Here is a 57671-nt window from a genome sequence, read left to right on the forward strand (position 1 = left end):
TAGACGGTGGATTTCCAGCTTGGAAAGAGAATGGATTACACACAACGCCGAATATCCCAGTTATTGCACGAAAACCTTTTATACCGGAAATACAAGAAAATATGCTTGTAACGATGGAAGATGTGAGAGGGAAAATTCGTGCAGGTGCAAATATGACATTAATTGATTCTAGGGAACCAAAACGTTATGCTGGTGCGGAAGAGCTCGTTGATTCGAAGGCAGGGCATATTCCGACGGCAGTAAACTATTTTTGGAAAGATGGGATTTTAGAATCGGGACACTTTAAAAACGAAGAGGAACAGCAAGGGCGTTTCCAAAATCTTGATAAAGAGAAGGAAACAATCGTATATTGTGGTTCTGGTGTTACAGCGTGTCCGAACATAGTTGCATTAACATTAGCTGGTTTTCAAAATGTTAAGTTGTATACAGGTAGCTGGAGTGATTGGATTTCTTATCCAGAAAATCAAATTGCAAAAGAAGAAGATTAATCACTTGCATGCAAAAATAATTTGTATTAAAATAAGGTCACAAGCAAGAGATTGCTTCAAAAATATTATATTTTACACATTGGAAACAATGTGATAATATAACGACAAGTAAATAATACATCCTGCGGTGTGCGTAACTTATTTATGTCTAAAACCGATGTTAGTTTTACGGAAGCTCAATATTTAGTGACCATTATCAAGCCTTCCTTGTGGAGGAAGATATACGGTAACTGTGAGGGCATCCACCTGCGAGTAGCGGGTTTTTGGACATTTACGAGAGACGGCACTTGCGGGGGTCTTATTTCAACTAATAGTATATAAAATTCCTACGGTGTACGTAGCTTGTGTATGTCTTAAACCAATAAGTATAATATGGAAGTTCAATATTTAAATGTAGATAGCAGGCCATCTTTTTAAGAAGGAAGTTACAAACATTTGTGAGGACATCCACCTGTGAGAGCAGGTTTATGGACATCTATAGATAACGGCATATGTGGGACTATATAAAAAACCTTACGTTTTATACGTAAGGTTTTTTTGTTGAATATATATGCTCATGTTATCTCGATTTACCTGTAAAGTTCCCATAATAAATATAGCACTTGCGGTCTTCATCAATTTCTCTTGAATCTAGGGTGAATTCCAAATGTATTCTATCCTGTTGAATATATATAATATCTGAATGGAGAGAGGGTAAGATATCCTCGTAATTCCAAACATCTTTACTTTCTATCATAATTGAGCTTGTTTCCTTTAGTTCCCTAATTTCAAAACCTATGTGCGAGTATGTAGGATCTGAAGGGTCGTTGAAAAAAACTTCTTTTTGTATATATAACACTGCTGTCCCGTCTGGATCTACTGAAGTTGCAGTAACGACATATGTATTTCTATCTTTTGTAAAATATTCACAAGTCATGCGCGCGACAATTTCAGAATTAGAAATATTTGTGTAGTTCCATAAAGCCGGATACCCGTTAGTTTCATCATTGAGCCGATATTCCAATCTCATTTTATCCCTCTCCTTCCTTTTTCTTCTACTTTATCATGGTATCTTATATAATAGAAATATAATTTTAAAAGGGGAGTGCAAAGGTGACAAAAACGAAATGGCTAGTAGGTGGTGTCCTAACATCTTTAATGACGGGCACTTTATTTGGCTGCGCGCAAGATATTCCCCCTGAACCGAATGATAATAGTTGTTCTGATTGGGATTGGGATGATGAGCTTGGTGTTTGGCAGTGTGATGATAGTAGTTCAGGTTATCGTGGACATTACTTTTATGGTGGTACATACTATCAAAATAAATCCGCCTTCAAAAATTCATCAGAGTTTAAAACTTATCAATCTTCGGCCGAATTTAAAGGTGGAATTGGAAGCGGTTCAAAAGGTGGATTTGGAGGTTAAAATATGTCGCAATACATAAAGGAACGAAAAGAATTTTATTCGAATTATCCTCATTTCTGGTCGGATTTATATGAATGTGAATATAGTTTGTTTCATGTTTTCCCGATAACAGAGCAAACGATGAAACAATTACAAGTAGCAACTGAAAGAATGGGGAAAATATTTTTTAAGACTGCTAGAATTCTTCGGAATTTATCTAATGAACAGCTTCTTGAACTCGGTTTTCCAACTGCAAGCTTGCCTTTTATTAGACTGAAAAGAATGTATCCTGAATCTGTTATTTCACGATTTGATTTTGCTTTAACAGATGATAATCGTATTAAAATGCTTGAGTTTAATAGTGACACTCCGACTTTTATTGTGGAATGCTTTCAAATGAATGGAAAAGTTTGTGAAGAATTAGGATATGATAATCCAAATGCAAATCAAGAGCGCTTACTTTCTTCTGGTATTACAAAAGCCGTAATGGAGTTTGCAAAAGGAATGGAAGATCCAAATGTTGTTTTCACAGCTCATCATGAACATATAGAAGATTGGAATACGACTATGTATTTGAGTGGGCTATGTCATGTTGAGAATAAAGTAATGCCAATGACAGAACTTAGAATTACAGCCGATGCTTTAGTAGATAGAGATGGTGTACCAATTGATATTTTATATCGCCAAACATATCCAATTGAAGACTTGATTGAAGATCAAGATCCCGAAACTGGGGATTTGGTGGGAGTGGAACTCTTGCAACTTGTAAAAGAAGGAAAGCTTTGTATTATAAATCCTTTGTCGGCCTTTTTACTTCAGCCAAAATCAATTCAATGTCTTATTTGGGGATTAGCAGAAGAAGGTGCTTTTTACACAAGTGAGGAACAAAAATGGATTAAAGAATATATGCTTCCTACATATTTAGAGCCAGATTTATTTTTTTGGAAAAGTCCTTTCGTTCAAAAACCTTCGTTCGGTAGAGAAGGTGACACGATTACGATTCGTGATAAGGATACGAATGTTATGATTCGAAATGCACATGAAACGTATAAATCATCACTTCCTATATTTCAGAAATATACAGATCTTCCAGTTGTGTTTTTGGAAACTGAAAAAGGAATTGAGAAGCTTTCGTACGTGTTTGGGGCGTTTTTAATTGCTGGAAAAGCGAGTAGCATCGGTATACGTGCTGGAGAAAAAATTACGGGAAATGAATCGTATTATTTACCGGTAGGTATTAAGAAGGAGGAAAATAAATGATTAATTTTTTACTATATTTAGCAGTATCACTTGCACTTTTATGTATCGGTCTTTTTCTTATGGAAGTGACAACGAAAGTTAAGGAATTTAAGTTAATGGCTCAAGGAAATAAAGCGGTAAGCTATGTACTTGGAGGAAGACTACTTGGCCTTGCTATCGTTTTATATTCAACGGCTGCTAATTCTATTTCAATTCTTGATATGGTTTCATGGGGGGCTGTTGGGATATTAGCTCAAATTATTGTCTTTTATTTAGCGGAATGGCTTACACCACGTTTTAATATTAATAAAAGCCTTGAAGAAGATAATCAAGCAGTTGGTCTTTTCCTTATGTTTTTATCACTTTCCATCGGAATTGTAATTGCTGGTTGTATAACATATTAAAACCCTTACATTTTAACGTAAGGGTTTTATTTTTCATGTGCTAATTTCTTGCAATATGTGTTCAATTAATTTATGTAGCCGAACGCTGAGCAGAATACGTATTAGTGTACTAAACTCGAGATAGTTGTTGTAATAAAAGGAAAAGTTTCCATACAAAGTGTTGACATCTATTTTAAATAAGAGTAACATTTTCTATGTAATTATAATAAGTCTCTGTTAGGTGAGGCTCCTGTATAGAGAAATGCTACTGCCCAAAAATGTCGAGAGACGCCAATGGGTCAACAGGAATGATCGAATTAAGGTTTTTCTTAACGTAGCTGGTAATGAACCTATGCTATACAGTGCTAAAACTCGGCGAGGGAGAGGTCCGTAGATTTCTAATTGTATTATATTAGGAATCGCTTATTTGTGTATGCAATGACCTTTGCTCTCTTATGAGTAAGGGTCTTTTTTGTTAGCAAGCTATGAGTAATTTCATAGTATAGATTATAACTAAAAAATTAAAGAGGAGGTGAGGAGCATGTCAAATTCTGACTCGGTTCCGTTACCCATATACTTCAAATCAAAAATATATGATGTAGGCAGGAAACGACTTGTTCCTCCCTCTATATTTATCGTAATGTAGCGTTTATTCGAGTATTTAAGCGCTAGACACTTTCACGGTAAAGTGGATAAATTGAGAAACAAAGCGTTTCTTCCTATGTTGTAAAGGAGGAGACGATAATATGTTATATGTAAATAAAAGTGTGGGTAACACTTCGTATAAATTAAGTAAAAAAGCAATGAAAGAACAAACAATGCTTCAAAAAAATAAAGATTTATTAATTGAAATCGCAACAAGAGATGTAAAATCTGTATTTGCGTATTTTAAAACAACAAGAGACGGACTATCTATGAAAGAGGCACAAAAGCGTATTCAAGTATACGGTCGAAATGAATTAACTTCAAAAAGAGCGCGTATTGCGGAAGTAATGATGAAGCTAAGTGGAATGATCCCAGGTCTTTCAAAACAAAATATGGGTGATGAATTACAATGTGAAACAGTTACTGTTTCTAGAGTAGAAGCTTCTAGCGTAACAGGGCTAAACAGTGAACTGAAAATGATGAAATTACCAATACAAGAGCTTGTACCTGGAGATATGATTTTTCTTTCAGAGGGCGATACAGTGCCGGCAGATGTACGTATTATTTATGCAAATGATTTATTAGTAAATGAATCTATGCTGACAGGAAATGATGCTAGTATTGAGAAATTTGAAAGTTGCTATCATCTTGAACGTAAACGATTTATTCCATTAAAACGGATGAAAGACTATAATCCACTTGAACTTGAAAATGTATGTTTCAAAGGTACGTATATTGTTGACGGAAATGCAAAGGCTGTAGTTGTTTCGACAGGTAAAAATACGTATTCAGGAATACTTCATACTTGCTGTGGTAGAATGTCTTAATGTGTTAATGATGCTAAATATACAAAAACAATGTATAATAGACAAAGTTGAACAAAAACGTAGAATGGTAATCTATATATAACCTTACGTGATAACGTGAGGTTATTATTTTTTGTTAGTAGGAGAGGAATTATGAAAAAAGTATTATTAGTTGATGGTATGGCACTATTATTTCGTGCTTTTTACGCAACAAGTGTATATGGACAATTTATGAAACGACAAGATGGTACCCCGACGAATGGGATTCATGGTTATATGAAGCATTTATTAACAGCAACACAAGCAATCGAACCAACGCACATTGTAACGTGCTGGGATATGGGAAGTACGACATTTAGAACGGAATCTTTCTCGAATTATAAAGCAAATCGTGCAGCACCGCCGGAAGAATTAATTCCGCAATTTGATTTAGTGCAAGAAATGACTGCGAAATTATCTATGCCTGTAATCGGTATGAAAGGTTATGAAGCGGATGATTGTATCGGTACGCTTGCAAAACAATATTGCAATGAAGCGGAAGTTTATATTTTGACAGGTGATACAGATTTACTTCAACTTGTTGATACGAATGTTACAGTTATGCTTCTTCGTAAAGGAATTGGAAATTACGAGTATTACACACCGGAAAAAATCATGGAAGATAAAGGTGTAGAACCTTGGCAAATTGTTCATGCGAAAGCTTTCATGGGAGATACAAGTGATAATTATCCGGGTGTAAAAGGTATTGGTGAAAAAACAGCGTATAAGCTTATTCAAGAATACGGGACAGTATCGGCAGTGCTAGAAAATATAGCATCATTAACGAAAGCGCAGCGCACAAAAATTGAAAGTGATTTAGAGAATTTAAATATCTCTTTACAATTAGCGCAAATTCATTGTGAAGTTCCAATTTCATGCTCGTTAGAAGAAGGGTTACACACAATGGACGAAGAAAAACTACGCTTTGTTTGTAACGAAATGAATTGGGGAAGACCTGAAATATTAATTAATATGCTTTAAAGAGCATGGAAAGGTTGATCAAATATATTTTTGATTAACCTTTCTTTTTTTGTTCACAAAGTTGTCAGAAAATAAACGGAATTTTCATATGAAGTTCAAATGGAATTCACAACAATCAACTATTATAAGGACACACAGATAAATTCTTATCCCGCATTAACGGGAGATAGGACTTCTATCTCAGTATTATAGCTGAATAAAGAGTGATGATGGAAGAGTAACTCCCTGTAAAAGCCCGATTGATGTAGGCTAATAATTAGTGAGGGTAAATCCTCTCATTAATTAAAGTTTCAAGTTATCTTTTATATAAACCATCCCCCAAGGAGGAAAATAAACATGCGAAAAAAAGTGAGAAAATCCTTTAAACAATTATTAATAGAAAATAAACAATCCCTACTAACTAATAAAGAGAATATGAAAGAAATTGAAGAACGGATTGAGAAACGACATGTAGCATATAGTGCTGCTAGCAATTGATAATTTTGTTTATGAAAAAAGCTTGTAGTTTGGATATTATCCGAACTACAAGCTTTTTCTTTTTTGATTAACGCCACCAAATCCAAGTCCAAAAGTAATTTCGTATATTTCGAGGAGTAATGCGTATGAAACGTTCACCGTCAAAGAAACAATTTAAATTTGGAAGTGTTTCATCTGGATTTTCTGGAATAAAGGTGACGATGTTTTCGTTACTTGTAATGGTTACTGTGATTGGTGGATCGGTAGGAGAGACTTGAAGTTGTAAAGAAACGTTTGCCGTGTTTTTAAATTCATTATTAATAGGTGGACTTATCACTTGTACTGTGAATAATACGATAATTGTTTCGTTCGGTTTCAAATTAGTAGCGACTAGGAAACCGATATTCGGATTCGCTAGTGGAGAGCGTTCCCCATTAATGAAGACCGTACCGTTCATAAATTGTAAACCTGCTGGAATGGTGTCTTGTAATGAAATATTTGAAAGTGAAATCTCGGAAGTATTCGTAATACGCACTGTATAATCAAAATATTGGTTTAAATAAGCTGAGCTAACGGAAGCATTTTTTATCACTGCTGCCGTTATAAATTGAACTGGTATACGAACAATATTCGAATTAACAGTGAAAATAATAATTGGATCCTGTGGTGTCAATTGGAAAGCAGCTGTAACGGTTGCAGAATTGATAATCGCACTGTTTAAAGGAATAGAAGTTACGAGAACTTTAAATGTTATAGTTGCTACTCCATCTGCAGGTAAAGCGCCGATATTAATGCCAGTGTCTGGACGAATATTTGGAACCGAAGTACCGTTAATTGTTACGCTGTTTTCTATAAATGTTGTACCAGATGGAATCATATCTAAAACGGAAGTACTTACTGTAGGAATTGGGGAATTATTAAATACCTCTAATGTGAATGTAATAATATCTCCTATAACGACAATAGATTTGTCAGCGGTTTTCTCAATGCGCACCATTGGATCAATGAGTGTTGTTGTAACGGTATTTGTTTGCTTTGTAATTATAATAGGTGGTTCATTCGGATCAAGGATAACAGTATAGGAAACAGAAGCATTGTTATTAATTGTAGGCTGAAGAGTCGAAGAAGATATTGTTACTTGGAACGTAATGATAGCAGATTCATTAGGAGCAAGGTTTCCTAATGTAATACCGTTTTCAGGATTCGCATTCGGTTGATTGATTCCGTTAATCGTAACACTGCTAGTAACGAAGGTTGTATCTACTGGTACGGTGTCTACAACGAAAAGATCTTCAATCGTTACATTGCCACTATTAGTAATTGTAATTGTATACGTTAAAGTTTGACTAGGTAATGCATTCGTGGCATTAACAGATTTTATGGCAACGACATTATCATTTTGGACAGTTGTTGTGACAGTATTTGTTGTAGTCGTATTTGTAACAGGTAAGTTATTTGGATTGACTATATAGTTAAAAGTAGTAATTGCTTTGTTGTTGAGCTCATTTGGTGTTGGAATAGAAGTTACAGTTACTTGGAATGAAGCGATAGTATTTCCACCTACAATTATAGTGCCAATTGGTATGCCGCTTACTGGATTAACTCCCGGAAGAGTTTCTCCGTTGACAATGACGCTATTTTCTATAAACGTAGTACCTTGAGGAATAATATCTTGAATGATTACATCATTTGCTGCAACATTACCAGTTTGATTTAATGTAATTGTATACGTTAACGTATCACCAACCGTTGCAAATGCAAGGTCAACAGCTTTATTACTAGTCAAATTCGCATGATTAATTTCTGTTACAGCAGCTGATGAAATAATAGTTTCGGTAATAGGTTGTTGATCTGGTACCGTGTATTCATATTCAATTGCACTCGTGTTAGAGATTGGATTTGTTTGCGGAATCGAAATAACCCGGACTTGGAATAGAATAGTTGCTGTCGTATTAGGCGGAATGTTATCAATTGGTATACCGCTAAGTGGATTGTCATTTGGCCGAGCGTTGCCATTTACAATAACACTATTCTCTATAAAGCTCGTATTTGCTGGGATGATATCTGTAACGATAATGTTTTCCACTTGTATATTTCCGTTATTTATGATGGAAATTGTATAAGGGATAATAGTTTGTAGGTCAGCGTATTGGATTGGCGTTGTTTTTGTCGCAATTACATTAGCAGAAATAACTTCAGTGAAGGTAATATTACTAGTCGATATTTGTTCTTCCCCGTTTATTGTATAGCGGGAAGCTGATTGATTTTGAACATGGCCGCTAGCTGGAAGAGCTACGACGGTAACAGAAAATGTGACTGGGATAGAAATGTCAGGAGCAATCGTTCCTACAAGTATACCGGTACTTGGATTGGCGTTAAGCTGCGGAATGTTATTTACTAAAACGCTACCGTCTATAAAGGTTGTTCCATCAGGAATATTGTCTGTAAATACAACAGCAGTAGCATCTGTATTCCCTGTATTCGTTAAAGTTGTTGTATAAGTTAAAATGTCACCAATCGTTACAGAAGTTAAATCAACAGTTTTCAGTGAAACGATATCAGCGTCATTAATTTGAACGAAAGTAGTATTGGAAGTAGTAGATTTTTGAATTGGTGCAAAGTCAGGATTGAAAATAAAGTCGTAGACGATGTTTGCAGTATTAGGTGCTGGATTTACAGCAGGTAAATTCGTAACGGAAACTTGGAATGTTATTGTTGTCGATTGACCTGACGCGATATTAGCAATGGAAAAGCCGATATTCGGATCTGCTGCAGGAAGTACAGTATTGTTAACTATTACACTTCCCGGAATAAATACTGTTCCATCTTCTATAGTATCTGTAAAAAAGATGGAGTTAGTTGTAGTGGATCCGTTATTTTGGATTAATACTGTATATTCAATGATTTCATCAATATTAGCTAATACTTTATTAGCGGATTTTGTAGCGATAAGAATAGCGTCAATAAATTGTATATTTGTACTATTGGAAGAGGTCGTTTCTGAAATTGGTGGTGAGCTTGGATCCGGTTGATATTCATAGTGAATGACAGCGATATTATTAATGTTATTTTGAGAAGGTATAGAGACTACATTTACTTGGAACGTAACAATAATCGTATTATTTGGAAGGATAATATCAAGGGTGATTCCGGTAATTGGATTTTCGTTAGGTCTTGGTATGCCATCTACAAGGATGCTATTTGGAACGAATGTGGTGCCAGCTGCAATTGCGTCAATTAGGAGAGTATTTGTAATAGGTACTGTACCAGCGTTTGTAACGGCGACTGTATATGTGATAATTTGACCGATGCGTGTAATGGATCTATTGGCGGATTTAATTGCACTAATATTTGCCGTCCGCACTTCCGTGTTTACTGCATTTGATAACGATCTACGCTGAATAATCGGAGAGCTAGGGTCAATTTGGTATTCGTACGAAGTGTCTGAAATATTAATGACTGTATTGCCGGACGGTATATTTGTAAGTTGTACTTGGAATGAAATAGTGACTGTTTCATTTGGTTGTATCGTGCTGAGAGTTACTCCGTTTTCAGGATTCGCGCCAGGCTGAATCACAGTATTTATTGATAAGCTATCTTCAATGAATATAGTACCTTCTGGAATGTTATCAATAAACACGGTATTGTTAGCTGGAATGGTTCCTATATTTTGTAGTGTATTTGTGTAGGTAATAATTTGCCCAATTGATACGAAAGTTACATCCGCGCTTTTAACAGAAATAATATTTGCATTTTGAAGTGATGTTGTAACAATGTTAGAATTTGCAGAGCGATTCACCGGTGGAGCTGTAGGAATACTTACATATTGGTAATTTGCAGAAGATTGATTTACAATTTCGGTTTCAGTAGGTGGATTGTTTGTTTGCACTTGAAATAGTATCGTTTTTGAACTATTTGCTGGAATCGTTCCAATCGGTATTCCGTTTTCTGGATTTACACCTGGCTGCAGGACACCGTTAATTGTGAGACTATCGGGAACGAATGTAGTCCCAGCTGGAATAGAATCTGTAAAAATAATATTTATTGCGTCAACATTGCCGATATTTTTCACTTCAGAAATATAAAGTATAGTTCCGCCAATATCTACAGTTATTGGATTGGACGTTTTTGTAATTGTCAATTGTGCTTGCACAAAATTTGTAATGACAATATTACTTGTAGATGTTTCAGTAATAGGCGGCTGGCTTGGATCTGGTTGAATTGTATATGTTGTATTGGATTGATTTGTAATAGAATCTTGCGAGAATGAATTATTAATAAGAATTTGAAACGAAATAAGGTGAGTAGCGTTTGCTGCAAGGTTAGGCAAAGTAACACCTACGTTTGGATTGGCACCAGGTATAGCTGTTCCGTTAAGTGTAAAACTATTTTCTACGAATGTAGTCCCATTTGGAGTAGAATCTAAAAATGAGAGATTAGTTGCTGAGATATTTCCGTTATTTTCTAATGTTATCGTGTAGGTCAAAATATCGCTAGTTGTTGCTTGTTGTGCATTGACTGCTTTTAAAGAAATGATAGTCGCATCTGAAATTTGTGTGGATGCTGGATTAGAAGTAATTGTACGAGAGATGATAGGAGAGGTTGGATCGGCGATAAAAGTATAGTCAATACGGGCTGTATTAGAAATTGGATTCACGCTTGGAATGGATTGAACGATAACTTGGAATGTGACGGTCACGATTTCTGACGGCGCGATGGCGTTTAATGGTATCCCTACGTTTGGATCGGCACCTGGAACGGAAACGCTATTAATGGTCACGCTATTAGGAATAAATGCAGTTCCTTCTGGGACCAAATCTGTTAAATTAACTGTATTTGCAGTTGTATTTCCGTTATTTTGAACGACTACTGTGTAAGTGATTGTACCGTTAGTAGATTGTACGAGAGAATCTGTATTTTTAATTACGGATAACGATGCATCAACGACAGCTGTATTAACCGTATTAGATGAGGATGTTGCTGTAACTGGAGGTTGACTTGGATCGACAATATACGTGTAACTTGTAATGGCTTGATTTATAATCGCCCCTTGCGGTGGAATAGAGCTTGCAAGAAATTGGAACGTAATAGTAGCAAAATCACCTGGTGCGATAATACCAACTGGAATACCGAGAGTTGGACTTGCATTTGGAAGTGACATTCCATTTAACGTAACGCTATTTGGAACGAATACTGCACCTACAGGAACTCCGTTTATGAGCAATACAGAATTTGCAGGGAAGTTTCCGGTATTTGTTAATGTTGCTGTATACGTAATTATATCTCCGATGGATACGATTGATCGATTTGCTTCTAAAACAGTAGTAACGGTAGCGTTATTAATTTGTGTTGAAGCGCCATTAGAATTTATTGTGCTTGTAACAGGAGGAGCTGCCGGGTCAACAATGAATGTGAATTGAATAGATGCAACGTTTGTAATTGGGTTTGAAGGTGGAGTAGATGCAACCATGACTTGGAAAGTAACAGTTAAGGAACTGTTCGTACTAACGGTTCCGATATTAACCCCGTTATTTGGATCTGCCCCTGGAATGATACTTCCATTTACAGAGAAACTATTTTCAACAAAGGTCGTTCCAGCTGGAATAAGATCTGAGAAATTTAAATTCGTAGCGTTTGTATTGCCGCTGTTTTGAATCAAAACTGTATAAGTGATTGTGTCTCCGATATTTGCAAAGGCTGTATTAGCAGTTTTTACAGCTGAAAGTATCGCTGAATTAATAGAAGTAACGAAGACGTTCGTTTCCACATTACCAGGCTGGGCTTGTAATGAATTGCCTACGTTATATTGGAAGTTAACAAATCCTAAGTTTTGGAGTTCAGGTGTGAACGTTGTTGGATTGCTTACAATTTGAACTTGGAATATGATTGTTACGATTTGATTTGGAGTTATTGTATTTATGCCAACACCGCTAATAATAGAAGCGGATGGTAATGGAGTGCCATCAACAACAACTGATCCTGCAACAAATTGTGTCCATGTTGGTAAAGGATCTGAAAAAATAACGTTGTTAGCAGGAATGTTTCCTGTGTTCGTAATAGTAGTTGTATACGTAATCGTATCACCGATAGTTGCAAAAGCTTTATCTCCTATTTTAATAGTGTTTAAAATAGCACTTTCAATTTTTGTTGTAACGTTGTTAGAAGTAATATTTTTTGAAACTGGAGGATTTGCTGGATTAACGATATGTTGGAAGCTCACACTAGCTTGGTTGGAAATTGGATTTATAGGCGGAATTTCATTGGCATTAATATGAAATGCTACGATGACAGATTGGTTTGGCGCGATATCACCAATTGGAACACCTGTAATTATATTTGCATTTGGGATGCTAATGCCGTTAAGTGTAAAACTATTCGGTTCAAAGGAAGTTCCGGCTGGAATAAGGTCGGTAAAAATAACATTCGTTGCACTAACATTTCCGCTATTTGTAATTGTAACGGAGTAGACGATATCCTGCCCGATATCTACCGTTTCCGCATTTGAATTTTTTTGTGCAGTAAGGATAGCACTATTAATTTGGGTTGTCGTTGTATTCGATTGATTGGAAGTTGTAATAGGTGACTGGCTAGGATCAACGACATAATGATATGTGGTAGAAGCAAAATTAGAAATTGGATTAAGTGTTGGAAGTGTAGTAACAGTTGCTTGGAATGTAACGATTGCCGTATTACCCCCATTAATTGAACCTATGTTTACACCAGTAGACAAATCAGCGTTTGGAATGGTTTGCCCATTAACTGTGAAACTGTTTGGAATGAAACTTAAATTGCTATCAAGAATATCGATAATAGTTACATCAGTTGCAGCCACATTCCCTGTATTAGGAAGGTTAAGTGTAAATGTTATTGTATTACCAACATCCGCAAAAGTAAGATTTGCTGTTTTTGTACTAATAATATTTGCGTTGTTTATTTGAAGAAGTGTAGTGTTGGAGCTAGCTGTATTCGATACCGGCGGATTACCTGGATCAACAGTAAACTCATATGTCGTTGATGCTGTATTCGGTGCTGGATTAATAGGTGGAATGCTGTTCACTGTAACTTGAAAGACGATACTATATATTTCATTTGGTGGAAGTGCTGCAAGTAATACACCTGTATTTGGATCCGCATTAGGTTGTAAAATGCCATCGACAGTTAATGTGCTAGGAACAAATGTGAGTCCACTTGGTAATACGTCTGTGAATACAATGTTAGTTGCATCGGTATTGCCTACATTGATAATAGAAGTAGTATAAAAGGCAGTTTGCCCGATATCTGCAAAGGATACACTTTCATTTTTCGTCATGGATAATATAGCTTCTCTAATTTGCGTTGAAACAGGATTACTAATTGAAGTTTCTGCATCAGGTGGTGAGACTAATTGATACGATGTCGATGAGAAATTTACAATTGGATTTGCGGTTGGTAATGAGGTCACGTTTACTTGGAATGAAACATTTACTGTAGCCCCAGCTGTTATAGGACCAATATTTACACCATTCGTTGGATTCGCACCGCTTTGAGGAATTCCATTGATAGAAAATGTGTTTGTGATAAATGTAGTTCCGCTCGGCATTGTATCTGTGAAAATAACATTTTGTGCGGAGGAATTTCCGTTGTTTGTTAAAGTGACAGTATAAGTGAGTGTATCTCCGATGTGGCTATAGGCTTTATCAACTTGCTTTGATGAAAGAATGGTAGCTGTATTAATTGTAGTAAACGTTGTGTTTGAAGTAACATTTCTTGAAACAATAGGTGCATTTGGATCAGCGATAAATGTGTAAGAAGCAGTAGCGGAGTTGGCAATGGGATTTTGAACAGGGGTGGTAGTAGCGGTAACTTGAAATGCTATAGATATTGAGCTGTTAGGAGCAATTGATCCAATCGTTATACCTGTATTAGGGTTAAGACCAATTTGTGTGATGCCATTTATTGTAACACTATCAGTAATAAATGTTGTGCCATCTGGTATAAGGTCAATGAAAGTAATATTAGTTGCATTTGTATTACCTTTATTCGTTAAAATTGTCGTATAGGTAATGGTATCACCTAGTGTTACAAGCGTTTGATCGACCGATTTTACCATCGTTATCATAGCATCTAATACAGGGGTTGTAACAATATTCGTTGAAGTAGAAGTAGTAGCAGGAGCACCGTTTGGATCGACAGTATAAGAATATAAAATTGTATCGTTACCCATAATCGAACTTGAAGGTGGAATAGAAATAACATTTACTTGGAAAGTAACAGTTACTGTTTGGCCAGGAGCGATATTGGGTATATTTACTCCAAGTGCTGGTTGCGCACCAGGCTGTTGAACTCCATTTATTGTGACTGAATTTGGTATAAATGTAGTGCTAGCTGGAATAGCACTTGTAAATGTTATATTAGTTGCGGGTGTATTACCAGTATTCGTAATAGTCGTTGTATACGTAATTGTATCTCCGACAGAAACTATAGATTTATCAGCACTTTTTGTTGTAGTTAATATTGCACTATTTATTGTCGTAGTCACGGTATTAGATGAAACGGTTTGTGTTATAGCGGGTTGACTTGGATCGACAATATGCTGAAATTGTACAGAACTAGAATTAGAGATTGGATTTATACTTGGAATGTTTGTCACAAGGACATTTATCGTAATAGTAGCCGTACCACCTGGATTTATATTTCCAATCTGAATCCCGTTTGCCGGATTGCCAATTTGCTGCGTACCAGAATCATTTATAAGAGTGCCAGATATAAATGTCGTTCCATTAGGCAAAATATCCGTGAAAATTATATTTTGTGAAGTGACATTTCCAGGGTTATTTAATGTAATTGTATAAGAAATTGTATCGCCGATCGTTGCGAAATTTTTATCCGCGGATTTAACCGCTATAATTTCTCCGGAATTTATTTGTGTCGAAACAGAATTGGATGTTGTACTTCGTGAAACGAGTGGTAAATTAGGTCCTGTCATAAATTGATAATTAATAGAAGCACCGTTTACAACCGGTGAGTTTGGTCCCCCAGGCCCAATTGTGAAAATTGGATTTGGAATACTAACTACTTGCACGTGGAAGGTGACGTTTATAAAATCTCCTGCAATAATATCCCCAATTGGTATCCCATTCGCTGGATTTACTCCAGGTAATAAAACCCCACCTACTCGAACGCTATCTTCTATAAATACTGTATTATTTGGAATCGGATCTGTAAAAATGATATGAGTAGCAGTCGTGTTCCCTATATTTTCTAATAAAACAGTATACGTTAAAAATGAATTTCCAGGTGCTACGTCAGAAAATAGACGATCCACACTTTTCGTTGCTTGAATAATTGCTTCATTTATTTGAACTAAGACCGGATTACTAGTAGCCGTTTCTGTAACAGGCGGCTCGGTAGGGTCAACAATGATAGAGTATGTTGTACTAGATTGGTTCATCGTAGGGTTTGAAGCTGGTATTGAACCGACAATGGCTTGGAAGGTAATGGTTGTCGTTCCTCCAACTGGAATTGGGTCTAAAGGAACCCCGCTATCTGGCCTAAATCCGAGTTGTGGGATGGTATTAATTTGTACGCTATCAGGGACGAATGAAAGTTCAAGTGGTAATATATCGATAAAAACAGGTGTGTTTGCAGTTGTATTTCCGTTATTAGTGAGAGTAGTTGTATACGTAATTGTATCGCCAACAGCAGCAAATGCACTGCTCGCAGTTTTTGTTGCGATAACGGAAGCAGTATTTACTTGTGTAAAAGTTTTATTGGATTTAACTGTTCGTGAAACAGGTGGTTCATTAATATCTACAATAAAACTATATTGAAGCGATGATTTATTAGGGATTGGATTAGGATTTGGAATCGTTGTAATGTTTACTTGAAAGCTGAGTATAACTGATGCATTTGAATTTATATTACCGATATTGATACCATTTTGTGGATTTGCATTAGGAATGGTTGTTCCATTTACTGTAAAACTATTTGGAATAAACGTTGTACCATCTGGAATTAAATCTGTAAAAATAACATTGTTTGCGGTAGTGTTACCGGAATTAGTAATGGTAGAAGTGAAAGTAAGTGTATCTCCAATAGTAGCGAATGTTGAATTGACAGTTTTATTTATAGATAGAGTAGCATCAATAATTGGAGTAACCGTTGTGTTTGTAATTGTACTACCAACAGCAGGTGATTGGTTTGGATTCACTGTATATTCATAATTTACAAGGGCGTTATTTGTTAATGTGCCACTAGGCGGTATCGCTAAAATTTGTGCTTGAAAAGCAATAAATACAGTATTACCTGGTGGAATATCTGCTAAGTGAATACCAAGTGATGGATCTAATCCTGGTTGTGGAACATTATTGATAGTTACGGAGTTTTGGATAAATGAAGCTCCTGCGCCAAGCCCATCCGTTAAAACATTTGCACTAGCAGGGATATTTCCAGTGTTTGTAACTGCAATCGTATAGGTAACGATATCTCCAATTGCAGCTGTCGGTGTATTCACTGATTTAGTAGCGACGATCGTAGCGTTATTAATTTGAGTTGTTATTACGTTACTTAACGCATTGGCGGATGCTGGAGGTAAGTTAGGATTTACGACATATTGGTATGCTATATTACTTTGATTAGGGATTGGGTTCGGATTCGGGATGGAATTTACTTGTACTTGGAACGAAATTATCGTATTTGCATTCGGATTTATTGGATCAATTGCTATCCCATTCGCTGGATTTACATTAGGAAGTATATTCCCATTTACTGTTACACTATTAGGAATAAACGATGTCCCGTTTGGAATTACATCTGTAAAAATCACGTTTGATGCAAGAGTGTTCCCACTATTCGTTAAAGTAGTCGTGTACGTAATAATATCATTTACGTTAGCGAACTGTTTATCTGCAGATTTTGCAGCGGTAATCGTAGCGTTATTAATTGTTGTTTGTACCGTGTTAGAAGCCACCATCTGCATTACAGCTGGTTTGGATGGATCGTACGTATATTGGAATGTTGTGCCTGATTGATTTGTAATCGGATTTACAGCAGGGATATTTGGTACAAAAACCTGGAATGAAACGGTACGTGATGAATTCGCCCCGATCGTACCGATCAAAATACCGTTAGCAGGATTTGCATTTGCTATAGGGACATTGTTAATCGTTACAGTATTAGGAATGAACAGGGTACCCGCTGGAATGATATCTGTAAACGTTACATTAGAAGCAGGGATATTCCCGTTATTTGTTAAAATAGTCGCATATAATATGACATCACCAACATCAGCGAAATTTGTGCTCGTTAGTTTTGTAGCAACAATATTAGCAGTATTAATTTGTGTAGTTACTATATTGCTAGCAGCGTTTCTAACAACAGCAGGTAAACTCGGATCAGCGATAAAGCTATATTGAAGTGAAGCGCTATTTTGAATTGGATTTGGTGAAGGTAGCCCATTTGCACTTATTTGAAAAACAATCGTTGTAAAACCACCAGCAGGAATGGAGCCGACTTGAAGGCCGGTACTTGGGTCTGCACCTAGCTGTAAAGCGCCACCTATAAAAATACTATTTGGTACGATAGTGGTGCCGGGAGGGATTATATCGGTAACAATAACATTGTTTGCTGTAGTATTGCCAAGGTTAGCTAAGGAAATTGTATATGTGATTGGTTGCCCAACATCAGCAATAGTTAAATCTACTTGTTTGACAATAATTACATTTGCTAAATTAATTTGTGTACTTACAGTGTTACTTAAAGATGTTTCTATAATTGGTGGATCGCCAGGATTTAGAATAAAGCTATACTGTGTACTAGATGAATTTATTGTTGGATTTTGTGCTGGTAAAGAGGTGACAGTTACTTGATAAGAGACGGTAAGTGAGCCGTTAGCAGGAATGGAAGGTAACGGAACACCTATATTTGGATCTGCGTTATTTTGGAGCACACCATTAATAAGGAAAGTGTTTGGGATAAAGGTAGTACCGTCTGGATTCGTATCTACGAAAGTAGGACTATCAGCAGAAACACTTCCTGCATTCGTTAAAATAACGGTATAAGTTAATATATCCCCTACGGTAGCGAACGCTCGATCCACTGTTTTGGCTGAAATGACATTTGCATCGTTTACTTGAGTAAATGTAGTGGTTGAAGTAGTGTTCTTACTTACAGGTGAAGCGTTTGGATCAACAATAAAGTTATAGGAAATGGAGGCACTATTCGAAATAGGATTTGGGTTTGGAATACTAGTTATTAATACCTGGAATGAAGCTGTAATTGTAGTATTAGCATTGATGCTACCAATATTGATGCTAGCTGGTGTTGCGCCCGGCTGAGTAACACCGTTAACTATAACACTGTTCGGTACGAAGGAAGTACCATTTGCAATTGAATCGGATAGTAATACATTGTTCGCCGCAACATTTCCATTGTTTGTAAGAGCAAAGGTGTAAGTTAATACATCTCCAACTTCCGCAAATGTTTTATCTACAGATTTTATAGCATGTAGATTTGCTAGTCTAATTGTTGAGGCAACAGAATTAGAATTTGCTGTTTTTGAAGTTGGCGGCAGGCTTGGGTTTACAGTGTAAATATAAGAGGCGAAAGCATTATTAATGATAGGATTTTGGGAGGTAATGTTGATGACTGTTACTTGGAACGATAAGGTGAAAGTAGCTCCGCCAGGAATTGTACCGATAGGTAAGGCAATAAGAGAAGTTACATTTTGCAAAACGCCGTTTAGCGTTACAGTACCTGGAGTCAATATCGTTCCATTTGGAAGTGGATCTGTTAGCTGTACGTTCGTTGCAGCAGTATTTCCACTGTTTGTAATAAGGACTGTATAACTGATTGTATCTCCAATTGTAGCAAATTGTTTATTTGTCGATTTTGTTAATGTTAAATTCGCATTGTTAATTTGAGTGGTAACGACGTTAGAAGCGATGTTTTTCGTAACGGGTGATTGACTAGGGTTGACAGTATACTGATAAGAAGCGCTTGATCCATTAGATACGATATTTGCTGGAGGTATTGTGTTTACTACTACTTGAAATGAAACGTTTTTTGTCGTACCAGTTGGGATGGAACCTATGTTCACACCATTAGCGGGATTCGCACCAACCTGTGTCGTGCCATCTATTGTTAAACTGTTTAGGACAAAAGTTGTTCCTGTAGGAATGGCATCTGTAAAAATAACATTGTTCGCATTCGTATTACCTGTACCCGTAAAGGCAACAGTGTAAGTCAGTGTATCTCCAATATCCGCATAGTTTTTATCCACCGTTTTTGCCATAGTTACCGTAGCATTATTCACTTGAGTAGAGACGGTATTAGTCGTATTAGTACCACTTACTGCAGGCAGATTTGGTACAGGATTGTATTGATATGTTGTTGTACCACTATTTAATATTGGATTTGTTTGGGGGATAGAAGGAACGAATACTTGAAATGAAATGGTAGTAGTAGAATTTGCAGCAATAGTCCCAACGGATATACCATTAGCAGGATTTGCTCCAGCTTGAATAACGCCGTTAACAGTTACACTACCTGGAATAAAAGTAGTCCCGTTTGGAATGGGATCCGTATATATAACATTTGTAGCAGCGATATTTCCTGCATTAGCTAAGGAAATACTATAAGTTAACGTATCACTAATATCGGCAAAAAGTTTGTTAACTGATTTAGTTCCATTAATAGTTGCAAGGTTAATTTGTGTGCCGGCAGCATTACTCGTTGCCAGACCGTTAAAAGTTGTTCCCCCAGCAATTGGTGTGTATTGAAACGTAATGTTAGCGGTGTTAGAGATAGGGTTTTGATTTGGAAGAGAAACGACAGTTGCTTGGAAGGTCACTGTACGAGAAGCGTTGTTATTAATTGTTCCAAGAGAAATACCAGCGGCAGGATTTGCGTTTGTTTGTGGTACATTATCTATCGTTACGCTGCCAGGTATAAAGGAAGTGCCGTTAGGGAGAATGTCTGTAAAAGTAACGTTATTTGCAGGAAGAAGACCGGTGTTAGGGACAGTAACTGTATAGGTTAGAATATCGCCAATTGTAGCAACACTTTTATTTACGCTTTTTGTTGCTTGTATATTAGGTGAATTAATATCAATTTGTAAACCAACTGTATTTAGCATATATGCGTCACCGTTCGTTGTTAAACGGATTGCGGCGGAGACCTGGGAATTTGTTAAATAAGGAGAAATATCAATAGAAGTAATGTCCCAACCTTGCCGACCGGCGGAGATATTTGTAGCTGTAGAGGCACTCTGGTTCCTCGTGCCAAATGTTCCAGTTGTATCTAAATTTCCAGCAGCATTATTAATTTGGGAACCGAAGAAATTATTTACAGCATTATTTGGCCCAGATAATGCATTTAATGAACTGAAATTTGGTCCAAATAAAGCTTGATCCCCAGTTAAATCAGCATCCCCTTCAGTAGAACTTATTAATAATCTCCCGCTTACAGGTCCCCCGGCAGGTGTTAAAAACCCTGAGACAGATACATCTGCACTACCGGTTTCTACAGAAACACGGTTACCAGCTACGTAAATTGTTAAATTTCTTGCGGGTAAGGAACCGTTTTGATAAGCGACAATAAGCGTCCATCCAGCAGAGTTGATTGCTCCATTAGAAGCGTCTAAAGGATCTACAAGTCCAGGAACAGAACCTGTTGTATAAGATCCAGATCCAGCAGCTTGAACGAGTGACGTTACATCTGCTGAACGTGTATAAAATCCAAATGTGACAGATCCAGAAACGAAAGTTTGATTTGAAGCTGTAACAGCCGAAGGGGTAATTGAGTATGTTGACACAGGTGTTGTAAAAGAAACGGGGTTTCCTAATACGCTCGTAATGTTTTGATCCCGAGATAAATAGTTTCCACCCCAAACGAGTTCTGCGTAAAGAATAGTACTGCCAGCAGGGATATTCAAAATAGCGGTAGAACTATTTTGTGTATAGTTTAACGTTGTACCCGCAGGAAAAGTAGTTACTTGTAAAGCGGTATTCGTAGTTACGAATGCACCAATTGCACCGATTGTACCAGCACGGTTTAGATTGCTAATTTTACTTAAACCTAGTGTGTTTCCTGTAATAGCCAGTGCGCCGTTAGTGGTGGTAGAAAATCGATTCGTAATGGGCATGTTGTCACCTCATTTACAATATAGTCTTGGTCAAAATAGGATATGCGTGTGACTGGTAAAGGGAAACATGTACAAGTTGATTTGATAATAATGATTTAAATGTCTAGATAAGGAGATGGAGAATGATTGAATTGGAAATTAGAGTGGAGCGTCTTAGTAGAGAAAAAACAGAGGATATTGTAGCATTATCTTCTTATATTGGCTGGGATTATAGCAGAGAAGAAATTGAAACGATTTTTAATTCAGGTATTGTATATGGTGTGGTAAATGGGAGGGAAGAGCTTATTGCAAGCGCGGCAATTATATTATACGGGGAGACATTAGCGTCTATCGGAATGGTGATTGTACATCCAGATTATAAAGGGAGAGGGATTGGAAAGGCGATAACGGATTCATGCGTTAAAAGCGTATCAACTCAAACTCCAATTATGCTTATTGCTACGGATGAGGGGAAGCCTTTATATGAAAAACTAGGATTCAGGGCTGTTAGTTATGTTTCTAAATACATATGTAACTCGTACAATGCGAATTATACATGTGTAGGAAATAAAGAGTATATGATGAATTATGAAGAGTGTGATTTAGAAGAAATAATACAAATAGATGAAGGTGCGTTTGGAACAAATAGAAAAGCGTTTTTAAAGAAAAGAATTATGCAAAGTGAACAGTGTATCGTTGAGAAGGATAAAGAACAAAATGTACTAGGATATGGTTTGAGTTTACAAACGTCAGAAAATAAAATAATAGGACCGGTAGTTGCTAAAAATGATGCGATGGCAATGAGAATTGTACATTACTTAGCAAAAGGGCATAATGGGAAATTAAGAATGGATGTACCAGAAGGAAAGAAAGATTTCGTGAAAGAGTTAGAGATTAGCGGTTTTCAAAAGGTTAATACACCGCCAATTATGATGAAAAATAGAGATCGATTTTTGAAAAGAAATGGAGAATTATATAGTATTGCAGCACAAATTTTCGGATGAAAAAAGAATCCTTATAAAGTAAAGGATTCTTTTTTGTGGTTAAACCTAATCACGATATTGGTCGTGAGTTGGCTGAAAGAGATCTTCCTCGATATCTCTCACCATAGAAAAATGATCAACATTATAATGACCGTGTAGAGTTTTATTATGATGACCAATAATTTGCTCTGCAGACAATACGTCAGAATCAGTTGTGGAATGACCATTTTTAATTAATGTAACGTCAAATCCTTGTACAGTAGCTGTTCTAACTGCGGTGTCAATGCAATGCTCTGTTTTACATCCACCTATAACGATATGATTAATTTTTTCTTCTTTTAAAAGTTCAAGTAAAGAAGTGCTATAGAATGAGTTTGTTGCTGCTTTATTAATAAGGATTGCAGACTGAGGTACTTTAATTTGATTATGTACTTCAAATCCTTCTCCTGTACCAGAAGCAACATCAGTATCTCTTACGAAGACAATAAGGGCATTTGAATCTATTGCTTGCTGTACAGCGGTATTTAGTGTTGCTAATAGCTCGGTTTTACGGAAAACTTCATTTTCTTGTTCATTTCCATCAATTAATTCTTGCTGAGCATCGATAATTAATAGTGCTTGTTTCATCGTGTCTCCCCTTTAATATAAAATAAGTGCCACTGTACGTATTCCTTCATGTTGTAAGGAAATCCTCCATTGTTAACGAAGTAGACGATTGATTTACAAAGTTGTCAAAGAAATTTCATTCTCATAACGTGTAAAAACATGTATGATAAGAAGTGGAGAATTTTTGAGTAGGTGGGAATATTATGCAAACAGTAGAAGATTATCTTTCATTCTTACATACGAAAGGATTTAAACTATCAGAGGAAGCACAAGGGTTTATTATGTTCGGACAAGGATATACTGGTGCATCTGATGGAATTGTGAACGCAGCAATAGAAGCGACAATTAAACATCAATTACAGTTTGATGGCAGTTATTTTGTTGCGTTATTAGAACGATTGAAAGAAGAAGAAATTACAGATAAAAAAAGCGCTAAGGCTTTTATGCGGAAGTTACAAGCATAACTTCACGCAGCCTGCGCTTCTTTTTTTGTTTTGGAAGGTAGCTCAACAAAAACCATGCCTAGGAAAATACATAAACAACCGATAATGGCAGAAATAGAAAGTTGTTCGTTTGCAACTAGAACACCTGTTAATGCTGCAAAAACAGGCTCCATTGCGAAGATTATTGCTACTCTCGTTGGAGAAGTGCGTTTTTGTGCAGAAGTTTGAATGAAAAAGGCAATTGATGTCGCAAATAGGGAAGTTAGAAATAGAGCGAATAAAAAGGATTGATTCGTCCATAGTGAAACTGAAAATAATTTTTCCCAATCTTCAAACAAAAAAGCGCAAATAGAAGAAAATATACCGACAGCTAATACTTGAGAGGTGCTTAGTAATAAAGGTGATATTTTCTTAGAAAAGAAACCGTTAACAAGAATATGGGCAGCAAAAGCAACTGCACAACCGAGAACGAGTATATCTCCAATGTTTAATTGAAAAGAATCACCAGCCGTTAATAAGTATAAACCTGCTGTTGCTACAGCAATACCAAGTACGATGAAAATTGTAGCCCGCTGTTTTAAAAAGATAAAAGATAGGATTGGAACCATAATGATGCTAAGTCCAGTTAAGAAACCAGCTTTTGAAGAGGTTGTATAAAGTAAGCCGAATGTTTGTAATAAATAGCCAACACATAAAAAGAATCCAACAATCAATCCAGCGAGACTACTCTGTTTTATATCTTGTTTTGAAGTTTTTTGTGAGAAAATCATTTGAACGAATAATAAAATAATTCCAGCGAATAAAAAGCGAATCCCATTAAAAGTAAATGGACCAACGAAAGACATAGCATTTTGGACGACAACAAACGTAGCTCCCCAAATAAAAGAGACAAATAATAAAGCAAGAGGAGCAATCCAATCTTTTTTCACACTCATACCCCCGTTAATTTTGTAAGATAGCTTTTCTAGCTAATTCATCAGCAACTTTATTTTGACTACTTGGAATCCACTTAATAAAAAAGAGATCGAAACTTTTTATGTACTGTAGTGCTTCCTCTAATAGTGGCGCAAATATTTTATTTTTTGCGTATTCTTTTTCGACAGCTCGCTCGACAAGCTGCGAATCGGTACGAAAAGAGACAATGTTATAATTATGCTCCGTGCAATATTTTAATGCCGCAAGTAAAGCGTGGTATTCTGCTTCATGATTGGACATTGTCCCAAGGGGCAATGATAACTGTACAGCTGGTTGCACCCCTTTAATAAACACTCCTGCACCAGAAGGACCAGGATTTCCTTTTGATGCACCATCAATATATACTTCAATCAAAATGAGAAACCTCCAAATTATAAGATGATCCCCTACTTATATGTTTCTTTGAAGTAGGGGATAGAGTAACTTAGCCGATTGTAATACTATAACGACATGTAAATGTTTCATTCGTTTGTAAAGATTGAATTCCTTTTTTTTCCTTGAAATCTTTTGCCGGATTTACTTCATCAGCAATCCCGTACCAAGGTTCAATACATAAGAAAGGTGCGTTCTCGCCTGGTGTCCATACACCGACAAATGGGAATCCGTCAAATTCTACTTTTACAAATTTATTATGTTTATGAGAACGAATAGAGATTTCATCCGTATTCATATTTTCAAAAATAAGTGCATCATTTTTGAATAAATCGTATGTAAGTGGTAATTCATTCGTATTTTCAGCGATTAATTGCTTTTTACTTGAAAGATAAGGTCCTTCTAATACGCTTGTTTCTAAGCGTTCAGAACCATTAAATGATAAATGATAATCTGTAAATGATTCGCCCTCTAATAAGGGGAAGTTGAAACCAGGATGTGCTCCGATTGAGAAGAACATCTCTTTTGAAGTAGGGTTATGTACTTCATATGTTACATGAACGATTTGTCCATCTAGCTCATAAGAAACGAGTAATTCGAATTCGTATGGGTATTTTTTTAATGTTTCTTCATTACTAGTAACAATATAAGTAATATTCGTTTCACTTTGTTCTTTTACAGAGAATGTAAGATCACGAGCAAAGCCGTGTTGTGTTAAAGAATATGGTTTACCATCTACGTAGTATGTATTATCTACTAATCGGCCGACAATTGGGAATAAAATTGGTGCGCGGCGCCCCCAATAAGTAGAATCGCCTTGCCATAAGTATTCAGTGTTATCTTCTTTTAAGCGAACGCTTTGTAATTCTGCACCTTTGTCAGAAATGGAAACGATCACTTTTTCATTTTGAATTGTTGCTGTCATGAAGTGAAACCTCCTAAATCTTTCATATGTTTTATTATACGTTGTCCAAAAGAAAAAAGGTAGTAAATGATAGGAATCTATTGACGAAAGAGTGCCTATTGCGTAAAATATAATCTTGTTGCTTAAAAACGAATAACGTGGTTCGAAACCATCCCACGGAAAAAAACTAAGGAGATTTTGTCATGAATATAAGGACATTAGTCGGTAATGGTATTTTAGCGGCATTATATATTGCTGTTTCTATGCTTATTCAGCCATTTGGCTTTACGAGTGTACAGTTTCGTATTTCAGAGATGTTTAATCATCTCGTTGTATTCAATAAGAAAGCAATTTACGGGATTGTATTAGGTGTATTTTTAACGAATCTCTTTTTCTCACCTATGATCGCTTATGATTTAGTATTTGGAGTAGGGCAATCCATTCTTGCATTACTTGCAACTATTATTTCTATGCGCTTCATTAAAGGTGTTTGGGCTCGTATGATTTTTAATACAGTTATTTTTACAGTCACAATGTTTATGATTGCAATTGAACTTCATCTTGCGTTTGATCTGCCATTTTTATTGACATGGCTAACTTGTGCAGTTGGTGAATTTGTTGTAATGGCAATTGGTATGCCTGTAATGTACTGGATTAATAAGCGAGTGCAATTTGAAAGATTTATGCAATAGATGAAAGAGCTGTCCTTACTTAGGATGGCTCTTTTTGTATGTGATTAAATTGTATATAATACTGTGACTCTTGATAAAATATAATAAAATAAAGTGAAACTTTAATCAGTGGGGGGACCCCACTGATTATTAGCCCGCACCAATCGGGCATTTACGGACAGCCCGACTCCCGCCTAACTTCTTTGCTTTCGTTAAATTTTAAGGTGGGAGTCTTACTGGCCGCAAATAGCGGGATAAATATAAGAAGTCTTATAAAAGGGGAATCTAGTATGAAATATAAAATACATTGGTTGTATAAAACGAAGCGTGGTTTACAAACTGAATTAACAACAGATTATATGAACATAGAAGAAGTGCTTCAATTTGCGGAGGATTTTGAGAAAACAGGTAGGGTGAAAGAACTTTTATTTTTCGATGAAATGGACGCGGAATGGTCATTAAAAGAAATGAAAAAACTGAGTAAGCAAGTGGAGGAAGATCCGCAAGAAATTCAAGTTTATTTTGATGGTGGTTATGATGTACAGACGAAAGAAGCTGGGGTTGGTATATGTGTATATTATAAAAAAGGAGATACAAATTACCGAATTCGTCGCAATGCATACATAGAAGGCATATATGATAATAACGAAGCGGAGTATGCAGCATTATTATACGGGATGAATACACTCGAGGAATTAGGAATTAAATATGAAGCAGTTACACTTCGTGGAGATTCTCAAGTTGTACTGCAGCAATTAGCTGGTGAATGGCCTTGCTATGATGAACATTTAAATCATTACTTAGATCAAATTGAACAAAAAGCGAAGCAAATGAAATTAAAGCTTATTTGTGAACCGATATCTAGAAAACAAAATAAAGAGGCACATCAATTAGCAGCGCAAGCATTAGAAGGGACGACAATTGATAGTCATAAAGAAATAACCGAATAGAGAGGTGCACACGTGAAGAAGAAGCAACTCATTACAGAGGTAAATGACTTATTAGAAACGTATTGCGGAGGGTGTTTCCTGCAGGAACATAATCGGAAAAATCATAGTAAATACTATGCCCATTCTTTTTGTATACGGCAATGTACGGTTGGAGAGAAGTTGAAAAAGTATGGGGAGCAATTGTCATAAAAAAACATCCAGAGAATTTTCTCTGGATGTTTTTTAGTGCTTTGCTTCGTGTAATTGATGCTCGCATTTACTTAATTTTTTTTCTTCATTCATTAGAAATGGCTCATCTAAATCCGTTGCAACGGATTTCATGATTTCAAGCTGAGAACGAGCCGATTCTACTGCAGTAGTGGCATGCTCTAATGTGTCTGGATCCATTGAAATTGTTGCAGAACCTACCATTTTTTGTGCAGTTTCTACACGGAATTTTACTTCTTCAAAATCATTTACATGTGACCCCATTGTTATTGCCTCCTTTGTATTTTGCGCATTTCACATAGTTTTTGCTCTGGAAAACGGAAATATACAAAGGAATAACAAAGGAGGTTACCAAGTAAGGTAACCTCCTGTCATATGTGGGATTAAAGTTTTGCTACGTTAGCAGCTTGAGGTCCACGGTTTCCTTCAGTAATGTCGAAAGATACTTCTTGACCTTCCTCTAAAGCTTTATAGCCGTCGCTTTGAATAGCAGAGAAATGTACGAATACATCTTCAGAGCCTTCCATTTCGATAAATCCAAAACCTTTTTCATTGTTAAACCATTTTACTTTTCCTTGCATGTCACAATTCCTCCTAAAAACGATTCCTTTTTTCATTTAGTGAAATTCATCAAAAAATAATATAAATAAAAAATGCTATATTCTCGAATATTCTGCCAAATGATTAATTTAAATATACATGAATTGGTAGAATTTAGTCAAGTAAGCGTTTTTAAAATTTTGTATTTTGAATTAATTTTTTCTCGAATTTTTAAAAAGGTATAGGACAAGCCGAGTATGTAATATTCTTAAGTGAATGCTGTACATAATGAGGTGAAAGAATGGATGAGTCTTATTTATTAGATAATGAAGGGATGAAAAATAGAGTCGACATACCGAATTGGGTTGCAAAAGAATTTCATGATTTTTCGAATGTCGTGCTAGAACCAACTTTTCCGTGTTATTTCGGTTTAACAGCTTTGAAAAAGAATGAACTTCGTTATTCATTTCTCTCTCATAATGATTGGGGGCATTTACCCAATACAATGTTATCTTTTTTGGAGTTAATGAAAGAACGGCCAATTGTAAGAAGAGGCTTTTTTCTTTTTGTAGAGCCGGAATGTGAAGAGAAATCAATGGAATATTATCGAGATTATTTTTGGAAAGTACTACAATATTTACATGAAAACGATGATCAAACATGGCCGAAGCAAATTCCTGAAGATCCAGATCATTATTTATGGGAATTTTCATTTGGTGGTGAACCGATTTTTGCGTTTGGAAATGCGCCGGCTTATAAACAGCGAAAGACTAGGCATTTAGGAAATTCTCTCGTTATTGGATTCCAGCCACGAACTATTTTCGAGGGATTAGAAGGAGATCGTCCTAAAGGGTCGTATTCAAGACAAATGGTCCGTGAACGAGTTGAAAAGTGGGATCAGTTGCCGAAGCACCCTAACATTAGTCACTACGGCGATCCTAATCATCGTGAATGGAAACAATATTTCATAGGGGATGATATTGAGCCGGTTAAAGGTAAATGTCCTTTTCATCATAGAGTAGAGAAATAAGAGCCATCACCTGATGGCTCTTTTGTATATTTTGGATAAAAAAGGGTATTGTATTAGTGAATAATTTTTATGAAAGCTAGTCTATTTTCTATATTTGCATCATTACTTAATAGTAAAAGAAGTAGAAAGGATAGAGCGATGTTTGGAGCAATTATACAACAAATAGTATTGGGTATTTCATTAGCTGCGCCGGTAGGTCCAATTAATATTGAAATGTTAAAACGTGGAATTGAACGTGGATTTTGGCATGCGTGGATTGTTGGAATCGGAGGAATGACTGCTGATATTTTGTTTATGCTTCTTATTTATTTTGGTTTATCTTCTGTGTTTATGTATACATATGTACAAGCTTTTATGTACTGCACTGGGTTTTTCCTGTTATTTTATTTAGGATTTCAAAGTGTAAAACAAGGAATCTCCCACTCGAATATGGAATATAACAAAGAAGAGGTAGGTGGACTTAAACAATCTTTTATGGCGGGATTTTTAATTGCGATATCCAACCCATTAAATCTCGTTTTTTGGTTTGGTATATACGGAAGTACACTTAGCTCATTGCTTACAAAGGTAACGAAACAAGAAGCTTTTTTGTACAGTCTTTGCATTATTGTTGGTATTATTTTGTGGAACTTAAATATTGCTTTTTCTGTACATTTTGGAAGAACTTTATTAAAACCAAAAGCACTTGGCTATATTACAGCCGGAGCAGGTATTATTTTAGTAGGATATTCTATCCATTTTGCATACAAAGCTTTACAGTTGTTCACATAAGATTGAAGGGGAGATTTTTATGTATCGAACCACTATTGACGGAAAAGAAATTATCATCACGTTAGCACCAAAAATCCGAAAAGAAATTACTGACAGGAACCCATTATATGAAGCGGTATTTAAAAATGCAGCAAGGTTACTGCAAACGAAACAACCAACGTTTGCGGTAAATCATGAAGTATTTGGTCTCATTATTGGAGAAGTACAAAGAGGAGAAGTAACAGTATTTGCAGTAGAACACATTATTCCGAAGCAAAATATATTTGGTCCGAACACTTTTTTCTCGGCAATAGAACAGCAGGCAAATTTGTAAAGTGAATAGAATAAAATAGAAAAAAATAGTCGTAACGATATGTTACGGCTGTTTTTTTGGAAAAGGGGGAAGAACGATGAAGAGAGTGGTAAAAGAGTTCTTTTTGCAACATGATATTGTTATTATGCATAGTATTTTATTAATTTTTATCATTATTTTAAAAATGCAATTTTTCACATGGATTGGTATGTTAGCGTGTATGTTTGGGATTGTTTTTTATACGTTTAACGAATATATGACACACCGTTTTTTATTCCATCTAAAGCCGCCTAAAAACGCATTTTTATTAAAAATGTTAAGAAGATTACATTATGATCATCACGTATATCCAGATGATTTAAAGCTTTTATTTTTGCCTGTATGGTTTAGTATACCTAGCTTTACTATATATTTACTTATAACGTATGGTATTACAAAAAGTGTTACTGTTACACTTTCATTCGGAATCGGAATGATTATTATGCTCCTCGTTTATGAATGGAAACATTATATTGCACATAAACCGATTCGTCCCTTCACTAAGTTTGGAAGATGGCTAAAAAAACAGCATATATTACACCATTATAAAAATGAAAAGTTTTGGTTTGGTGTTTCAAATCCAGTATTCGATTTTATATTTGGAACGCTTAAAGATGGAAAAGAAGTTGAATTAAGCGAAACAGCTCGTAATTTAGAAAAAGAGAAAAAGACAGAAGTGGTGCGATAAGCACTACTTTTTTTATCCCGATTGGTGTGGATTGAAGTACTCGAATTTTATGGTGAAAAAGTATATTAAAAACTTAGGGGAAAATGCCGAAAAATGTCTATCGAAAAATCTTTGCAGGAATGTACGGATTGTCTAAAATGAAAATAAGTTTCTGAATATTTATAAAATTTAGTTTTTAGGTATGCAAGGGGAAGTGCATTTCAAGTAAGAGAGGGGACCAGAGAATGAAACGAGATGATACGTCAGCACGTAAGTTACAAAATGAGGTGAATTATACAGAGGTTGTTCAGTCAGAAGATTTTCAATTGCTATTAAATAAGAAAAAGAAGTTTATCGTTCCGATGAGTATTTTCTTTTTAAGTTTTTTTATTACATTACCTATTTTAACATCCTATTCAAAGGTGCTTAATACACCGGTATTTGGTGATGTTACATGGGCGTGGGTATTTGCATTTGCGCAATTTATAATGACATGGGCATTATGTATGATTTATAGCAAAAAAGCAGAATCCTTTGATGAAATCTCGCAAAAAATTCTGCAAGATATGCAACAAGGGAGGGGCTGACTTTGAATACAACCGCTTTTGCACTATTTTTAATTATCGTCCTTGGTACACTCGTTATCACGTATTTCGCATCGAAAAAAACGAAAAATGCGAGTGAATTTTATACGGCTGGAGGGGGATTAACTGGCTGGCAAAATGGTCTGGCTATTGCTGGGGATTACATGTCTGCTGCGTCATTTCTTGGTATAGCCGGAGCGATAGCGTTAACTGGGTTTGATGGGTTCTTTTATAGTATCGGCTTTTTAGTTGCTTATTTAGTTGTTCTATATCTTGTCGCAGAACCGCTTAGAAATTTAGGGAAGTACACGTTAGCGGATATGATTGCGGCACGTTTTGATGCGAAAAAAGTTCGTGGTATAGCAGCGCTTAATACGATGACGATTTCAATTTTTTATATGATTGCACAATTAGTTGGTGCGGGTGCACTTATTAAACTATTATTAGGTATCGAATATACAACATCTGTATTAATCGTAGGTACACTTATGACTGTGTATGTTATTTTTGGAGGAATGACAGCTACGAGCTGGGTTCAAATTGTAAAGGCTGTACTACTTATGGCAGGGACATTTATTATTTCTGTTATCGTTTTCTCCAAATTTAATTTCAGTGTGACTGAAATGTTCGCTCACATGAAAACAGCTACTCCATTAAAAGATTCGTTTTTAAATCCAGGAGTAAAGTATAAGGATGGTCTTGATACACTTTCTTTAAATTTAGGACTAGTCCTTGGTACAGCGGGATTACCACATATTCTTGTCCGCTTTTTTACAGTACGTGATGCAAAAACTGCACGTCAATCTGTTGTATATGCGACGTGGTTAATTGGCGCGTTTTATATTATGACAATTTTCTTAGGGTTTGGAGCAGCAGCGTTTGTAGGAAATGAGGCGATTATTAAAGCAAACCCTGCTGGTAATATGGCAGCACCTTTATTAGCAAAAGCATTAGGCGGAGATTTCTTATTTGCTTTCGTATCAGCAATTGCTTTTGCAACTATTTTAGCTGTAGTAGCAGGGCTTGTGTTAACAGCAGCATCAGCATTCGCGCATGATTTTTATAATGAGATTATTCGTAAAGGAAAATCAACGGAAAAAGAGCAAGTGTCAATGGCGCGTTATGCGTCTATTGGGGTGGCGATAGTATCTATTATACTTGCTTTATTTGCTCAAACATTAAACGTAGCATTTTTAGTATCACTAGCATTTGCAGTTGCAGCGAGTGCAAACTTACCGGTTATATTATTTACAATCTATTGGAAGCGTTTTAATACAACAGGAGCAATTTCTGGTATGATTGTTGGTCTTGTATCAGCGATTGTTCTCGTAGCGTTAAGTCCAAACGTTTGGAACCCAGTAGCTGGAAAAGCTATATTTGTTGGGGAAGCGATTTTCCCATATACGACACCTGGAATTATTTCGATCCCGCTCGGGTTTCTTGCAGCATATTTAGGGACAGTTTTATCTAGTAAGAAAGAAGATGCAGCGAAATTTGATGAAATTCTTGTGAAATCTAATACTGGTCATGGTATTAGCGATGCGTCTTCACATTAAAAAAGAGGGGCTTTTCGATATATAAGAAAAGCTCCTTTTTCTTTTGTCATTTTATTGTAAATAATACTGCTTTGTAAGTAGGATTTGTCTTAATTTTGTGGAATGAAAATAGGCAGGGAGAAATTTAACTCATCATGGTACCAGCGCAGCTTTGTGAAAAATAAGTTGTTATGGAAGGTGGAAGAAATGATGAAGACAAAACAAACCGATGAATTATTAGCAAAAGATGAGCAATATGTGTGGCACGGAATGCGTCCCTTTAGCCCGAGTAGTACAATGGTAGGGGCGAAAGCAGAAGGGTGCTGGGTTGAAGATATACAGGGGAAAAGATACTTAGACGGTATGAGTGGCCTTTGGTGTGTAAATAGTGGGTATGGAAGAAAAGAGCTCGCAGAGGCAGCTTATAAGCAATTGCAAACATTATCGTACTTTCCGATGTCACAATCACATGAACCAGCAATTAAGCTCGCTGAAAAGTTAAACGAGTGGCTTGGAGGAGAGTATGTTATATTCTTCTCTAATAGTGGTTCGGAAGCGAACGAAACAGCTTTTAAAATAGCAAGGCAATACTATGCTCAAAAAGGTGAACCGCATCGTTATAAATTTATGTCACGTTATCGTGGTTATCACGGAAACACAATGGCAACGATGGCGGCAACTGGCCAAGCACAGCGTAGATACCAATATGAGCCATTTGCTTCAGGTTTTTTACACGTAACGCCTCCAGATTGTTACCGCATGCCAGAAATGGAATCGCAAAATATTTATGATGTAGAGTGTGTGAAAGAAGTAGATCGTGTTATGACATGGGAATTAAGTGAAACGATAGCCGCATTTATTATGGAGCCAATTATTACAGGCGGAGGTATTTTAATGCCACCACAAGACTATATGAAAGCAATTCACGAAACATGTCAAAAACACGGAGCACTACTTATAAGTGATGAAGTTATTTGTGGTTTCGGGCGTACAGGAAAAGCATTTGGGTTTATGAACTATGACGTTAAGCCTGATATCGTTACGATGGCAAAAGGTATTACGAGCGCATATTTACCATTATCAGCAACAGCTGTAAAAAAAGAAATTTATGAGGCATTTAAAGGAACAGGAGAATATGAATTCTTCCGCCATATTAATACATTTGGTGGAAATCCAGCGGCTTGTGCATTAGCGCTTAAAAACTTAGAGATTATGGAAAATGAAAATTTAATTGAGCGCTCTGCACAAATGGGTTCGCTTTTATTAAATCAATTAAAAGAAGAAATCGGAGAACATCCACTTGTTGGTAATATTAGAGGGAAAGGGCTATTAGTTGGAATCGAACTAGTAAATGATAAAGCGACGAAAGAACCAATTGATAACGATAAAATTGCAAGTGTTGTAAATGCTTGTAAAGAAAAAGGACTTATTATTGGGCGTAACGGTATGACAACAGCGGGGTATAATAACGTTTTAACATTGGCACCGCCACTTGTGATTTCAAGTGAAGAAATTGCCTTTGTTGTTGGAACGGTGAAGACAGCGATGGAACGTATTTAATAAATAGAACGAAAGGAGCGAGCTGTAATATAAGGCTCGCTTTTATTAGGAGGAGCTTTTAATGGAGAAATATGATCCTAACAAACATTATCACATTGGTTATTATGAAGACGGATATGATTTAGAAGTGACAGCGTATAAAAGAATAAATGAACCAATTTGGGATGCCTACATTCCACACTATGAGGTAGATGATTTTTACAAAAAAGTGGAGGAAATGAAGCTAGGTGAATATATAGATGATTATGGCATTAAGGTGTATTCATTTAGTAATGATATCGATGATGAAGAAGCACGAACTATGTTTGAAGACTGGTTAAAAATGAATGGAATTGTTTAAAGATAAAATGAAAAAGGAGATTGCTATCTTATAAGATAGCAATCTCCTTTTATTATAGTAAACTTATTTACTTGCTTTCATTGCTTTATCTTTTGCACCAAAAGTGTATTTTAACATTGGTGGTGTAATCATTGTAGTTAAAATAACGACAATAACGATAGCTGTAAAGTAATCTTGTGCTAATAGGCCAGAAGAAAGTCCTGTTCCTGCGATGATAAGTGCAACTTCACCACGAGAAACCATACCAGCACCGATAATTGCAGAAGACTTTGCATCAAATCCAGTCATTCGTGCACCGAATCCACAACCAATTAGTTTTGTGAATACAGCGATAACTGTTAATGCTAAGATGAACCAAATTTGATCGCCAATACCGTCAAATGTAATATTCATACCGATACTAACAAAGAATACTGGAACGAACATAGCGTAAGCAATTGGTTCTACTTTCTTTTCTACTTCATGTTTGTAGTTCGTTTGAGAAATAGCGATACCAGCTGCGAAAGCACCGATAATACCAGCAATTCCTAATAGTTCGCCGAAGTATGCGAATGAGAAACAGATGATAAGCGCAGCACTAACGATAGACTCAGATACGCGAAGCGGTGATAACCAACGCATGATTGCTGGAACACCTTTCCAACCAATTAAAATGATAGAAGCAAAGAATACTACTTTCTTCAAGATAATCATTGTTAAGTTAACGTCATCTGTGCCTAAGAAGCTCATTGCAAATGCTAATAAAATAACAACAAGAATGTCATCAAATACAGCGGCTCCAAGCATCGTCGTACTTTCACGTGTTTTCATTTTACCTAAATCACGAAGTGTTTGAACGGAAATACTAACACTTGTTGCACATAGAAGTAATCCTAAAAAGACAGCATTCCCTTGTTCCATACCGACAACAAGACCGGCAACGTAACCACCTACGAATGGAAGAACGATACCTCCAAGTGCAACAGCTAAAGAAGAATTACGATTTGCGTTTAATTCTTCTAAGTCTGTTTCAAGTCCTGCCATAAACATTAAAAGAATAACTCCGACATTACTTAATTGTGTTAGAAGCTCTGAATTTTCAATCCATCCGAATATAGCTGGACCGATAACGATACCAACAATTAATTTACCGAGTACAGAAGGTTGACCTAATCTAACACTAAGGTCACCAGCGAGCTTTGTACTTAATAAAATAAGTGCAATCTGAAAGAAAAATTCGAATTCCATTTGATCCTCTCCTCATCATTTTTTATTTTTATCATACGATTTCTCGGAATTTGCCTAATGATAATATGTAAAGATCCATTAAACAAAGGGTCTGATTACGAGTTCTTTTGAACTTGTAATTTGAACCTGTAATTAATATATAATAAAATTTATTAAAAATCAATGAAAAAATAGCAGATTTTCATGAGAGGATTCGTTTTAGAAACGGGGGATATAGATATATAATAGGAAGTAATAAAGTTTACATATAATGAATGGAGAAAGAAAAATGTTATTAAATCAACGTTTTACAATTGGGGAAATGGCGAAAATGCATAATATAGCGGAATCTACATTACGTTATTATGATGAAAAAGGGATTTTTCATCCGTCAATTGTTGACCCTCAAACGAATTATCGTTATTACACAATTGATCAGTTTTCACTATTAGATACGATTAAATTTTTACGCCAATTGAACATCCCGTTAAAGGAAATAAAGAAATATATTGATGAACGAAATCCATCTTATGCGCTGAATTTACTTGAAAAACAACAAGAAATGATGCTGAAAAAACAAAGAGAAATCGAGTATGCTTTGGCAAAAATGGAACATAAAATCCATTTAATGAAGAAAGCGACGAAATCTGAAGCAAATCAAATTATTTATAAAAAGATACCGAAACGAAAAATTACAGCAATTGCAGTTGCACCAAATACAACGGATGATATGTTTGAATATTATATCCATTCGTTGCAAAAAAATATGAAGCAAATTGATAATAGTTTATTTTCAGGTGATATCGGTGTAACAGTTTCAAAAAAAGCATTAATGCAAAATGAGTTTCAAGCATATAATAGTGTGTTTATTTTATTGGATTACATGCCTTTTGAAGCGCATACTTCAGATGAAATAAAAGAAGGGATATTTGCCTGTTCTTATCACCATGGACCATATGAAGAAACAGACGCAACGTATACGGAATTATTAAAGCACATTGATAACGAAGGATATGAAGTGTGCGGAGATGCACTAGAACTTGCATTAATTGATTGGTCCGTAACAGAAAATCCGAAGGAGCAAGTAACGGAAATTCAAATACCTGTTGTTAAAAAATAGGCTTATATATTTTTCGATTCTCTATTGACCTTCAAGTAACTTGAAGGTTTAAACTGTGAACAGAGCATTGAAAAAGGAGCATTTATATGATGGAAACAACAGAAAAATTAAGAGAAAAACCAATTAAAAGTTTATTTATTACGTATTTAATACCAGCTGTTCTTGGGATGGTATTAATGTCGGTTAATATTGTGATTGATGCAGTCATGATTAGTAGAGGAGTTGGAGCGAACGGTTTAGCCGGAGTAAACGTAGCTATTCCAGCATTTTCAATTTTCTTCTCTATTTCATTATGGATTGGAATGGGCGGAGCAACGCTATATTCCATTGCACTAGGTGAAAATAAACTGGAAAGAGCAAGGTCTATCTTTACTCAATCTATGACAGTAGCAGTTGTTATCGTTGGCGTTTTAGCGGCTATTTGCTTATGGAGAATAGAAGATTTAGCATATTTATTTGGTGCGAATGAAGTGATTTTACCATACGCATTAGACTATTTACAGGTGTTATTAACATTTGGAATGATATACGTTTTAGAAAATATTTTAAGTACATTTATACGAAATGACGGAAATCCTAATTTAGCAATGGCAGGTCTTGTTGTAACGGCTGTATTAAATATAGTGTTCGACTATATTTTTATTTTCATCTTTGGATGGGGTGTAACTGGTGCTGCTTCAGCTACTATTCTTTCGGCGGCAATTGGTTTCCTTGTATTATTAACTCACTTCTTTAGAAAAAGTAGTATTTTAAAATGGACGAAATTCCATTTTGAATGGGATACGGTTAAACAAATTATGGTGATCGGTTTCCCAAGTTTTACAGCAGAAAGTACAGTTGCAATCGTAACGATCGGTTTTAACATTGCATTCGTTCAATATGCAGGAGAAATAGGAGTCGCTTCCTATGCGATGGTGAATAGTATTCATGCAATGACATTACTATTATTCTTCGGTGTTGGTGCAGCATTACAACCAATCGCTAGTTTCCATTACGGTGCAAACTTATCAGAAAGATTGCGTGAAGGATTACAGTTTGCTGTGAAAATTGCGCTTGTACTCGGAGGCATTGCGATTGTTGTCGGTTTATTCTTCGGGAAATATATTATAGGTTTATTTAATGTTCAATCGCCAGAACTATTGGAGTTAACGTTAACAGGTATTAGTTTATTCTTTATTCAATATGTATTTTTAGGCTATAACATTGTGTATGGAGAGTATTTCCAATCAGTGCGACAAACGAAAAAATCAGTACTTATAATAATGAGCCGAGGTTTACTATTTGTTATCCCATTGTTATGGATTATGCCAAAAGTATTTGGTATAAACGGAATTTGGCTCGTTATGCCAGTAGCGGAAGTATTGACAGCAATTATCATATTTACGATGAATCGTATGAAACATCCTGTTCCGTTAAACATGGCGAGAGAGAAAAGCAATATAGTGAAGAAAATCCCCTTGAACAAGTAAGGGGATTTTTTTTCATTCTTTTAAACTAATCGCAAAAGATCCATCTGTCTCCTGCACAGAAGCGAAAGCCACATTTTTAATATTTGTAACGCCTTTCTCCATTAACTCTGTATGTAACCACTTTTCATTTTTATGGATTAATTTTAAGTTATCGTATTGAATTTGTGAATCAACGATAAGAGCAATTGGTAAGCCTGCATACTTAACATTTATATTCAAATCTTTTGGAGTCAGAGGCACAAGTTCTCTTTTTGGTAAAATACTAATAGCTCCATTCGCTTCTAATATCGCATACTCAATTTCATGAACACTTGGATATCCTGCGACGCGAAGGTTAGAAAGCAATTCAGGGATTGGATATCTACTTTTTTGTAAGTTCTCAAAAATAATATCACCATGTTTAATTAAAATAATGGGGTGTCCGAGAATAAAACGATTTAGTTTGTTGAGTAGGCTTAATTTTGTAAGAAGCAAATGCAAACATGTAATAACGACCATACCGAGAAATGCTTGTAAAGCACCAGCGACTGGTATGGCTTGAAAAGCTAAATAAGATAAAAAGATAATAGCCCCAAAATCATGAGGAGTTAGTTGTGCTAATGCAGATTTACCAAGTAGCTTAAGTGATAGTAAAAATAAGATGAAAAAGAATGATACGTTACATAAAAAGAGAAGCAATAGGGACACTCCTTCGTGCGAAGTTGTACTTACTATTCCCGAAATTAATAGAAATATTACCTTTTGGAGGATAAATTAGGCTTAATTGGAATTCGTCTGTATACAAACGAATAAATGGATATTATGATAAAGGAAGTAAAGGGAATAGGGGTATATGGATATGAGAAAGAAGAAAATAATCAAGTATATTTTAGTTGTTATAATGATTTGCGCCGTATATGCGGGGTTTTTACAATATAACATTTATAAGCATGGGCATATGAATGCAATTGATGATGCGGATTATATAATTGTACTAGGATCGAAAGTAAATGGAACAAAACCTTCTTATTCATTGCAATATCGTATTGATAAAGCAGCTGAGTATTTAAAATTACATGATAAAACAATTGCTATTGTATCTGGAGGCCAAGGAAAAGGTGAAGATATTACAGAAGCATTAGCGATGAAACAAGGATTAATGAAACAAAATATTGCAGAAGACCGCATTATAATGGAAGATAAGTCGACGAGCACAGATGAAAATATTAAATTCTCAAAACCGTTAATTCCAGCCAATATGAAAAAAGGTATGATCGTAACAAACGATTTCCATATGTTTAGAGCGAAAAAAATAGCTGCAAAACAAGGTTTGCAATTAGAAGGGCTTCCGGCCAAAACACCGAAGCCAATTATCATTCCATCGAATGTACGAGAATATTTAGCGATTATGCAATATTGGTTTATGAATCGAATATAGTTAAAGTAATCCCGCCCAAAATTTGAGGCGGGATTTATTTCGAGGAAAATCTTACAAAAATGTCATGTTCATGAAAGGTAAAGCGATAGTTTCTGGAAAGGTTTCCTGACATAATGAAGGTAACAAAAAACTTTAGAGGTGAATCGTATGAAAGGAAATAATATTTTATCCTCGCTATGTTATTTTAGTATCTTTTTTGCACCATTTTTACTACCAATTATTGTTTACTTCGTTGCGGAAGATGAAGTGAAATATCATGCGAAAAAAGCATTTTGGTCACATGTTTTCCCATATGCAATTTTATTTGGAGGGTTAGCTTTATCAGGAGTATACGGTTTAAGTTTCAATCAGTCTGAGAGCGTTGGAATTGGGATGGTTATAACGTATGCAGTGTTTATTCTTGTAGGAATTTACTACTTCATTTGGAATATTGTTAAAGGTATTAAAGTATTGAAAGCAGCTTAACATTGTCGTTATGTGTGTAAAGTCGATATAATTTCATTTACCATATTAATATGTATTTAAAAAAGAGCAACTCACAAAGGAGTGCTCTTTTTTTGCTTATAAGTTGTGAATAATGAAAAAGATATGTTAATTTTTTATTATGAAGAGAAAAAAGGAGTGGTTTTTTATGAATGAGATGATACATAAAATGGAGCAACACGTTTCAGTTCGTAAATATAAAGAAGAACCAATTTCAAAAGAGATAGTAGAGAGACTGGTGCAAGCTGCGCAGCATGCAGCTTCCTCACATTTTGTACAGGCGTATTCTCTTATATATGTAACAGATCAGGAACTAAAGGCTAAACTAGCTGAATTATCCGGGAATCGTCATGTGAAAGACTGCGCAGCATTCTTTGTATGCTGTGCGGATTTAAAACGTCTAGAAACTGCATGTGAGAAACATGGAACAGAAATTAAACATGAGGGAGTAGAGGACTTTATTGTAGCAACAGTAGATGCCTCATTATTTGCACAAAACTTAGCACTTGCAGCTGAATCATTAGGATACGGCATTTGTTATATTGGCGGAATTCGTAATAACCCGAAAGAAGTGAGTGAATTGCTTCATTTACCGGATAAAGTATATCCGGTATTCGGAATGACAGTGGGCGTACCAAATGAAGATCATGGAGTTAAGCCACGTTTACCGGTAGCGGCCATTCTTCATGAAAATGGATACGATGAAAAGAAATATGATGAATTATTAAACGAATATGATGAAACGATGAGTGCGTATTACAAAGAAAGATCGTCAAATCAAAAAAACGTAACATGGACGGAATCAATGAGCTCATTTATGTCCAAAGAGAAAAGAATGCATATGAAAGAGTTTTTAAATGAAAAAGGATTAAATAAGAAATAAGTAAAAAGGCAAACCTGGAATGCGGGTTTGTCTTTTTTGGAGGAGAAATGTATTTTTTTTGCTATCATATACATAGAAATAAAAATTAATAAATTTTTACAAAAGTGATAGAAAATGAGAATGAAATGCCAATAGTAAGTAAAAGCAGCTGCTAAAGGGGAACTGAGGAAGGAAGATGTTTATGACTTTTGATTCTGAAGAGGATTTAATTATAGCTATGAAAAAACGTGATCAAGATGCTTTGAAAGAAGTCATTGATCAATATGGAAAATTAGTTTTATACATTATTCATAAATCATTAAGTACCCCTATTGAGAAACAATATGTAGATGATTGTTATAACGATGTATTTACTGTCATTTGGTTTAATATCGACCAATTTGATATAGAAAAGGGAAACTTAAAATCTTGGATGATAGGTATTACTAAATTAAAGGCATTGGAATATAAAAAGAAAGTATATAGAGAGAACAAAATGGATAAAGACGTAGAAATAGATAAAGGTATCCATGATAGCTATGAAATAGAACAAGAAGAAGAGATTATGGAAATAGTACAAGATTTAAATAAAAAGGGTTTTTCTTATTTTTTAATATATTCGTGATAGTAAGTGCAGGTCTTTGCTTTATAAAATATTTAATGTAAAAAGCGGCATAATAGCCGCTTTTTATCGTTTTATTTAGTATTCGATTTAAAATATTTGTCTTATGAAAGAACGATTATTGCTAATTGTAAACTGCCAATAAAGTTATTTAAGTTTGGATATAGAATGCCCCATCGCACTTGAAAATGCAGCAATAATTTCGTTTGAACCTATCTATTATTGTGCACTACCTAAAGCACCCTCTATAACAAGTTCAAACTTTCAATAAGAAGATAAACCCCCGTACAACTTAAAAGGATGTACGTAAATATTTTGAAAATCCGTTGATTAAGCCATTTGAAAATAATTTGACCTATATACAAACCTAGAAATACGATTGGAATAGCATAAAAACTTGATTCCCAAATTGTTTTGTTTGTGCCAGTAAAGAGTATTTGAGTTAGTAGACTAATGAAATATATAAATAGATAAAAAGCTAAAGTAGTTGCTCTCAACGTCTCTTTTTTCGTATCAGTTCCTGTAAAGTAAAGTAACAGGGGTGGTCCTGGCATACCGATACTGGTCGTTAAAAGCCCTGATAATCCACCAACTATAAAATCTCTAAATGGTGTTGATTTAACCTTAAAGTTGCATATTAGCATCAATGTTAATAGTAAGAGCAGGATGCTAATTGCTAATTTAAAAGCGTTTATATTAATGGAAATGAAGAGTAAAATACCAAAAGGTACACCAACTATACTTCCAATAGTTAACCTTTTCAGTAGAATAAAGTCAATGTCCATTCTTATTTTCCAAATGAGTGATATGGAAATAATTAATGATAAAATGATATTTATTTGTATAGCTTCTTGTGGTAAGAATAACATTAGTAAGAAAGGTGTTGCCATTATGGAAAAGCCAAAACCTGTACTTGTTTGCAAAACAGAAGCCACCAATATAATACATATGAAACTTAATGTAATCTCCAAAATAGCCCTCCTATTTAATCAAATACAATAAATATTTTAATACCATGAAAATCGAATTTAGCTATTTTGAGCCTATAGCATAAGTGCAATGTTTCACAATCTTATTTTTATTTTAACATAAAAACTTAGTTTCTTCTCAAATAGCATTCACGTATAGGGCCCATTAACGAATATGGTTGCCATTTTCAAATAATTGTATTGTTACGCAGCGCTAATAAATGAGATCAAATAAAATTTGGTGAAGAATCTATTGATTATCAATAGATTCTTCACCAAGCTCACCGCGATAAAACAAGAAAAGCCATATAAAACTAACAAAAATACAGCATATAGCTAACAAGCTACCAATCACTTGAGGAGAAAGGATTTCTAAAAACCATCCTGTAATAAACATAGATAACTGAATAAGCGATCCGTAGATGGAATAATGAAATGAAAAAACTTTACCAATCATGTTTTCTTGCGTATACGTTTGTAGTAATGTCGTATCAAGTGGAACGATGATTCCTCCTGCTATACGCATACAGAGTAATGTAATGATACCGATAATAAGTTGATCGGATAGAATGAATCCGAGAAAGAAAATTCCTTGCAGTAAATAGGCCCAACCAAATGCTCTTTTCATTTTGTCTTCATTTTTAGACATATAAAGATTAACGAAGAGACTGCCAATCATAAGTCCAGCCCCTTGAACCGCATATAAAATACCAATGTTAGTGTGGAAGATTCTTTCGGCATAGATTGTTAGAAGTAACTGATAGGCACCTCCAATAATGCCCCATGAAATGCCGACAAGAATTAATGTTAAAATAATTTTGCTTTGTAATATGTATGTATAACCATCTTTTATATCAGTGAAAAACGCTTTTTTCTTGCTAAAAGTGTCACGAGAAGGGATCTTTATTTTATAAATAATATAGGCTGAAATAAAGTATGATAGGCTATTAATAAAAAAGGCACTCTCGATACTTAAAGATTGTGCAATGAGCCCACCTAAAGAAGCTCCCATAATAGACATAAAACCATTGATTGTACTAGAAAGAGAGTTAGCGGTTACGAAATGCTTTTGATGTACAATATTTTTTAGAGTTGATTGCTTAGCAGGCTCGAATAAGCAAGAGAGTACTGATAAGCATATATTAGAAACGAAAATAATTTCAATTTTGTAGAATGCTAATAAATAAGTGAGGACGATAATTCCTCGTAAACTATCGGTAAAAATCATAATTTTCTTTTTTGAAAAACGGTCTACAATTCCGCCTATGAATGGGCTCAGAAGAAGTTGAGGTAACCCTTTGCTCATAAAGGTGAGTGCTAACATAAATGAAGATTCTGTTATGCTATAGACGAGTGTTAATAAAGCGACAGTATGAAACCAATCCCCAAGTACACTTAATGTTTGACCATAAAATAGTTTTTTAAAGTTTTTATTTGTTCTAAGAAGTGTGGAATAAGAAACTGATTGCACTGACATAAAAATTAATCCCTATCTATTGGCGATGTTTGTACATGCTTTTTCCATTCACTTAAATACATTTTCTCTGCTTTAGGTAGTCCAACAGGTAATTGTGCAATGAATTCTAAACTATTTCCATCAGGATCGTTAAAATATACGGAGGCGTGTGCTAATTCTGGAAAAACGATTGGCTCAATTGGCTCCATTCCAAAGTCTTTTCGCGCTGGAATTCCTTTCTGTTTGAGCCAGTGTATTGCGTTTTCTAAATCGTGTAAGCTTACTTGGAAAGCGATATGTCGTAAGGATGGATGATAATTGACTTTGTATTCTTTTCCTTCCCAAAGACCAATCCAACTTTCATTTTCTACAATCCAAAAGAAGGCGATATCGTTGTCTCTTTTATATAATTTTAACCCCAGTGATTCGTAAAAAGGTATCGAAATTTCTAAATTGCAGACAGGTAAATGTGCTTCATAAAGACCTTTAATCATTATAATCCTCCTTAGTAAAAATGTTTCTTATTCCATAGTAAACGATTTCTTGTTAGTTGAAATCACAAAAAAGATGGACATAAATTCATACGAAAGTATGAAAAAACAGCTCAAATATGAGCTGTTTTCGTATAGTTTTTAGTTAACATATTTCATTCATTTAGAGTTTAGCGAAAAGGATACGTATTATATTTAAAACCCTCCGCCGCCACCCCAACAGCTACATCCGATAATGATTAGAAGGATGAATAGCACGATGAGTAAAGCAAATCCACCGCCGAAACCAGCGCAACTACCACCAAAGCTCATGTTTTTTCCTCCTTTTTAGGAAATTAATCTATATAACTAATGGATTACTTTATAAGATATGTTTTTATTTAGAAAAGGAGCAAGTCTTACTTCTAATTAGACAAGAGCCTGTGATCGGATTTAAATGTGATATTTACTTTGTTTCATAGCGCTTTTTTAAAAATGGTAAAACAATATGGAAGTGTATACTAGGTGAATGTATTGCAAATGAAAGGGGTATATAACTTACAATTACATTAAAGTTTCTTTTCATAAATATAAAATTTGTAAAAAAAGCCATTTTTTTATTTTTTTATGAGTGGAAATGTACTATAATTTTACAAGTAATATTATGGGAAAAGGGAGTTTTAGTATAGAGATGGAGATGGGACAATTACACAATAAAATAGAACACAAAAAGAAAGAGTTAATTCAACTTGTTGCTAGGCATGGATTAGATCATGATAAAGTTTTGTTATTTAGTCGGGATTTAGATATACTAATTAATAAGTTTATGGATATAAAAGACAAAGTATGTAAGTGATTAATCTTTAATTTTTTATATTAGGATTATTTACTGATAAAGGAGAGAACAGTTATTGGAACATTTACAAGAAGAGTTGTATAAACAAATAAAAGAAGAAAAAGGTGCAGTTACTATATTTTTAAAGAGCGGAGTAAGAATAGTAGGGGAAGTAGTTGGAGTAGATAGATTTACAGTATTAATATTAGTAGATGGAAAACAACAACTTATTTATAAGCAGGCAATATCAACAATTATGAAATAAGACACTCATTTTGAGTGTCTTATTTCATAATTAAATGGTTATTGTTTACATGCTTCAACGTCAATGCCAGCAGCTAGTAATTTTTTTTCTCCGTCTTGTTCAATGATTTTTTGTAATCTAGATAAGAAAGAGTCAAAATCTGTATGTTTACCAACTTGGAAAGTCATTTTATGCTCAATTGGTAGCCAAGTATCAATATCAGCTTCGTTATGCTGAATTTTCACTTCAAGTTTATCAAGTGCGTTAGCAACTTTTGCTTCATACGTTTCTTTCGCTTCGAACTCCATCCATAAATCGTATAATTCCACGCCGAGAGGACCTTCTAGTGTACGTTTAATATTTAAAATGGCCTCTAGCTCATTTTTCTGTTTTTGTAATTGTAATTCACGGCTATTCATCGTATCAAAGGCAGGAATATCACCAGCTTCTGCTTCGACAAGGTCATGAATAATAACCATTTTAAGTAATTTTTCTATATTTACTTTTTGATCCAAATAAGGCTCAACTAAGATAGCCATTAGGGACATACGCCATGTATGTTCAGCAACACTTTCTTGACGTCCGTTAGAAAGCCAACTATGTCGCATTTCATATTTTAGTTTTTCTGCTAATGCAATGACTTGTAAAATGTTATGTTCCATCGTGATCCTCCTCATATTTCCATACTATAATTCTAATATAGAAATGAAATGTGTCAATTTAATGAGTATATTGCGATAAATAGATGATACGCGTATAATGATTGTTATATGTGAAAACGCATTATTAAAATAAAAAAATGTTTTACGAAAACGAAAAAGGAAGGGCAGGAATATGGGAGACGAAAATCAAGGATTAGCTAGACCGCAAAGGAAAAAAAGGAAGTTTGATATTTCTAGCCCCTTTGGCATTGTAGTAGGTTTCGTTATTTTAATTGCAGCGATCATGCTTGGCGGTGGTGGAATAAAAGCTTTTAAAAATTTCTTAGATGTTTCATCTATTTTGATCGTTATAGGGGGAACAACAGCGACAATTATTGTGGCATATAGATTTGGAGAAATAAAAAAATATACGAAAAGTATTTTTACTGTTTTACATAGAAGAGAGGAAAATCTAGAACAGTTAACGGATTTGTTCGTTGATTTTTCAAGGAAGTCTAAAAAACATGGTTTACTCTCGTTAGAAGTTGATGGAGAGCAAGTAGACAATCCTTTTATTCAAAAGGGGATTCGTTTAATGTTAAGTGGATATGATGAAGCAGAATTAAAAGAAGTATTAATGAGAGATGTTGAAACAGAAGTATATGAGTTAAGAAAAGGAGCAACATTATTAGATAAGATTGGTGATTTCGCTCCAGCGTGGGGTATGATAGGAACTTTAATTGGTCTTATTATTATGCTGCAAAACTTGCAAGATACATCGCAAATTGGTACAGGAATGGCAGTTGCTATGTTGACGACATTGTATGGATCTGTTATTGCAAACATGATTGCAATACCGTTATCTGAAAAAGTGTATCGTGGCATTGAAGATTTGTATACAGAGAAGAAATTTGTAATAGAAGCAATCACAGAGCTTTACCGAGGACAAATTCCTTCTAAGTTAAAGTTAAAACTTGATACATACGTATATGAAACGAAGATAAAAAAAGAAAAACGAGCAGCCTAATATTTCAAGGAGTGGTATGGTGATGATAAAACGACCGCAAAAAGGATCGCCTCGTTGGATGACGACTTTTACTGATTTAACGATGTTGTTATTGACTTTTTTTGTACTATTAGTTGCTACATCAAAACAAGATACAGTAAAATTATCGAAGATGCTTGAAAAGTTTAGTGATGCAGAACAAGTGGATGCGAAAGTAATGGAAGGTACAATACCAGATATTTCACATGAAAAAAATGATGAAAAAGCAGTTTCAAAAAAACGAATGGATGAATTGTATAAAAAGTTAAAAGCATATGTAGATAATAATGGTGTTAGTCAAGTGAATGTATATCGAGAAGATACAGGTGTTAGCATCGTTATAGTAGATAACTTAATATTCGATACAGGCGATGCGAATGTTAAGCCGGAAGCAAAAGAAGTAATTAGTCAATTAGTAGGGTTCTTTCAATCGGTACCAAACCCAATTGTTGTAGAAGGACATACAGATAGTAGACCGATTCATAATGAAAAATTTCCTTCCAACTGGGAATTATCTTCAGCACGAGCAGCTAATATGATTCACCACTTAATTGAAGTGTATAATGTAGATGATAAACGATTAGCAGCGGTAGGATATGCGGACACAAAACCAGTAGCATCAAATGATTCACCGCAAAATTGGGAGAAAAACCGGCGCGTTGTAATATATATTAAAGAATAATATATTTCCATTTTATTAATAAAATAATAAAAATACAGAAATTCTTTTAAAAAAATATTAAATTTTCTCGTTTTATTTTGTATAATGAGTGAGAATGATAAGGTGAAATATTAAGATATATTTATACATAGAGGGAGAGAACCAAAAAGAATGGCACATAAAATTTTAGTTGTAGACGATGCAATGTTTATGCGAACAATGATTAAAAACTTATTAAAAAGTAATTCAGAATTTGAAGTTATCGGTGAAGCAGAGAATGGGGTAGAAGCGATTCAAAAGTATAAAGAACTTCAACCTGATATTGTAACACTAGATATTACTATGCCAGAAATGGACGGACTTGAAGCATTAAAAGAAATTATGAAAATTGATTCGAGTGCAAAGGTTGTTATTTGTTCTGCAATGGGACAACAAGGTATGGTATTAGATGCAATTAAAGGCGGGGCAAAAGACTTTATTGTAAAGCCATTCCAAGCCGATCGTGTTATCGAAGCTTTAACAAAAGTAGCAAATAGCTAATATAGAAGGGGTGCCACAAAGAATCAAATCAATGATAGCGGATAGACGTGTGGCCCCCTTTTTTCTCGTTGTAAAACACTAAATTGTTATACATAAATGAAATGTTTGTTAGACAGGTAGGGGATTAAAATGCAAACAGATCTATTAAATATATTTTTTGAAGAAGCAGAAGAACATTTACAGTCGCTAAATGAAAATGTGCTAAATTTAGAACAGAATCCTGCAGATATGGGTGTTGTAGGGGAAATATTCCGCTCAGCTCATACATTTAAAGGTATGTCTGCGAGTATGGAATTTGCGGAAATGGCAGATTTAACTCATAAGATGGAAAATGTTTTAGACGAAATCCGTCATGGAAATATGATGGTGAATGCTAATATTATTGATGTTATTTTTGAGTGCATTGATAATTTAGAAAAGATGGTTACAGATGTGCAGCAGGGCGGAATGGGTAATATTGATGTTGTATCTACAAAGCATAAATTAGAAGCATTATTAAATGGGAATGTAGAAGCTTCTATGGAACAAGTAGAGCAAAGTAGTATAAACAATGATGATACAGTTTCACATGAAGTATATATAACCGTCGAACAACAAGCCATTTTAAAAGCAGTACGTGCCATTATGTGTATTGAAGCATTACAAAATGTAGGGGATATACAAAAAACGGTTCCAAGCATTGAAGAAATCGAAGCGGATGCTTTTGGATTTGAGTTTACAGTATATATGGATACTGATCGTAGTGTTGAAGAATTGAAACAGGTGGTGCTTCACGTTTCTGAAATTGAGAAAGTAGAAGTGAAGCAAGGAAATATAGCTGAAGAAGGAATCGTACAATCTATTGCAGCAACGCAGCTGGATCCATCTCTAGAGGCACGAACTCCAACAGCTAGTACTACACCGGCTAAAAGTAATACAAAAACGAAAAATGCTAAAGTAGAGAATCGTTCTATTCGTGTTCAGTTAGAAAAAATCGAAAGATTAATGAATATGTTTGAAGAAAGTGTAATTGAGCGTGGACGAATTGATGAATTAGCAGAAACGATTCAAAATAAAGAGTTAATCGAGCATTTAAATCGATTAGGGGATATTTCAAAAGATATCCAAAATGTATTATTAAATATGCGTATGGTACCAATTGAAACGGTCTTCAATCGTTTTCCGCGTATGGTACGTATGTTAGCGAAAGATTTAGGTAAAAAAATCGATTTACAAATTAAAGGTGAAGATACTGAAGTTGATAAAATTGTTATTGACGAAATTGGTGATCCACTCGTTCATTTAATTCGTAATGCAATTGATCATGGTATTGAAACTGTCGAAAACCGACGTGATGCCGGGAAAAATGAGACAGGTACTATTAAATTAGAGGCGTTTCATAGTGGAAATCATGTCGTAATTCAAATTACTGATGATGGAAATGGTATTCATAAAGGAAAAGTATTAGAAAAAGCGATAAAAAATGGTGTTGTAACGGAATCAGAGGCAAATAAATTAACGGATCGTGAAGTGTTTGATCTTATCTTCCAACCGGGATTTAGTACAGCGGAAGTTGTATCTGACCTTTCTGGACGTGGGGTTGGATTAGATGTTGTTAAACATACGATTCATAGTTTAGGTGGGCATTTAATTATTGATTCTGAAGAAGGAAAAGGAAGTACATTCAGAATTGAACTTCCTTTAACATTGTCTATTATTCAATCAATGCTTGTTCAAACAAATGATAAGCGTTATGCATTGCCTCTTGGCAATATTGCTGAAGCCATTCGAATTAAGAAAGAAGACATACAATCGTTACAAGGGAAAGACGTTTTAAACTATCGCAATCAAATTATTGAAGTGAAACATTTAAGTACTGTATTTGGTGAAAAAACAGTAGATGAGGCGTTCGCATCATATGATAGTCAAATGGTTCCTGTGTTAATTGTTCGTAATACACATCGTAGCTATGGACTTATCGTAAACACAATTATCGGTCAAAGAGAAATAGTTTTAAAGTCATTAGGTGATTTCTTTGCAGAGAGCTCTAACTATTTCTCTGGTGCGACAATTCTCGGTGATGGACGAGTGGTCCTCATTTTAAACCCAGAAGGTTTATAATAGGAATGAAGGAAGCTCCCCACTTGTATACAATTGGGGAGCTTTTTGGGTAGAACTAATAATATAAGTATATGAAAACCGTCGTTTACACATATTGTGGAAATAAATACATGTTCACAATTCGGATGATAAGTTTGGTAAAATATAACGAGTGTAATAGAGAGTTTAAATCATTTGATAGAAAAACAAAAATGAGGAGGCAGGAAAAATGCCTGAGCAACACACAAAAGGGGATACTGGCACAATTGTGCTAGAAAAAGAAAATGAACATTTAACGCCTCAAGAATGCGATATTCTTGGTGAGATTGCTAATATATCATTTGGTTCAGCTTCGACTGTATTATCAACAATTTTAAATAGGCAAGTAAGTATTACTGCTCCTCAAGTAGAATTGGTAGATTTATATGATACAAGTGATGTTGAAATTCCACATGTTGTATTAAATATCCATTTCACAAAAGGATTAGATATGGAAAATCTTCTTGTTCTTCAACAAGATGTTGCTTTATCTATTGCTGATTTAATGATGATGGGAACAGGTGAAGTTGAAGAGGGAAAAGAGCTTGGTGAATTAGAGCTAAGTGCAGTACAAGAAGCTATGAATCAAATGATGGGATTCGCAGCAACATCTATGTCAGAATTCTTCCAAGATACGGTAGACATGTCTCCGCCAACAATTAAAGTTGTGCAACTTACAGAAGAGATGGAGAAGATTTCTGGTATTAATGGGAATAATATGGTTGTTAAAGTATCGTTTGAATTAAAAATAGATAATCTTGTGAATTCTCAGCTTGTACAGGTTGTTTCAGTTGAACATGCGAAGCGAATGATAAATAAATTGTTACAATTATCTGGTGGTGTGGAAGAAGAAATAGATGAGCCGGCGGAAGTGCAGGAAACTGAGATTGTAGAAGAGCATGTAGAAAAAGAGCAATTAACACAAGAAGAGAAAGATGTGCTTGGTGAAATTGCGAATATTTCAATCGGTTCGGCTTCAACAGTACTATCGACGCTTTTAAATCAGCCTGTCACTATTAGTACACCAAATGTAGAGGCGATTAATGTTCGTCATTATGAAGGAGTACCGGTTCCGTTTGTTATTTTAAATGTCGATTTTGTTGAAGGACTAAAAAATGAGAATGTATTCGTATTTACGAAAGATGTTGCTTTAACAATGGTAGATTTAATGATGATGGGAACGGGTGAAATTGATCCGGAGAAAGAGCTAAGTGAATTAGAGTTAAGTGGCATTAAAGAAATTATGAACCAAATGATGGGGCATGCTGCAACAGCGATGTCAGAAATGTTTAAAGAAAAAATGGATATGACACCACCAGACGTTAAATTTGTTTCTTTAAAAGAAGAAATGGAATATTTGGGAGAGTCGATGGCAGTTGACGAACTCGTTCAAATTACTTTTAATCTTGAAATTGGTGATCTCCTTCAATCAAAGATGTATCAAATACTACCGATATCAGAAGCGAAAGAAATGGTTAGAAGACTTCTATATCCGATGGTGGAAGAGCAAGAAGAAATAGTTGAGGAAGTTGTTGAAGAGGAAGAAATTCCTGCACCAGTCGTACAGCCAATTGAATATAAAGAAGTCAAGCAAGTTGAGCCAGTATATATGGATACATCTATTCTACAAAATGTAGAAATGAATGTTAAATTTGTATTTGGAAGTACAGTGAGAACAATTCAAGATATTTTAAGTCTACAAGAAAATGAAGCGGTCGTACTTGATGAAGATATTGATGAACCGATTCAAATTTATGTGAACGATGTATTAGTGGCGTATGGAGAACTTGTAAATGTAGATGGGTTTTTCGGAGTAAAAATGACGAAATCGCTATAAGGCGTCAAAATAGGAGTTTGAACAAATAGATGAAAAACGTAAAGTTTTTTCTAGTTAGTTGGCTATTCTTACATATATGTATAATTTTACCATCGCAAGGGCAGGCAGAAGAAAAAAGTGTACAAGATCAAAATATAAGCGAAATGAATGACCAAGAGGGAAAAAATAAAGAAGTTCAGGAACAGCCAGAACAAGTGGAAATGCCCTCGGTTGAAGATGAAAAAAAAGCAGTAGAAAATGAGCAAGGAAAAGAAAAAAAAGAAGAAAGAACGATAGAAACTGACCGAGGGGTTATTACAGTTAATAAGCAGGAGCTAAAGGTTGGCGAAGAAGTGCGGATTACTGTAGAATCAAATGAAAAAAACATTCAAAGTGTAAAAGGTATATTACAATTACAAAAAAATGGTGAGCAGTACAGACAAGAGAGAATAATATCTTTTGAGTATGAAGAAGAAACGAAGCGATGGATCGCTAATTATAAGGCCGGAATATATGATTTACAAGGTGATTGGAACCTTAGGCTTGTTGAAAGCTATAAAGAAGATGAGAAGGAAGAAGTAATAGAGAACGAATTAAATGTCCCGCTCATTCGTATAAACAATGAAGCACCAACTATAGATAAAGAATTGCCAAAGTTAGAGAAAGTTAGTATTGATGAGGCAAAAGGGAACTTAATTGAACGGAAAAAGGGAGAATCCGTTCATATACGAGTACAAACGGTAGATAAAGAATCGGTTGTTAAAGAAGTGCGCGTTATATTAAAAGGAAAAGAAGACGGTAACGATATTACTTTTTTATTAGACTATAATAAACGCGACATGGATTGGCAGAAAATATTTGAAATAACAGAAGGTTTACCTGTTGGGCCGCATCAACTTATTGTGGAAGTAACAGATGGGGCAGGTAACAAACTTTTGACAGAGAGTGAATATATCGTTTCTATCATCGAACAAAAAGTGAAAGATGATGAAAAGATAGAAGAGCAAGAGAATCAAAATGAAGTAGAAGATAAGAAAGAAATTGAGAAGCAGGAAGATCCGAAAATAGAGATGCCGCTTCCAGAAGAAAAACTTCCAGTTATTCAAATTCCAAAGCAAGACGAGAAAGTAAACTATTTTATAAAAGAGCCGTTGAAAGAGAAAGAGGAAATCAACTACGTTATAAAAGAGCCAGCGACAGACAATAAGGAAGTAAATAATGTGAAGGTTCATAAAGAGAAAAAAAGCGGAAATGACAATCAAGTCGTTTCTAAAAAGAAAGAGAAAATAGAAGAACAACAAGAAAAGAAAGAGGAAAAAAGTGAGCAGGGAGTACAGGCTTCTAATGTGTTTGCTGTTATGTCAGGATTATTTGTACTGTTTTTAGTTTTAAAGAGTAATAAAGAATGGGGCTAATAATTTGATAGTAGTGGAGGCGCTTAAATGGAAATTAAACGTACGACAATTCAAAATAAGACGCTACAACCATTAAAACAGCCTGCAGCTATTTCAGAACATGAAATTCAGAAAGAACGAAAGCGGAGTAACCTTGTGATTACTGGGCAGCCCAAAATCATTTCGAAAAACAATGAAATAGGGATTTTGCTTGCAAGTTTAGGTGATGGAAAGATTGTAAAAGAAATGCTTTCTAAGGAAATGGATACCGTGTTGCAGTTGTTTTCAAAGTTACATATGTTGTCCGAGGAAGGAAAGCAATCGGAAAAAATATATGAACAAATTGTTAGAAGTTTACAGGGGCTTATTAAACAAGCTCATATAAAGGGAGTTCCGTTATTAGACGGAACGTATGATTTCGCTGAAGTGCAGCTTTCGTTTGGAAGAAAAGTGCATATTCCGTTACTTGATGTAAGTGCGCTCATTTCTAGAGTGGAACAAGATACATCAGAAGGAAATACGAATTTAATGATAACAGTTATTACAGCTTACATGACAAAATTGTCTAACGAAACAATTTTAATTAGCGGTACGGATCGTATTTCTAAAGAACGTGATGTGAGTGTGTGGAGAGCACTTGCAGAAATGAATATGACGCAATTATCGCATGCGTTGAAACATACGATTCAAGAGCATAAATGGTCTGTTACAGCTCTATTTCTCTTTATATGGGTTATAGGTATCATATTGATTCGTATTATATAATAAAAAAAGGTCGTCATTTCAATTATGACGACCTTTTTCTATATTTTTTCGTAGAAGAATGTATCAAAACGCTGAAGGTTGTAGCGTTCGGGTGTTAAAATTTGTTCTGTGCTACCAACGAATAGTACGCCGCCTTTTCGTAAAGAACGACTAAACTTTTCATAAAGCTTTATTCTTGCTTCTTCTGTAAAGTAAATCATTACATTTCGACAAATGATTAAATCGTAGTTCGTATCAAATGTCTGCATTAATAAATCATGTTGTTTAAATGTAACTTGCTGTTTAATATTTTGATGCAATATATATGTATCATCTTCTTTTGTGAAATGACGTTGTTTTAAATCATTAGGTAATTCTTTCAAAGAGCGTTCTGTATATTGACCACGTTTTGCAGTTTCTAAAACATGAAAATCAAGATCCGTTGCTTGAATGTCATAACGAAACGGAGCTAGATGCTTCGATAATATTAAAGAAAGTGTATATGGTTCTTCACCGGCAGCGCAAGCAGCACTCCAAATTTTTAATTTACCGTTATTTTGTTCAAGTAGCTTTGGTAGAGCTTTCGTCTCTAACGTTTGCCAGCGCTCTTTATTTCTGAAAAACTCTGATACGTTAATTGTAATATAGTCAATAAAACTTAAAAATAATGTTTGATCGGTGCGTAAATTATTTAAAAAATTTGTGTAATTGTCAAAACCTTTTCTCGAAATGAAAGCGTCGATTCTTCGGCGCATTCTATCTTGCTTATAGGAAGTGATATCCATATTAAAGTGCTGTTTAAAACTTACGACAAATTGATTATAATCTTGTTCAGTTATCATATTTACAATAGGCACAATAACGATATTGTGCCTCCCCCTTTACATCATACGAATTTTTTGTTCAAAGCTTTTTTTCATCTGCTTTTCATGTAAGCCTGGTAAATCATAAATAACAGCATCAATTCCTGCTTCTTTTGCAACGTCAACGGGAATGACAGACGTATGTTTATCTCCGTTATAAAAACAGAGAACTAAATCGGTATCTTCGACAATTTGCTTTACAAAAAACATATAATCTGATCGATAAATGGAGTCGGAAGGATGATCAAAAGCAATATACTCGGCTCCGTGTTTTTTTAAGTAATCAACGACTTCTTGAAATTCGTCTGTTAATACTTGTAACGGTTGTAGTGTGTAAAGACATAAATTTTGAGCAAGTCTTTCGTTTTCAATGAAGAAACGAAGAACCTCATTTTCAATAGATTTATAACATAATATGTAAATTTTATGTTTGTGAGCATAGTCAATTAAAAATTTTTTTATTTCTTCCTGATCTAATGCTGTTAATTGATTTGAACCACAAAGAAAAATATTCATAGATTTGTGCCACCTCATGCTAAATTGTAACATATCTTCTATAAAAAATAACTGCAAAATATCATTGTACAGAGTATAATTATAAATAACTAGATTTTACGATTAAGTTTAGAAGGAAATAAAAAAATAAATAGGTGATATATATGCTGCGTTCTATCTCGCATAATCCAATTTTATCGCATATACCGCCTGCTACTCAAATGCCGAAAGAAGCAAATGTCAGGACAGGACTTGCTTTTTCGGATAATTTGCATGCAGATCCGAAAAACGATAAATTGTTAGAACAAATGGAAGCACTTGTTGATAACATTGGAGAAATTAAAGAGAAAATCGAATTAGAGTTAACGCTCGATAATGTAATGGAATACAAAAATACTGTAAAATCATTTTTGAATTTTTACGTTGATAACGTATTGCAGTATAAAGATGTTATGTCTCGTCATCCGCGTTACGGATATTCGCAGAAAATGACGATCGTAAAACAAGCTGAAATGGGATTAACTGAGTTAGAAGATGTTATGAATTTAATTAATACGAAAACAGGGCATTTAGAAATGTTAAATCAAATTGGAGAAATTCATGGTTTGATTGTAAATTTAGTCTTGTAAAGGAAAGGAAGCTATATGTACATACAATTATATGAAAAGCTCGTTATTATTCAAAAGGCATATGAAAATATTCAAACGCTTGGGGAACAAATATATGAGAATTTAAAAAATAAAAATGTAAATGCAGTTCAAAAGTTGCAAGTAGAGCAATTGCAGTACATAGAAGGTGTTAAAGGATTATCGCGATCTTTTGAGGAAATGGTTGTTCAGCTTTGTAAAGAAAAACAAGTTGAACCGCTGCGTATGCGTTCGCTATTTTCGTATTTTTCACAGGAAGAAAATGAAAAAATGGAAGAATTACAAAAAAGTTTAAATGAATTAGAAGAAAATGTAAAAATGATTCTTTTGAAAAATCAATATTACTTAAACGTACTATTAAAAACTACAGAAAGTATTGTGGATTCCGTTTCTGAATACAATTTGGAGAAAAACAATAATTCGCAAATCTTTATGAATGAACTATTGTAAAGGAGAAGTGAAGCATTATGAGATTATCTGATTATAATACGCCGTTATCTGGTATGCTAGCGGCCCAAATGGGATTACAAACGACAAAACAAAACTTATCTAACATTCATACGCCG

At 34.9% G+C, this 57671-nt stretch carries 55 protein-coding genes, 2 other RNA genes and 2 riboswitches (2 of these 59 only partly in view); of the genes, 40 read left to right on the plus strand and 17 right to left on the minus strand.

Translation table 11 applies throughout. From position 1 onward, the window contains the following. The 3 genes from MR155_RS07645 to ssrS (MR155_RS07655) all read left to right on the plus strand — a co-directional run. A protein-coding gene (locus tag MR155_RS07645; RefSeq protein ID WP_242309099.1) for a sulfurtransferase crosses the window boundary here: on the plus strand, positions 1–488 show its 3' portion. Its footprint begins 346 nt before the window's first position; the window shows 488 of its 834 coding nt (coding positions 347–834); its start codon lies beyond the left edge, outside the window; its stop codon occupies positions 486–488. A gap of 116 nt (positions 489–604) precedes the next feature. Then, a non-coding RNA gene (ssrS, locus tag MR155_RS07650) (6S RNA) lies at positions 605–787 on the plus strand. Positions 788–808: 21 nt separating this feature from the next. Next, a non-coding RNA gene (ssrS, locus tag MR155_RS07655) (6S RNA) lies at positions 809–992 on the plus strand. 55 nt (positions 993–1047) lie between these two features. Here the strand turns inward: ssrS (MR155_RS07655) and MR155_RS07660 are convergent. Next, positions 1048–1497 (minus strand): hypothetical protein, encoded by a 450-nt coding sequence (locus MR155_RS07660; protein WP_113937079.1) that lies wholly within the window; start codon positions 1495–1497, stop codon positions 1048–1050. A gap of 83 nt (positions 1498–1580) precedes the next feature. Between MR155_RS07660 and MR155_RS07665 the strand changes: the two genes are divergently transcribed. The 6 genes from MR155_RS07665 to MR155_RS07690 all read left to right on the plus strand — a co-directional run bounded on the left by MR155_RS07665 (position 1581) and on the right by MR155_RS07690 (position 6441). Continuing rightward, a complete protein-coding gene (locus tag MR155_RS07665) occupies positions 1581–1892 on the plus strand; it encodes a hypothetical protein (protein ID WP_113937080.1) in 312 nt (103 codons plus the stop codon). A 3-nt stretch (positions 1893–1895) separates the two neighbouring features. Next, positions 1896–3131 carry a glutathionylspermidine synthase family protein gene (locus MR155_RS07670; protein WP_242309100.1) on the plus strand — a complete coding sequence of 412 codons (1236 nt, stop codon included), beginning with the start codon at positions 1896–1898 and terminating at the stop codon, positions 3129–3131. Then, entirely contained in the window at positions 3128–3514 is a 387-nt protein-coding gene (locus tag MR155_RS07675; protein ID WP_219301840.1) for a DUF350 domain-containing protein, read from the plus strand. Before MR155_RS07670 ends, MR155_RS07675 begins: the two co-directional genes overlap by 4 nt. A gap of 205 nt (positions 3515–3719) precedes the next feature. Then, positions 3720–3885: riboswitch (M-box (ykoK) riboswitch) on the plus strand. Positions 3886–4239: 354 nt separating this feature from the next. After that, positions 4240–4965, plus strand: a complete 726-nt coding sequence (locus MR155_RS07680) for a P-type ATPase actuator domain-containing protein (protein ID WP_113937082.1) — start codon at positions 4240–4242, stop codon at positions 4963–4965. 132 nt (positions 4966–5097) lie between these two features. After that, positions 5098–5964: a 5'-3' exonuclease gene (locus MR155_RS07685; protein WP_113937083.1), complete on the plus strand. Its 867-nt coding sequence runs from the start codon at positions 5098–5100 to the stop codon at positions 5962–5964. 336 nt (positions 5965–6300) lie between these two features. Then, a complete protein-coding gene (locus tag MR155_RS07690; RefSeq protein ID WP_001228051.1) occupies positions 6301–6441 on the plus strand; it encodes an FbpB family small basic protein in 141 nt (46 codons plus the stop codon). A 67-nt stretch (positions 6442–6508) separates the two neighbouring features. Here the strand turns inward: MR155_RS07690 and MR155_RS07695 are convergent, their stop codons facing one another. Next, positions 6509–21541, minus strand: coding sequence for a DUF7507 domain-containing protein (locus tag MR155_RS07695; protein ID WP_242309103.1), 15033 nt, complete (start codon positions 21539–21541; stop codon positions 6509–6511). 122 nt (positions 21542–21663) lie between these two features. On the opposite strand from MR155_RS07695, the gene MR155_RS07700 reads away from it, so the two are divergent. Continuing rightward, positions 21664–22524 (plus strand): GNAT family N-acetyltransferase, encoded by an 861-nt coding sequence (locus tag MR155_RS07700; RefSeq protein ID WP_242309105.1) that lies wholly within the window; start codon positions 21664–21666, stop codon positions 22522–22524. 45 nt (positions 22525–22569) lie between these two features. Here the strand turns inward: MR155_RS07700 and MR155_RS07705 are convergent, their stop codons facing one another. Beyond that, positions 22570–23130: an isochorismatase family protein gene (locus MR155_RS07705; RefSeq protein ID WP_242309107.1), complete on the minus strand. Its 561-nt coding sequence runs from the start codon at positions 23128–23130 to the stop codon at positions 22570–22572. Positions 23131–23312: 182 nt separating this feature from the next. Between MR155_RS07705 and MR155_RS07710 the strand changes: the two genes are divergently transcribed. Beyond that, positions 23313–23573, plus strand: a complete 261-nt coding sequence (locus MR155_RS07710) for a DUF6123 family protein (protein WP_001195212.1) — start codon at positions 23313–23315, stop codon at positions 23571–23573. A gap of 2 nt (positions 23574–23575) precedes the next feature. On the opposite strand, the gene MR155_RS07715 is transcribed toward MR155_RS07710, so the two are convergent. From MR155_RS07715 to MR155_RS07725, 3 genes are all read right to left on the minus strand, one after another. Beyond that, positions 23576–24481, minus strand: coding sequence for a DMT family transporter (locus MR155_RS07715; protein WP_242309109.1), 906 nt, complete (start codon positions 24479–24481; stop codon positions 23576–23578). A 13-nt stretch (positions 24482–24494) separates the two neighbouring features. Further along, positions 24495–24881 (minus strand): reverse transcriptase-like protein, encoded by a 387-nt coding sequence (locus MR155_RS07720; RefSeq protein ID WP_002011911.1) that lies wholly within the window; start codon positions 24879–24881, stop codon positions 24495–24497. Between the two features lie 70 nt (positions 24882–24951). Next, a complete protein-coding gene (locus tag MR155_RS07725) occupies positions 24952–25824 on the minus strand; it encodes an aldose 1-epimerase family protein (protein WP_242309111.1) in 873 nt (290 codons plus the stop codon). A gap of 131 nt (positions 25825–25955) precedes the next feature. Then, a riboswitch (PreQ1 riboswitch) is annotated at positions 25956–26000 on the plus strand. Between the two features lie 6 nt (positions 26001–26006). Between MR155_RS07725 and MR155_RS07730 the strand changes: the two genes are divergently transcribed. The 3 genes from MR155_RS07730 (at position 26007) to MR155_RS07740 (ending at position 27613) form a co-directional block, all read left to right on the plus strand. After that, complete coding sequence (locus MR155_RS07730; RefSeq protein ID WP_002011909.1) at positions 26007–26495, plus strand: QueT transporter family protein; 489 nt, start codon at positions 26007–26009, stop codon at positions 26493–26495. 269 nt (positions 26496–26764) lie between these two features. Beyond that, a complete protein-coding gene (locus tag MR155_RS07735; protein WP_242309113.1) occupies positions 26765–27424 on the plus strand; it encodes a ribonuclease H family protein in 660 nt (219 codons plus the stop codon). Between the two features lie 12 nt (positions 27425–27436). Beyond that, on the plus strand, positions 27437–27613 hold the full coding sequence (locus MR155_RS07740; RefSeq protein ID WP_002011906.1) for a zinc-finger domain-containing protein: 177 nt from the start codon (positions 27437–27439) through the stop codon (positions 27611–27613). Positions 27614–27646: 33 nt separating this feature from the next. On the opposite strand, the gene MR155_RS07745 is transcribed toward MR155_RS07740, so the two are convergent. Both MR155_RS07745 and cspB read right to left on the minus strand, forming a co-directional pair. Next, positions 27647–27895 carry a DUF2564 family protein gene (locus MR155_RS07745; protein WP_002011905.1) on the minus strand — a complete coding sequence of 83 codons (249 nt, stop codon included), beginning with the start codon at positions 27893–27895 and terminating at the stop codon, positions 27647–27649. A gap of 119 nt (positions 27896–28014) precedes the next feature. Further along, the gene (cspB, locus tag MR155_RS07750; RefSeq protein ID WP_002011904.1) at positions 28015–28212 is read right to left on the minus strand and encodes a cold shock-like protein CspB; all 198 of its coding nucleotides are present in this window, start codon (positions 28210–28212) and stop codon (positions 28015–28017) included. Positions 28213–28472: 260 nt separating this feature from the next. Between cspB and MR155_RS07755 the strand changes: the two genes are divergently transcribed. The 8 genes from MR155_RS07755 (at position 28473) to MR155_RS07790 (ending at position 34989) form a co-directional block, all read left to right on the plus strand. Then, the gene (locus MR155_RS07755; RefSeq protein WP_242309115.1) at positions 28473–29201 is read left to right on the plus strand and encodes a YqcI/YcgG family protein; all 729 of its coding nucleotides are present in this window, start codon (positions 28473–28475) and stop codon (positions 29199–29201) included. A gap of 138 nt (positions 29202–29339) precedes the next feature. Continuing rightward, the gene (locus MR155_RS07760; RefSeq protein WP_002086541.1) at positions 29340–29972 is read left to right on the plus strand and encodes a LysE family transporter; all 633 of its coding nucleotides are present in this window, start codon (positions 29340–29342) and stop codon (positions 29970–29972) included. Between the two features lie 19 nt (positions 29973–29991). Continuing rightward, positions 29992–30285 (plus strand): hypothetical protein, encoded by a 294-nt coding sequence (locus tag MR155_RS07765; protein ID WP_002086539.1) that lies wholly within the window; start codon positions 29992–29994, stop codon positions 30283–30285. 76 nt (positions 30286–30361) lie between these two features. Continuing rightward, complete coding sequence (locus tag MR155_RS07770) at positions 30362–30991, plus strand: sterol desaturase family protein (RefSeq protein ID WP_242309117.1); 630 nt, start codon at positions 30362–30364, stop codon at positions 30989–30991. 224 nt (positions 30992–31215) lie between these two features. Beyond that, the gene (locus tag MR155_RS07775; RefSeq protein ID WP_002086537.1) at positions 31216–31557 is read left to right on the plus strand and encodes a DUF485 domain-containing protein; all 342 of its coding nucleotides are present in this window, start codon (positions 31216–31218) and stop codon (positions 31555–31557) included. A 2-nt stretch (positions 31558–31559) separates the two neighbouring features. Continuing rightward, positions 31560–33110, plus strand: a complete 1551-nt coding sequence (locus MR155_RS07780; RefSeq protein ID WP_113937089.1) for a solute symporter family protein — start codon at positions 31560–31562, stop codon at positions 33108–33110. A 189-nt stretch (positions 33111–33299) separates the two neighbouring features. Continuing rightward, positions 33300–34649 (plus strand): aspartate aminotransferase family protein, encoded by a 1350-nt coding sequence (locus tag MR155_RS07785; RefSeq protein ID WP_215555831.1) that lies wholly within the window; start codon positions 33300–33302, stop codon positions 34647–34649. Between the two features lie 61 nt (positions 34650–34710). Further along, complete coding sequence (locus MR155_RS07790; protein WP_242309119.1) at positions 34711–34989, plus strand: DUF3986 family protein; 279 nt, start codon at positions 34711–34713, stop codon at positions 34987–34989. Between the two features lie 63 nt (positions 34990–35052). Here MR155_RS07790 and MR155_RS07795 read toward each other — a convergent pair whose 3' ends face one another. Further along, the gene (locus MR155_RS07795; protein WP_002030896.1) at positions 35053–36216 is read right to left on the minus strand and encodes a cation:proton antiporter; all 1164 of its coding nucleotides are present in this window, start codon (positions 36214–36216) and stop codon (positions 35053–35055) included. Between the two features lie 268 nt (positions 36217–36484). Here MR155_RS07795 and MR155_RS07800 point away from each other — a divergent pair, with 268 nt between their 5' ends. Together MR155_RS07800 and MR155_RS07805 are read left to right on the plus strand one after the other, a co-directional pair. Next, positions 36485–37315: a MerR family transcriptional regulator gene (locus MR155_RS07800; RefSeq protein ID WP_002086530.1), complete on the plus strand. Its 831-nt coding sequence runs from the start codon at positions 36485–36487 to the stop codon at positions 37313–37315. Positions 37316–37404: 89 nt separating this feature from the next. After that, positions 37405–38784 (plus strand): MATE family efflux transporter, encoded by a 1380-nt coding sequence (locus MR155_RS07805; RefSeq protein WP_242309120.1) that lies wholly within the window; start codon positions 37405–37407, stop codon positions 38782–38784. Between the two features lie 12 nt (positions 38785–38796). On the opposite strand, the gene MR155_RS07810 is transcribed toward MR155_RS07805, so the two are convergent. Continuing rightward, positions 38797–39462, minus strand: a complete 666-nt coding sequence (locus MR155_RS07810) for a DUF421 domain-containing protein (RefSeq protein WP_242246443.1) — start codon at positions 39460–39462, stop codon at positions 38797–38799. 202 nt (positions 39463–39664) lie between these two features. On the opposite strand from MR155_RS07810, the gene MR155_RS07815 reads away from it, so the two are divergent. The 4 genes from MR155_RS07815 to MR155_RS07830 all read left to right on the plus strand — a co-directional run bounded on the left by MR155_RS07815 (position 39665) and on the right by MR155_RS07830 (position 42171). Beyond that, complete coding sequence (locus MR155_RS07815; RefSeq protein ID WP_313897552.1) at positions 39665–40201, plus strand: YdcF family protein; 537 nt, start codon at positions 39665–39667, stop codon at positions 40199–40201. A gap of 147 nt (positions 40202–40348) precedes the next feature. Further along, a complete protein-coding gene (locus MR155_RS07820; protein WP_002011879.1) occupies positions 40349–40666 on the plus strand; it encodes a magnetosome magnetite crystal formation protein family in 318 nt (105 codons plus the stop codon). Positions 40667–40832: 166 nt separating this feature from the next. Next, a complete protein-coding gene (gene nfsA / locus MR155_RS07825; RefSeq protein WP_002141086.1) occupies positions 40833–41567 on the plus strand; it encodes an oxygen-insensitive NADPH nitroreductase in 735 nt (244 codons plus the stop codon). 175 nt (positions 41568–41742) lie between these two features. Next, positions 41743–42171 carry a sigma factor gene (locus tag MR155_RS07830; protein ID WP_313897553.1) on the plus strand — a complete coding sequence of 143 codons (429 nt, stop codon included), beginning with the start codon at positions 41743–41745 and terminating at the stop codon, positions 42169–42171. 242 nt (positions 42172–42413) lie between these two features. Here MR155_RS07830 and MR155_RS07835 read toward each other — a convergent pair whose 3' ends face one another. The 4 genes from MR155_RS07835 to MR155_RS07850 form a co-directional block, all read right to left on the minus strand. Beyond that, the gene (locus tag MR155_RS07835; RefSeq protein ID WP_088031653.1) at positions 42414–43139 is read right to left on the minus strand and encodes a sulfite exporter TauE/SafE family protein; all 726 of its coding nucleotides are present in this window, start codon (positions 43137–43139) and stop codon (positions 42414–42416) included. Between the two features lie 247 nt (positions 43140–43386). Further along, a complete protein-coding gene (locus tag MR155_RS07840; RefSeq protein WP_242309124.1) occupies positions 43387–44613 on the minus strand; it encodes an MFS transporter in 1227 nt (408 codons plus the stop codon). A gap of 5 nt (positions 44614–44618) precedes the next feature. Continuing rightward, complete coding sequence (locus tag MR155_RS07845) at positions 44619–45086, minus strand: VOC family protein (RefSeq protein ID WP_033730498.1); 468 nt, start codon at positions 45084–45086, stop codon at positions 44619–44621. Positions 45087–45278: 192 nt separating this feature from the next. After that, positions 45279–45395, minus strand: a complete 117-nt coding sequence (locus MR155_RS07850) for a YjcZ family sporulation protein (RefSeq protein WP_000007805.1) — start codon at positions 45393–45395, stop codon at positions 45279–45281. 304 nt (positions 45396–45699) lie between these two features. On the opposite strand from MR155_RS07850, the gene MR155_RS07855 reads away from it, so the two are divergent. Together MR155_RS07855 and hfq are read left to right on the plus strand one after the other, a co-directional pair. Next, entirely contained in the window at positions 45700–45918 is a 219-nt protein-coding gene (locus MR155_RS07855; RefSeq protein WP_063217918.1) for an aspartyl-phosphate phosphatase Spo0E family protein, read from the plus strand. A gap of 55 nt (positions 45919–45973) precedes the next feature. After that, positions 45974–46162, plus strand: coding sequence for an RNA chaperone Hfq (gene hfq / locus MR155_RS07860; RefSeq protein ID WP_002012071.1), 189 nt, complete (start codon positions 45974–45976; stop codon positions 46160–46162). 38 nt (positions 46163–46200) lie between these two features. On the opposite strand, the gene MR155_RS07865 is transcribed toward hfq, so the two are convergent. Further along, on the minus strand, positions 46201–46803 hold the full coding sequence (locus tag MR155_RS07865) for an HD domain-containing protein (RefSeq protein WP_002030912.1): 603 nt from the start codon (positions 46801–46803) through the stop codon (positions 46201–46203). Positions 46804–46975: 172 nt separating this feature from the next. On the opposite strand from MR155_RS07865, the gene MR155_RS07870 reads away from it, so the two are divergent. The 7 genes from MR155_RS07870 (at position 46976) to MR155_RS07900 (ending at position 55121) form a co-directional block, all read left to right on the plus strand. Then, positions 46976–47809 (plus strand): flagellar motor protein MotP, encoded by an 834-nt coding sequence (locus MR155_RS07870; RefSeq protein ID WP_242309126.1) that lies wholly within the window; start codon positions 46976–46978, stop codon positions 47807–47809. Positions 47810–47831: 22 nt separating this feature from the next. After that, positions 47832–48509, plus strand: a complete 678-nt coding sequence (locus MR155_RS07875) for an OmpA family protein (RefSeq protein ID WP_002012067.1) — start codon at positions 47832–47834, stop codon at positions 48507–48509. A 150-nt stretch (positions 48510–48659) separates the two neighbouring features. After that, positions 48660–49028: a response regulator gene (locus MR155_RS07880; RefSeq protein WP_000940577.1), complete on the plus strand. Its 369-nt coding sequence runs from the start codon at positions 48660–48662 to the stop codon at positions 49026–49028. A gap of 129 nt (positions 49029–49157) precedes the next feature. Next, entirely contained in the window at positions 49158–51128 is a 1971-nt protein-coding gene (locus MR155_RS07885; RefSeq protein ID WP_002012065.1) for a chemotaxis protein CheA, read from the plus strand. 208 nt (positions 51129–51336) lie between these two features. Continuing rightward, positions 51337–52983: a flagellar motor switch protein gene (locus MR155_RS07890; protein ID WP_002086512.1), complete on the plus strand. Its 1647-nt coding sequence runs from the start codon at positions 51337–51339 to the stop codon at positions 52981–52983. A 29-nt stretch (positions 52984–53012) separates the two neighbouring features. Continuing rightward, a complete protein-coding gene (locus tag MR155_RS07895) occupies positions 53013–54377 on the plus strand; it encodes a transglycosylase (protein ID WP_242309128.1) in 1365 nt (454 codons plus the stop codon). A 27-nt stretch (positions 54378–54404) separates the two neighbouring features. Next, positions 54405–55121, plus strand: a complete 717-nt coding sequence (locus tag MR155_RS07900) for a hypothetical protein (RefSeq protein WP_242309130.1) — start codon at positions 54405–54407, stop codon at positions 55119–55121. A 38-nt stretch (positions 55122–55159) separates the two neighbouring features. Here MR155_RS07900 and MR155_RS07905 read toward each other — a convergent pair whose 3' ends face one another. After that, positions 55160–55942, minus strand: a complete 783-nt coding sequence (locus tag MR155_RS07905) for a CheR family methyltransferase (protein WP_242309132.1) — start codon at positions 55940–55942, stop codon at positions 55160–55162. 39 nt (positions 55943–55981) lie between these two features. Continuing rightward, positions 55982–56479, minus strand: a complete 498-nt coding sequence (locus tag MR155_RS07910) for a flagellar motor switch protein FliG (RefSeq protein ID WP_002030924.1) — start codon at positions 56477–56479, stop codon at positions 55982–55984. 143 nt (positions 56480–56622) lie between these two features. Between MR155_RS07910 and MR155_RS07915 the strand changes: the two genes are divergently transcribed. The 3 genes in view from MR155_RS07915 to flgK are tightly spaced (at most 17 nt apart) and all read left to right on the plus strand, a layout consistent with a single transcriptional unit that may run on beyond the window. Continuing rightward, positions 56623–57087, plus strand: coding sequence for a YaaR family protein (locus MR155_RS07915; protein WP_002141107.1), 465 nt, complete (start codon positions 56623–56625; stop codon positions 57085–57087). A gap of 15 nt (positions 57088–57102) precedes the next feature. Next, positions 57103–57555, plus strand: a complete 453-nt coding sequence (locus MR155_RS07920; RefSeq protein ID WP_002064619.1) for a flagellar export chaperone FlgN — start codon at positions 57103–57105, stop codon at positions 57553–57555. 17 nt (positions 57556–57572) lie between these two features. Further along, a protein-coding gene (gene flgK, locus MR155_RS07925; protein ID WP_242309134.1) for a flagellar hook-associated protein FlgK crosses the window boundary here: on the plus strand, positions 57573–57671 show its 5' end (the start). The gene runs 1200 nt beyond the window's last position; the window shows 99 of its 1299 coding nt (coding positions 1–99); the start codon lies at positions 57573–57575; its stop codon lies off the right edge, out of view.

It is taken from the genome of Bacillus cereus group sp. BfR-BA-01331 (genome assembly GCF_022663915.1).
GTDB lineage: Bacteria > Bacillota > Bacilli > Bacillales > Bacillaceae_G > Bacillus_A > Bacillus_A mycoides.

What these genes read in the sequence shown, in the direction of transcription:
- MR155_RS07700 (WP_242309105.1), top strand. Translation starts at nt 21,664, where the DNA reads ATGATTGAATTGGAAATTAGAGTGGAGCGTCTTAGTAGAGAAAAAACA.
- MR155_RS07685 (WP_113937083.1), top strand. Translation starts at nt 5,098, where the DNA reads ATGAAAAAAGTATTATTAGTTGATGGTATGGCACTATTATTTCGTGCT.
- MR155_RS07755 (WP_242309115.1), top strand. Translation starts at nt 28,473, where the DNA reads ATGGATGAGTCTTATTTATTAGATAATGAAGGGATGAAAAATAGAGTC.
- MR155_RS07885 (WP_002012065.1), top strand. Translation starts at nt 49,158, where the DNA reads ATGCAAACAGATCTATTAAATATATTTTTTGAAGAAGCAGAAGAACAT.
- nfsA (WP_002141086.1), top strand. Translation starts at nt 40,833, where the DNA reads ATGAATGAGATGATACATAAAATGGAGCAACACGTTTCAGTTCGTAAA.
- MR155_RS07725 (WP_242309111.1), bottom strand. Translation starts at nt 25,824, where the DNA reads ATGACAGCAACAATTCAAAATGAAAAAGTGATCGTTTCCATTTCTGAC.
- MR155_RS07790 (WP_242309119.1), top strand. Translation starts at nt 34,711, where the DNA reads ATGGAGAAATATGATCCTAACAAACATTATCACATTGGTTATTATGAA.
- MR155_RS07660 (WP_113937079.1), bottom strand. Translation starts at nt 1,497, where the DNA reads ATGAGATTGGAATATCGGCTCAATGATGAAACTAACGGGTATCCGGCT.
- MR155_RS07695 (WP_242309103.1), bottom strand. Translation starts at nt 21,541, where the DNA reads ATGCCCATTACGAATCGATTTTCTACCACCACTAACGGCGCACTGGCT.
- MR155_RS07895 (WP_242309128.1), top strand. Translation starts at nt 53,013, where the DNA reads ATGAAAAACGTAAAGTTTTTTCTAGTTAGTTGGCTATTCTTACATATA.
- MR155_RS07920 (WP_002064619.1), top strand. Translation starts at nt 57,103, where the DNA reads ATGTACATACAATTATATGAAAAGCTCGTTATTATTCAAAAGGCATAT.
- MR155_RS07820 (WP_002011879.1), top strand. Translation starts at nt 40,349, where the DNA reads ATGAAAGGAAATAATATTTTATCCTCGCTATGTTATTTTAGTATCTTT.
- MR155_RS07795 (WP_002030896.1), bottom strand. Translation starts at nt 36,216, where the DNA reads ATGGAATTCGAATTTTTCTTTCAGATTGCACTTATTTTATTAAGTACA.
- MR155_RS07680 (WP_113937082.1), top strand. Translation starts at nt 4,240, where the DNA reads ATGTTATATGTAAATAAAAGTGTGGGTAACACTTCGTATAAATTAAGT.
- MR155_RS07865 (WP_002030912.1), bottom strand. Translation starts at nt 46,803, where the DNA reads ATGGAACATAACATTTTACAAGTCATTGCATTAGCAGAAAAACTAAAA.
- MR155_RS07805 (WP_242309120.1), top strand. Translation starts at nt 37,405, where the DNA reads ATGGAAACAACAGAAAAATTAAGAGAAAAACCAATTAAAAGTTTATTT.
- MR155_RS07875 (WP_002012067.1), top strand. Translation starts at nt 47,832, where the DNA reads ATGATAAAACGACCGCAAAAAGGATCGCCTCGTTGGATGACGACTTTT.
- MR155_RS07765 (WP_002086539.1), top strand. Translation starts at nt 29,992, where the DNA reads ATGTATCGAACCACTATTGACGGAAAAGAAATTATCATCACGTTAGCA.
- MR155_RS07900 (WP_242309130.1), top strand. Translation starts at nt 54,405, where the DNA reads ATGGAAATTAAACGTACGACAATTCAAAATAAGACGCTACAACCATTA.
- MR155_RS07815 (WP_313897552.1), top strand. Translation starts at nt 39,665, where the DNA reads ATGATTTGCGCCGTATATGCGGGGTTTTTACAATATAACATTTATAAG.
- MR155_RS07880 (WP_000940577.1), top strand. Translation starts at nt 48,660, where the DNA reads ATGGCACATAAAATTTTAGTTGTAGACGATGCAATGTTTATGCGAACA.
- MR155_RS07675 (WP_219301840.1), top strand. Translation starts at nt 3,128, where the DNA reads ATGATTAATTTTTTACTATATTTAGCAGTATCACTTGCACTTTTATGT.
- MR155_RS07735 (WP_242309113.1), top strand. Translation starts at nt 26,765, where the DNA reads ATGAAATATAAAATACATTGGTTGTATAAAACGAAGCGTGGTTTACAA.
- MR155_RS07830 (WP_313897553.1), top strand. Translation starts at nt 41,743, where the DNA reads ATGTTTATGACTTTTGATTCTGAAGAGGATTTAATTATAGCTATGAAA.
- MR155_RS07710 (WP_001195212.1), top strand. Translation starts at nt 23,313, where the DNA reads ATGCAAACAGTAGAAGATTATCTTTCATTCTTACATACGAAAGGATTT.
- MR155_RS07855 (WP_063217918.1), top strand. Translation starts at nt 45,700, where the DNA reads ATGTACTATAATTTTACAAGTAATATTATGGGAAAAGGGAGTTTTAGT.
- MR155_RS07775 (WP_002086537.1), top strand. Translation starts at nt 31,216, where the DNA reads ATGAAACGAGATGATACGTCAGCACGTAAGTTACAAAATGAGGTGAAT.
- MR155_RS07690 (WP_001228051.1), top strand. Translation starts at nt 6,301, where the DNA reads ATGCGAAAAAAAGTGAGAAAATCCTTTAAACAATTATTAATAGAAAAT.
- cspB (WP_002011904.1), bottom strand. Translation starts at nt 28,212, where the DNA reads ATGCAAGGAAAAGTAAAATGGTTTAACAATGAAAAAGGTTTTGGATTT.
- MR155_RS07870 (WP_242309126.1), top strand. Translation starts at nt 46,976, where the DNA reads ATGGGAGACGAAAATCAAGGATTAGCTAGACCGCAAAGGAAAAAAAGG.
- MR155_RS07845 (WP_033730498.1), bottom strand. Translation starts at nt 45,086, where the DNA reads ATGATTAAAGGTCTTTATGAAGCACATTTACCTGTCTGCAATTTAGAA.
- MR155_RS07890 (WP_002086512.1), top strand. Translation starts at nt 51,337, where the DNA reads ATGCCTGAGCAACACACAAAAGGGGATACTGGCACAATTGTGCTAGAA.
- MR155_RS07915 (WP_002141107.1), top strand. Translation starts at nt 56,623, where the DNA reads ATGCTGCGTTCTATCTCGCATAATCCAATTTTATCGCATATACCGCCT.
- MR155_RS07730 (WP_002011909.1), top strand. Translation starts at nt 26,007, where the DNA reads ATGAATATAAGGACATTAGTCGGTAATGGTATTTTAGCGGCATTATAT.
- MR155_RS07670 (WP_242309100.1), top strand. Translation starts at nt 1,896, where the DNA reads ATGTCGCAATACATAAAGGAACGAAAAGAATTTTATTCGAATTATCCT.
- MR155_RS07770 (WP_242309117.1), top strand. Translation starts at nt 30,362, where the DNA reads ATGAAGAGAGTGGTAAAAGAGTTCTTTTTGCAACATGATATTGTTATT.
- MR155_RS07760 (WP_002086541.1), top strand. Translation starts at nt 29,340, where the DNA reads ATGTTTGGAGCAATTATACAACAAATAGTATTGGGTATTTCATTAGCT.
- MR155_RS07705 (WP_242309107.1), bottom strand. Translation starts at nt 23,130, where the DNA reads ATGAAACAAGCACTATTAATTATCGATGCTCAGCAAGAATTAATTGAT.
- MR155_RS07905 (WP_242309132.1), bottom strand. Translation starts at nt 55,942, where the DNA reads ATGATAACTGAACAAGATTATAATCAATTTGTCGTAAGTTTTAAACAG.
- MR155_RS07910 (WP_002030924.1), bottom strand. Translation starts at nt 56,479, where the DNA reads ATGAATATTTTTCTTTGTGGTTCAAATCAATTAACAGCATTAGATCAG.
- MR155_RS07745 (WP_002011905.1), bottom strand. Translation starts at nt 27,895, where the DNA reads ATGGGGTCACATGTAAATGATTTTGAAGAAGTAAAATTCCGTGTAGAA.
- MR155_RS07800 (WP_002086530.1), top strand. Translation starts at nt 36,485, where the DNA reads ATGTTATTAAATCAACGTTTTACAATTGGGGAAATGGCGAAAATGCAT.
- MR155_RS07850 (WP_000007805.1), bottom strand. Translation starts at nt 45,395, where the DNA reads ATGAGCTTTGGTGGTAGTTGCGCTGGTTTCGGCGGTGGATTTGCTTTA.
- MR155_RS07840 (WP_242309124.1), bottom strand. Translation starts at nt 44,613, where the DNA reads ATGTCAGTGCAATCAGTTTCTTATTCCACACTTCTTAGAACAAATAAA.
- MR155_RS07785 (WP_215555831.1), top strand. Translation starts at nt 33,300, where the DNA reads ATGAAGACAAAACAAACCGATGAATTATTAGCAAAAGATGAGCAATAT.